Consider the following 56,898-nt stretch of genomic DNA (forward strand, 5'->3'; position numbering starts at 1 on the left):
CTTTAAATCTTTCTATGCAAAAAAATAATTTTAATAATTCCATTAAAAATCAGAGGATTAATGCATGAATGCTGCGTACTGGAGTAGAAGAAAACAGAATGATGATGATAACTACCCTGTAAAAGAATTCAATTCAAATACTGAAGACAGCCAGTACCAAAGAGATAGAGCAAGAGTTATTCATTCGGCAGCATTTAGACGATTACAAACTAAGACGCAAGTATTAGGACTCGGAGAAAATGATTTTTACCGGACACGATTAACACATTCTTTAGAGGTAGCACAGATAGGCTCTGCCATTTGTGAAAGATTACATGAAAAGTATAAGACAGATGAACTCATTAGATCGTGGATTCCATCCTTAAGCCTGATTGAGGCTATTGGTTTGAGTCATGATATAGGTCACCCTCCTTTCGGTCATGGTGGTGAAGTAGCACTTAACTATTCCATGATTGATTCAGGTGGATTTGAAGGCAACGGACAGACCCTAAGAATTGTTAGTCGCCTTGCCGAATACTCACCAAATCATGGCATGGATTTGACTCGAAGAGCCCTTTTAGGACTGGTAAAATATCCGGCTCCATATAGCGAAGTAAGAAACTATAATCAAAAGGAAATATCCAAAACTATTCTTCCCTTAAATTTAGATAACTGGCACCCCCCCAAATGTTATCTTGATGATGAAAAAAATTTACTTGATTGGATTTTTAAAGAAATCCCTAAAAAAGACATTGAGATATTTTCAACTATTAAATTTGTTGAGGGCAATCATCATGAAACAATTTTCAAATCATTCGACACGACAATTATGGAGCTTGCAGATGATATTTCATATGGAGTTCATGATTTAGAAGACGGTATAGCATTAGGTCTCATAACTAAAAGCATGTGGGAAAGTGATATTACCCCAATAATTTTAACTCATAATAATAATCAATTGGCAAAAAACATTGATTTCTATAATGCAAATCTCTTCGATGGCTCTAATAAAGAAAGAAAACACGCAATAAGTAAGTTAGTAGGATATTTTATTTCATCTATATACGTTGAAAGGAATGATGTTTTCGACACACCACTTTTAATGCTAAAAGCTACCCAAGATAATGACAGTATGAGCATATTGAAAGCGTTAAAAAAATTCGTCATGAATCGGGTAATAAAAACACCAGAAGTTCAGGTTCTAGAATATAAAGGTCAACAAATCATATTGAGGATATTTGAAGTCTTACGTGAAAACCCTAACCGACTGCTTCCCAAAAACACACTCAGTGCTTATAAAAATGCTGAAAATAAAAACAGAGTTTTATGTGACTATATATCTGGAATGACTGACAGTTATGCAACAAAACTGTACCACAAATTATTCACACCCGATATCGGTTCAATTTTTGATAGGTTGTAGATAAAAATAAAAAATTACAACAAGGATAAAGTATGAAGATTGACAACATACAACTACACTCTTTCTTACGCTCACAGGATATAACGTATTTTCATCACGCAAATACTGTAGCAACTGCAATATCTTTTATTAGGAATGGGGGGCTAGTTTCAAGAAGTGATATTGAAAGACTTGGAGCATTTCAAACGATGCAGGAATCCGACCCGGAAGATAAGCAATATGACGTCTGGGGAGATGTGTTTTTGGACACAGTGGACCTTCATGGTTATTTCCCGAGACAAAACCTATATGGTCCTGTTTTGTTCAAGTTTAATATCGATTTTCTACTTCATGAAAATTTAGATATATGGATAACAAAAACAAACCCGATGTTTTGGGTCCCAAACATGTCAAGTAATGAAAGATATTTCCAAGGCATGTCTGACATTTTACTGAACTGGAATAATTTTGAACGCCAACGCAAAATGATAACAATACGAAAACCATACCACCCAGTACTATTTAAGTACTTGGAGGAAATTGTTCTTGATGATCCCAGCGTTCAAATTTATGACGAAACCGTACTTTATGATGTAGCACATACATCGTTAAGTATAGAATTGAACAATGTTCAATTGCCTTTAACACTATTAACAAAAAGACGTTGTGGCGGGTGTTTTTGCCAAGATAATTACCTAAAACAATTAACTTTAGAGAAGTTAATAAGTTTATTTTTAGCACCACAACATAAGCATTGGAGAAACTAGACTTGCGATATTTAAATAACATTTAAAAATTTCCCACCTCACCCTCTGGGGCTTGTTCAACAGTTGACCGACCTAAAAGCGAGTTTTAGGCCGGTTCACCGTTCGGACGTGAAAAAAATGATTAGAACTTAGTTCTGTTTGATCTCCTCCCTGAAACCAGTGCAGGCTAAACTGAAGTCTCTGGTCTTTCTTCCATCTCACAGAGAGGCACATCGCCATGAAAAAGACCCGCTATACCGAAGAACAGATAGCACTGTACTGAATTTTGGCCAGGGTCAAAACCCCGGAAATCTCAAAAAGTGCGTGGAACTAAAACGGGTGCGCTTACACAATGTCAAAAAATATATTTGAATTTTTATATATGAAAGAAGCAAAGCTTCTCTCTATGTCTTGTATGGACAGCGAGATAATCTAGAGTAACCTTCTATATCAGGAAGCCCTGAAGATATTCACAGGGCACATTCTGTTAGAGTTAATATTAAGCTGGAGGTAGCGCCCAAAGTTCTTCAAGGTTCACATCGTCGCTGCTGGGTCGATGCTGTTTCAGCAGCGGTTCAATTTTCAATATCATTGGAAGATCAAAAGCGGTTCCAGTGACTACGCAGCAGCCCTTGGCTAGAGTCGGTATGAGAGCCTTAGAACTGGAATCTAACGTGCTAATTGTATTATCTAATAGCATAAGGTCGCGATCGTTAACCAATCGGTGTATGAAGAAATTGTGAATCTGGGAAACAATAGTAGGTGAAATGTCTGCAGGCCGCTGACTAGATAGTGTGAGGTATACGCCATACTTGCGTCCCTCCTTAATTATTTCTTCAAAGAGTTCAAGCCGGTAGTCTTTCCAGATTTCATGCTCACGGGTGGACTGCTCTGACAAAATATTGTGTGCCTCATCAATGATAAGGTGCAGAGTCCGGCTTGGAGGGCTTTTAAGATTCTCTGCATCTTTATGATTTGTGTATAAATTTTTGGCTACAAGCAGTGGCAAGATCTTTTTTATCTCATTCTTGCATTTCTTTAAAGAGATAACATGTAAGAGATGCGGAGGTTGTGGCACATCAACGATTTCAAGAACATTACGCAGAGCCGATATAGATGATTTGGCCCTAGCTAGCACCGGTTGAATGTGTTCGTATTGGGCATAGCCAAATACAACATCTGAACAGAGTTGGAGGTAGCACCGCAATATTAGTTCGTCGAATTGATCAATTCCATCTAAATTAACACTCTCATCAATAATGGGTTTTATATTCGCGTCAAATCCATTGCCATTTGAATTATAGTACGTTCCGCTGGCATGCTTAAAATACTTATCTTTATTGTAATAAATAATTCCTTTTAAATGTTCTTGAAGCAATTTGCAGTCAATCATGCGTGCAATTTCACGGCTCAAATCCAAAGCATCTGATTTCGCTTCACCTGTACTAAAAACTTTTTCAAAAACCTTTTCTACATACCTTTTGAGTGGTGTAGTTTTAAATTTTTCCTTACCAGATAGAACGCGACGCAGAAATGGCTGTTGTGTGTTCGTAGTTGCCTGAAACAAGAGGCTTAGGGTTTCGACATCCCAAAAATGAGCGCCTTCAATCTTGAATTTGTGCTTTGCTTTTTTAGAGTCCAGCACTGTGATTTGCTTATTCTTAGCTGGTAGTAGCTGATCTTCCGTGTATTCACCATTAAAATCTATGATAACGAAGTGGCTCTTGTGCTGTAATGCTTGGAGTCGCTCATTAAAAAGTGTAGTATAAAGTTTAGCTAGCGTATTAGATTTACCACTCCCGGTGTTACCAAATATGCCTAAATGGCTGTTGAATAATCGCATCCATGGGAGGTCGATGGGTACATTCTCCTTGAGCATAGAGCCAATAGAAAAGCCTGTTTTACCGTCCGCCCCATAAATTTTCCCTACCATAAGTTCGCTGAGTAGAGATGCCTTGTCTCGGATCATCGGCATGTACTTCACACCTTCAAAAAACTTATCATCTACTATATAACCAATGGGGCGAACATCCACTTTTCGTACATATTGGACCTTCTCGGCATTAGTCTCTAGCCTTTTCTCATCCAAAAATTCACCTTCAACAAGACAGACAATATCTATAAAGCCTCGCTGAATAGATACATGCTCCCGAAGTGAAATACCTCTGTACTTAACTCCTCCGTAGAAAATAGTTTCATGATTGGAGTCTTCAAAAATTCGAAGGGAGATACGCACTCCACTCACTGCAATGACCTCACCTACGATGATACTCATATCAGATCCTCCTCTTCAGCTTTTAATGGAGGTTCATAAGTGTCTGGCGTGAGTGATAAAACATATTTATTGAAATTGGTGAAGTCCATATTCATATCTTCAGCGGGCCCAATTACTTGGACGTTTTTCCAAGATTTAAATTCTTCCCGCATGCTATTTGCACTATTGTTGCTATAACAACAAATAAAAGTATGAAGTTGTGGGTTGGAGAGGGAGCGTTGGATCAGTCTGAGAATGTGTTCATCAGCAAACGAAAAGCCAAATGTTATGAGTATAGAATTTGGTTTTTCAAGCTCATAGCTTAATAGCCTGAGCATCTGGTAGTAGTGTTCTTCGAAGACAGTTTCGTAAAACTTCCACTTAGTGGGGTTGACAATAGGCAGCTTATTGTACTCCCCCCAGAAAATATCTATCTGGTCTTGACTGAATGCCAAGGATGGAATGCCTTCGGTTCTGTTGCCATCGACACCAAGAAATTCTGAATATCCATTTAAATTTCCGAGTGTCTCTTCTGTCAAAAGGTTAATAAAATCATTGCGGTAATTGACTTCAATCTTATCACCGCTTTTTGACCAGTAAACCGAACCGTGAAGATGGATAATGTTTAGCTGCGGGATGCCATAGTTGCTTCGTTCAAATACTCCAGTTTGACATTGAAAAGTACTGAAGTTTTTGGAATGAAGATGCTTTGTGTGAAAACCGGAGGTACCATCATTCACCACAAAATCATGTGATCCCTTCATGAGAAGGCTGTCAGCTGTATGGGACAGGCATCCATCATAGTTTGTGGTAAAAATATTGATTTTGCGGTTGAGGTCTTTCCTTCTATCCAACAACCCCAAAAGGGTTGTTAAAAAAATCTCATAATTCTTGAGATTTTCTTTTCCTTTATTCGTTGTAACTAAACTTGGATTGAATGTCTGCACTGGAAAAATACATGTGTTGTAGTAGTGCATGAATAACGCGGTTTGCTTCTCTGGCGAGTTTTCAAACTGTGTGGCGAGCGTCTCGATCGTTTCTCGCCGTCCCTCTGCATTCTTGATGGCTAGGGACAGCGTCGGGAACAAGTCTGCTGAAGCGCCTGAGCCAATCAGTATGTTGATGTTCTTATTGTATATATCCAGTGGCTGGATAGCCTCAAACATACTTACCTCCCTTATTTAGTTTTGTTGAAAATAGCATCGAAGTGTAGGCAGGCCAAGCTTCGGCTTTTGCACAAATTTTGTAGCAATGTTCACTACTACTCTGATTTTTCGACTATTGTAGCCGATGGCATATATTGGCCTCATACCGGCCTAAACATCCAGACTGACAATAATCTTCTTCGAGGCTGTCTTTCAAAACATTAAGCTCGTAATAATCAATTCCTTCGTAAAGTACTAGTATAATCCGCATACCACTGCATCATCTCCCTCCTCCCTTCAAAATACAACGCATGGTTGTACGTCCCGCGAATCGCATTCTTCTCGACATGCGCAAGCTGGGTTTCAATCCATGCCGTATTGAACCCTTCCTCATGCAAAATCGTACTCATCGTGTGACGGAAACCATGTCCCGTTACCTTCCCCGTATATCCAATCCGCTTGAACACCTGATTTATACTTGCTTCGCTCATCGTTTTGCGGGGATCATTCCGGCCAGGAAACACCAGAGGATATTGCCCAGACATCACTTTGAGTTGCTGTATGATTTCCAGCGCTTGGGTAGAGAGGGGCACCAAGTGAGGGCGTTTCATCTTCATACGCTCAGCGGGAATTTCCCACACCGCTTTTTCAAGATCAAACTCACTCCAGAAAGCACCTCGGAGCTCGCCAGTACGAACTCCCGTAAGGATCAGCAGACGTGCTGCAAGAACAACTAACGGGCTTCCTGTGTAGCCTGCGAGGGCTTTAAAGAAGTCTGGTAACTCCTCAACAGTAAGGAAGGGATAATGCTTTGATTCATGCCCTGACATCGCACTGGTTAGATCTGCAGCAGGATTGTATTCCGCGCGTCCAGTAACGATGGCGTAACGAAAAACTTCACTGCAGCGCTGGCGAACCTTCTTAGCCTTCTCTGTCGCGCCACGGCTTTCCATTCGACGCAGCACATTAAGCAGAACCAGCGGTTTGATTTCATTCACCGGCTGCTGGCCGATATAGGGAAAAATATCTTTATTGAAAGCTTCGATAATGTCGGAGGCATAACCTTCTGACCATCGGTTCACCTTTGTTCCGTGCCATTCAAGCGCCACAGCCTGAAACGTATTATTGAGCTGCACATCCCGAACCAGCTTTTCTTCTTTCTTGGCAAAAGATGGATCGATCCCCTCAGCCAGCTTTTTCTTAGCTTCATTGCGCACTGCCCTCGCTTGTGCAAGGGAAACTGCCGGATAGACCCCAAAAGCCATACGCTTCTCTTTTCCATTGAAGCGATATTTCATCCGCCAGTATCGGGAACCAGAGGGAACAACTTCAAGATACAAACCAGCACTATCTGCCAGCTTATAGGCTTTCTCTCTGGGTTTAGCTGCATCTACCTGTCGAGCATTAAGCTTCATTGGGGGCATCTCCCTGGACCGAACACAGAACGCCCCCACTTATGCCCCCAACAGGTGCTTGATTTCGGTTGAATCAAGTTGATAACGGAAGATAAGAACCGGGCTACAAAGCGCAGTATTCTTGGGTTTAATTGATTTCGGTTTACTTGGGAAGAGTTTGAAATGGTGCCGATAATAGGAGTCGAACCTACGACCTTCGCATTACGAATGCGCTGCTCTACCAACTGAGCTATATCGGCCCTGCAAGAGGTGTTCACGAGCGTGAATCACGAGGCAAAAGGTTAGAACTTAGCGGGCGATGCGTCAATAGCCAGTGGAATCAACTGCCTATTTTTGCATCGCCCGTTCTCATTTACGCACGAATGGTATCGTCGCCGAAACCAATCCACTTATAGGTGGTTAACGCTTCCAGTCCCATCGGGCCGCGGGCGTGCAGCTTCTGAGTGCTGACCGCCACTTCCGCGCCGAGGCCGAACTGGCCGCCGTCGGTGAAGCGCGTGGAGGCGTTCACATAGACCGCGGAAGAGTCCACTTCATTGATAAAGCGGTTGGCGTTACGCAGGGTGCGGGTCAGGATGGCGTCGGAGTGCTGGGTGCCATGTTCGCGGATATGGGCGATAGCCTCATCCATATCAGCCACCACTTTGACGTTCAGATCCAGCGACAGATACTCGTCGTCATACTGCTCCGCCTTCACCGGCTCGACCTTCGCCGGGCCGTTCTGCAGCGCGGGCAGGGAGGAAGGGGCGGCATGCAGGGTGACGCCGCTCTCGGCCATCTGCTTGCTTAACGCCGGCAGGAAGGTGTCGGCGATGTTGCGGTGCACCAGCAGCGTTTCCACGGTATTGCAGGTGCTTGGCCGCTGGGTCTTGGCGTTGACGATGATCTTCAGCGCGGGGGCGATCTCGGCGGTTTCATCAACGAAGATATGGCATACGCCAATCCCGCCGGTGATCACCGGGATCGTTGACTGCTCGCGGCACAGCTTGTGCAGGCCCGCGCCGCCGCGGGGGATCAGCATATCGATGTATTTATCCATCTTCAGCATTTCGCCCACCAGCGCGCGATCCGGGCTCTCAATGGCCTGTACCGCGGCGGCCGGCAGACCGCACTCCTGCAGCGCCTGCTGGATCACCTTCACCGTGGCGGCGTTGGTGCGCCAGGTCTCTTTCCCGCCGCGCAGGATCGCCGCGTTGCCGGTTTTCAGGCACAGGGAGGCGACGTCGACCGTCACGTTGGGACGCGCTTCATAAATCACGCCGATCACCCCCAGCGGGACGCGGCGACGTTCAATACGCAGACCGCTGTCCAGCAGCCCGCCGTCGATCACCTGGCCGACCGGGTCGGCCAGATTGCACACCTGGCGCACATCGCTGGCGATGCCGCTCAGGCGCGCCGGGGTCAGCGCGAGGCGATCGAGCATCGCTTCACTCAGACCATTGGCGCGAGCTTCGGCTAAATCTTCCGCGTTGGCGCGCAGAATATCGTCGGTCTGCGCTTCCAGATAATCGGCGATCTTTTCCAGTACCTGGTTCTTTTCCCGGCTGGAGAGTAACGCCAGCTGCCAGGAGGCCGCTTTGGCAGCAATGCCCATTTGTTCCAGCATTTTCAGCTCCTTAACGGATGATCATATCATCGCGGTGGACGGCCACCGGGCCGTATTCATAGCCCAGAATGGCATCGATTTGCTGCGAGTGCTGGCCGGCGATAAGGCGCAGCGCGTCGCTGTTGTAGCGGCTGACGCCGTGCGCGATATCGCGTCCTTCGCTATTGCGGATGCGGATCACTTCGCCGCGGGAGAAGTTGCCGCTGACGATTTTGATCCCTTTTGGCAACAGCGAGCTGCCTCTTTCGAGGATCGCCTGGGTCGCGCCCGCATCGACGGTCAGTTCACCGGCCGGCGGCGCGCCGAAGATCCAGCGCTTACGGTTCTCCAGCGGAGACTCCTGGGCGTGGAAGCAGGTGCCTACCGGCAGGCCTTCCATCGCGTGGCCGATGACGTCCGGGCGGTTGCCGGCGGCGATGATGGTATCAATCCCCGCGCGGCAGGCGACGTCCGCGGCCTGCAGCTTGGTGCCCATGCCGCCGGTGCCGAGTCCGGAGACGCTGTCGCCGGCGATGGCGCGCAGCGCGTCGTCGATGCCGTAGACGTCTTTAATCAGCTCCGCCTGCGGGTTGCTGCGCGGGTCGGCGGTGAACAGGCCAGGCTGGTCGGTTAACAGCAGCAGCTTATCCGCCCCGGCGAGGATCGCGGCCAGCGCGGAGAGATTGTCGTTATCGCCCACTTTGATTTCCGCGGTGGCGACGGCGTCGTTTTCGTTAATGACCGGGACGATGCTGTTATCCAGCAGGGCGCGCAGGGTGTCGCGGGCGTTGAGGAACCGTTCTCTGTCTTCCATGTCGGCGCGGGTCAGCAGCATCTGGCCAACGTGAATGCCATAGATAGAAAACAGCTGTTCCCACAGCTGGATAAGACGGCTTTGTCCCACCGCCGCCAGCAGCTGCTTGGAGGCGATGGTGGCGGGCAGTTCCGGGTAACCAAGGTGCTCGCGCCCGGCGGCAATGGCCCCGGAGGTCACGATGACAATACGGTGTCCCATGGCGTGCAGCTGTGCGCACTGGCGCACGAGCTCGACGATATGGGCGCGGTTCAGGCGACGGGACCCGCCTGTTAAAACACTGGTGCCCAGTTTTACCACCAGCGTCTGGCTTTCACTCATGATTCTCTGCCGTTCAAAAGGAATATCGATATCGAGCTGATGTTGTAGCAGGAGTCGGCCCGCTTGCCAACACCCGGGGCGGCGGGCGCGCCATTTTATTGCGCGGGATCGGGCATTCTGGAGAGGGTATGTGACAAAAATATGTCAGATACATTTAAATACTCTTTTTTATAAAAAGTTCCACATTGTCATAAATATTTAATATGCCGGCGTTAAAAAACTCCTGTTTTTGATGGGCGAGAGCCCGCAATTGAATAGCGCGTATAAATAAATCACCAGGACTGAATAATGAAAAAGAGTACTCTGGCATTAATGATGATGGGCTTTGTGGCTTCAACAGCGACGCAGGCAGCGGAAGTTTATAATAAGAACGCGAACAAGCTGGATGTGTACGGCAAGATCAAAGCCATGCACTATTTCAGCGACTATGACAGCAAAGATGGCGATCAGACTTACGTGCGTTTCGGTATTAAAGGCGAAACGCAGATTAACGAAGACCTGACCGGCTATGGCCGTTGGGAATCTGAATTCTCGGGTAACAAAACCGAGAGCGACTCCAGCCAGAAGACTCGTCTGGCGTTCGCTGGGGTGAAGCTGAAGAACTACGGTTCTTTCGACTACGGCCGTAACCTTGGCGCCCTGTACGACGTGGAAGCCTGGACCGATATGTTCCCGGAATTCGGCGGCGACTCATCCGCTCAGACCGATAACTTTATGACCAAGCGCGCCAGCGGCCTGGCGACCTACCGCAACACCGACTTCTTCGGTCTGGTGGATGGCCTGGATCTGACCCTGCAGTACCAGGGTAAAAACGAAGGCCGTGAAGCGAAGAAACAGAACGGCGACGGCGTCGGCACCTCGTTAAGCTATGATTTCGGCGGCAGCGACTTCGCCGTCAGCGCAGCCTACACTAGCTCCGACCGTACCAACGATCAGAACTTGCTGGCCCGCGGCCAGGGTTCGAAAGCGGAAGCCTGGGCGACCGGCCTGAAATATGACGCCAACAATATCTACCTGGCGACCATGTACTCTGAAACCCGCAAAATGACCCCGATCAGCGGCGGCTTTGCCAACAAAGCGCAGAACTTTGAAGCGGTGGCCCAGTATCAGTTCGACTTCGGTCTGCGTCCGTCCCTCGGCTATGTGCTGTCGAAAGGGAAGGATATCGAAGGGGTGGGGAGCGAAGATCTGGTTAACTACATTGACGTGGGCCTGACCTACTACTTCAACAAAAACATGAACGCCTTCGTGGATTACAAAATCAACCAGCTGAAAAGCGATAACAAACTCGGCATCAACGATGACGACATCGTCGCGCTGGGCATGACCTACCAGTTCTGATCAACTTCAGAACCACCCGCCGCAGCCCAGGCTGCGGCTTTTTTTTAGCGGCGATTCTTCGCCAGATGCAGGGTGTCGCTGTTCATGGTGATCTGCGCGTTATACTCCTTCGGCAGACGGCGCGCCTGATAGAACGCCGACTCCCAGTAAGGGTTGTCCAGCGAAGAGCGCATCACGCCCTGGCTGCTCGAGGCGTGAAGGAAATTATGATCGGTATCGTAAAAGCCGACGTGCATCCCGGCCCGGGTGCGGAAGAACACCAGATCGCCGGGACGTAAATCCCGCTTATTGACCCGCACGCCCATGTGCAGCAGCTCGCGGGTGGTGATCCGCTCCATCGGCAGGTTAAAGCGATCCTTCAGCGTGCGCCAGACGAAACCCGAGCAGTCGACGCCGCTTTGTTCAGTCCCGCCCCATTCATAGGGGGTTCCCTGCCAGGTGTGCATCTGATCATGCAGGGCCGCCACCACCGGGATCAGATCGTCCGATCCGCTATCAATGGTCATATCCGCATGAGATTTTGTATGTTTTGCCTGTTTCGGTGAGGAAGAGCATCCTGCCAACAGCAAAAAAGGAATTAACAAGAGAGCATGCTTCAGTTTTGGCTTCATATCGTTATTTTCGAAGTAGCAAGCAGACTGCTTTGTTTTATAGCCGATTAAAAAGAACGGCTAAATAAGCTGATGCCGCCTTTACGTTTATTTACGATTAAAAATAAACAACGATGGGATGGATCAGCCATAAAGGGCAGTTGTCACTCCGCAACAGTCTGTGCCAGGATTCTGTCATCAACATCTCACGAGGCATTCCATGACGCATAACGCCATCGCCACCGAGACTTTACCCGGCGCCGCTTTCGACGCGGGGTGGATGACGTCTGCGCCTCATCATTGCTTCGCCACGCTCTGCCCACCGCCTCCCCCTCCAGACCGGGTTGTTTTCGGCGCTTAACGCCGTCTTTCCAGGCGCTTACCTGCCGGTATGACGCTTGATACCTTGTGTTTGACGTTCGGGAGCATGCTATGCACGTTCGCTATTCTCTGCTCGCCTCGCAGGCGACAACGGCCACCTTTGTGCTGCTGTGGGGCAGCGCGGCCATTTTCACCCGCTGGGGACTGGACAATGCCTCGCCGATGGCGCTGCTGGTCTTTCGTTTTCTGATTGCCCTGGTCGCGCTGGCGCCGCTGGCCATCGTCCGTCGGCGCTGGCTGCCCGCGCCGGGCACCCGCCTGCAGACCGCGGCCACCGGCCTGATGCTGATTGGCGGCTATTCGGTCTGTTACTTCGAGGCGATGGCCAACGGCGTGACGCCGGGGCTTATCGCCACCATGATGGGGATCCAGCCGATCCTCACGCTTTGCGTGGTGGAGCGCCGCCTGCAGGGGCGGCGGCTGCTGGGGCTGCTGCTTGCCCTGGCGGGGCTGGTGCTGCTGGTATGGCGCAGCCTGGCGGCGTCGCCCATGGCAATGGCGGGGATCCTGTTTGCGCTGGCGGCTTTGCTGCTGATGACTTTTGGCGCGCTGTGGCAAAAGCACAGCCGTCAGTCGCCGGCGGATGTCCTGCCGCTGCAGTACGCCGTTAGTCTGGGGCTGTGCCTGTTGATCGCCCCGGTCAGCGGCTTCCGGTTTACCGTTAACGTCGGGTTGGTTATTCCGGTGCTGTTTCTCGGGCTGCTGATTTCGGTGGTCGCCCAGCTGCTGCTGTATCGTCTGCTGAGCGCGGGAAATATCGTCAATGTCACCAGCCTCTTTTATCTGGTGCCGGCGATCACGGCGCTGCTGGATTATCTGCTACTGGGCAACCGGCTGTCGGCGGCGGCGATGGTCGGTATGGTGGCGATCGTCGGCGGGATCGTATTGGTGTTCCGCACCGGCAAGGTCCGCGCCGGCTGACGACGAGCCGGGCGCTGCGGCGTCCGGTTCATTTTCCTGTCATCTTTTTTACGCATGCTCCCGGCAGCTTATTTTGACCAGTAAGGGAAAGTACCATGGGCAACACGCTGACGATTTTTGATCTCGATAACACCCTGATACAGGGCGATAGCAGTACGGTCTGGAGCCAGTTTATGGTTCGCGAAGGGCTGGCGACGCAGAAGGGGTATCTTGCCCGCGAGGCGCAGCTGATGGCGGATTATGACCGGGGAGAGATGAATATCGCCGATTATGTGGCCCTGATCCAGGCGCCGCTGGCCGGAATACCGAAATCGGACGTTGACGCGCTGGTGGCCCGCTGCGTCCGCGAGGCGATCCTCCCCCGGGTCTATCCGCAGGCGTGGGAGCTCATTCGTCGTCTGCGGGCCGAGGGGGAGCAGATGCTGATTATCTCCGCCTCGGTTAGCCTGCTGGTGCAGGCGGTGGCCGCCGCGCTGGAGATCGATCAGGCGCTGGGCATTGACGTGGCGATGGTCGACGGCGGCTACAGCGGGGTCATTGCCGGGATCCCCAGCTATCAGCAGGGGAAGGTGGCGCGTCTGGCGCAGTGGCGCGAGGCGCATCCGCAGTATGACGGCGAGGTGACGTTCTATACCGATTCCATTAACGATCTGCCGCTGTGCCTGCATGCGGATCGCGTGCGGCTGGTCAATCCCTGTCCGCAGCTGCAGGCGGCCGGTGCCGGATACGGCTGGCCGGTGCTGAGCTGGCGGCTGGAATAGCGGAGCGGATAAATGTTTCTTCGGGTTCAGTCGTTCCAGGCCGGATAAGCCCTGCAGGCCGGGTAAGGCACAGCCGCCACCCGGCATAAAGCGGCTCTGTACCCGCTGTCTCGCGCGGCGGCGCTGCGCTTGCCGGGCCTACAGACAGTCGGAGCCGGACGAGTAGGCCGGGTAAGGCGCAGCCGCCACCCGGCGGAATATCGGCGCAACCGGAAATGTCCCTGCTCGCGCTGCGTTTAGCAGGGCTACCACTCCTGGGCTTTTTCCGGGCAGATTGCGCTCCCAATATTTTTTCTGCGCTATGTCACTCATGGTGCCTGGAGCGCACAGGGGGCGGCCAGTCGCCGCCGCCCCCTGTACCCCCGGGCTCCGGCCAGCAACATCGCCACTGCGTGGTGCCTTCGACTTATCCCTGCAGGCTTCGGGTCGGGCCGAGGCAGCGTCCCTGCAAAACACGGCCCTCAGCCCGCATCCATGCGGGCTGCCCCGGCCTTCCGGGAACGTCTCAGCGATGTTGAGGCCGCCAGCACCGGCAGTTTCAGTCGCGCAAGTGGATAAATTAATGACTGGCTGCTCGGGCCGTAGGCCGGGTAAGGCACAGCCGCCACCCGGCATAAACGCAGCGCCGTGCCTGATGCCATCGCCCGGCGGCGCTGCGCTTGCGCGGGCCTACGGCGTGTGAACCTGTGAGAGGATCCTGTAGGCCGGGTAAGGCGTAGCCGCCACCCGGCACAAAGGTGCGCTAGCGTTCGTCCTGATACAGCGGCACCACGGCGCCGCCGATATAGCGACGGCGCAGCCAGGCGGAGAGGGTGTCCATGATCATCACCACCGCCACCAGCAGCAGGGTGATAAACATCACCACATCCCAGTTCCACAGGCGCATATTCTCGGCATAGATAAGCCCAATACCGCCGGCGCCGACGAAGCCCAGCACCGCCGCGGAGCGGGTGTTGGATTCAATCTGATACAGGCTCAATGCGAGGAAGGTCGGGAACGACTGGGTAAAAATGCCAAAGCGATGCTTTTGCAGGCCGTTCGCGCCCACGGCGGTCAGTCCGCGCCCGGGGGAGCGGTCCACCGCTTCGTGTCCTTCCGCGTACAGCCGTCCCAGCAGGCCGGTGTCCTGCATGATGATCGCCAGCACCCCGGCCAGCGGCCCGAGGCCTACCGCGCGCACGAAAATCAGCCCCCAGATAGCCATGTCGATCCCGCGCAGCACATCAAACAGGCGGCGCATCAGCAGGGCAAGGGTCCCCAGCACCACGCCGCGCATGATGTTGCGGGCGGCGAAGAAGGAGAGCAGCAGCGCCAGCACCGTGGCGGTGAGCGTCCCGGCGAAGACGATAGCCAGGGTGATGCCGATTTGCGTGAAGTAATAGCCGAACGGCCAGTTCCAGAAGTCGTGCCAGACGAACATCCGCGCCAGATAGCGGCCAATCTGCTGCAGGCCGGTGGTCAGCTGTTCGCTGCTGATGCCGAACTGCAGAAAAAACCAGACGTAATAGAGCAGGCAGGCCAGCGCCACCAGCCCGACGTAGCGCAGGTAGCGCCCCTGGACCTGATAGAGCTGCTTATGCTGCCGCCGGCTGGCGGCGATATCCGGTTGCATGTGCCAGACGCTCATTTCTTACCCTCCAGTACCCACAGGCGCAGACGACCGGACAGCATGTCCAGCGCCGACACCACCAGAATGATCAGCAGCAGGGTGATACTCACCTGATCGTAGCGGTCGAGCTTGATGTTGGTCATCAGCTCCTGGCCGATGCCGCCCGCGCCCACCAGCCCGAGAATGGTCGACGAGCGGAAGTTGATTTCAAGCCGCATAAAGCCATAGGAGAGAAACAGCGGTTTCACCTGAGGCCACAGGGCGAAGCGAATTTTCTGCAGCGGGGATGCGCCGCAGGCAGACAGGCCGCGTACCGGCTTGTTTTGCGCGCTTTCCACCGCCTCGTAGAACAGTTTGGTCAGGCTGCCGACGGTATGCAGCATCAGCGCCAGAAAGCCCGGAATCGCGCCGATGCCGAACGCCATCACAAAGATCACCGCCCACGCCAGCTCGGGCATGGTGCGCAAAAACGCCACCAGCACGCGAATGGCAAAGCGCACCGGCGCCGGGGACCAGGCGTTATTGGCGGCAAGAAACGCGAAAACCGTGGCAATGGCGACGGCCACCAGGGTTGAGGCCAGCGCCAGCTGCAGAGTTTCCCAGATCAGCGGCAGCTGGATCGGCAGGCGATAGCCCCACCAGGCCAGCGAGCCTTTGGTCTGCACGTCGGCGAACAGGTTGCCGGCGCTCAGGGGCGGAATGGTCTCTGCCATATAGTCAAAGAAATGGGGCAGCGAGTGCCAGATAGTCAGCAGATTAAATTCCGCGGCGCTGCCGGCGGCAAAATAGAGCGCCAGCAGTAGCAGCGACCAGCAGACGGCATCGCGCTTTTGCCGCGAGCGTACCTGCTGGTAATAGCGTTCAAATTCGGTGTGGGTCGTCTTCATGCGTCGGGGATCTTCAACGTAGCGCCGCCGCTCACCTCGGGGCAAGCAGGCGGCGTTGAGGCAGGATTAACGCGCGCTCACCAGCTCGCGTTTCATATCAATAATCTGCTGGAAGTCAGCCACGCTGCCCGGGCCGATGTGCTGAGTACCGCCCATCGCTTTGATAAAGCAGGCGTGATCCTCAGTATCCAGTTTTTTCACCGCCGCCACGACCTTCGCCTTAAAGTCCGCTGGCAGCGCATTGCTCACCAGGATCGGGCCGTTCGGGATCAGCGGCGATTGCCAGATAATGCGGATCTGCTTCATCAGATCCGGATGATCCATGCGAATCAGGCGGTTGAACGCGCCGGTGGTGTAGCCGGTGTTGTAATCGCCCACCATTGAGGCCCAGGTGACCGCGCCCGCGAACTGGCCATTCAGCACGCCGAGGATGTCCTGCTCGTGGCCACCGGAGAAGGTGACGCTGGAGAAGGTGTTGTTGTATTTGTTGTCGGCGTTACCGCCAAATTTTTCTTTAAACGCATGGTTAGGGATCAGATACCCGGAAGTGGAGTCCGGGTCGGCGAAGCCGAAGGCTTTGCCTTTTAAATCGTCCAGCGTTTTATACGGGGAGTCAGCTTTGACAATCACCACCGAGTGGTAGCCGCGAGACTGATCTTTGTCGTCCACGGCGATACCGACGATATCCACCGCTTTGGGGTTATTAAGATAAACCGAGGCGTAAGAGGAGGGAGACATGCTCAGCACCACGTCGACTTTCCCTCCCAGCAGACCCTGGATCACCCCGGAATAGTCGGAAGAGTTGCGCAGTTTGGTGTCCACGTTCAGCTCTTTATCGAGGAAGGCCTTCACGCACTGGTTATCGCCGATTTGCTGGGTGGCGTTCTGGCCGCCGAGAATGCCCAGATTCAGCTCTTTCGGCTGCGCCGCCGCTGCCTGCCATGCCATCATCATGCCCGCGACCATTGCGGATAAACGAACTGCGCCAGTCATAGATTTTTTCATTATGTTGCCCGTGTGAGTGAAATTAATGCAATTGGCTAACTTCATCGCCGTACAGCCGCTGCAGCACATCCTGCGTCAGCCGGGAGGGGTGATCGTCAAAAATAAGCTGGCCGCTGGCGACGCCGATAACCCGGGTGCAGTAGGTCTTCACCAGCTCTACCGAATGCAGGTTTACCATCACGCTGATGCCCTGCTCGCTAATTTCGCGCAACACATCCATGATGCGCTGGGTGTTTTTCGGATCCAGCGAGGCGACAGGCTCGTCGGCCAGCAGGATGCCGGGGTTCTGCATCAGCGCCCGGCAGATCGCCACCCGCTGCATCTGCCCGCCGGAGAGGTTCTCCGCCCGCTGCAGCGCGTGCGGCAACATGTTCATCCACTCGAGCAGCGCAATGGCGCGCGCCCGGTCGGCTTCAGGAAAGATTTTAAACAGCGATTTCAGGGTTGAGGTCTGGCTGAGGCGGCCCAGCAGGACGTTGGTGAGCACATCGAGACGGGGCACCAGGCAGAAGTCCTGAAAAATCATCCCGCAGTGGCTGCGCCAGGCATTGAGCGCGCGGCCTTTCAGCCGGGAGACATCGTGCGGGGTACCGACTTCCGGGTAGCTAAGAATTTCGCCGCCGCTGGCGCTGTGGGTACCGTTGAGGACATGCAGGAGCGTCGATTTACCGGCGCCGGAGCGGCCTATGATGCCAACCATTTCGCCAGCGTGCAGATCAAAGCTGATGCCGTCCAGCACCTTGTGCTGGGCTTGATAAGCTTTACTCAGATTACGCACGCTTAAGACCTTCCGCTGCCGGCCGGCATTGAGTTCGGTGAACGGCTGGAAATCAGTTTCGGCCACCGCGGCAAGAGAGCTGTTCATAAGAGTGTCCAGGTTCGTCATTAACTGGCCACTATTAATAGGTCTTTATGTGAAATTTCGATGACGGTATTGCGAACAAACCGTGAACAGGCGGGAAAGGGCGGCGGTGAGCGGTTCACCGTGCGCGGTACGCTGGCGAAGCGCCGAAAAGCGGCTATGCTTTCGGGAACGCGGAGGCTGGCGTCCCCGTGCGGCAGGAACCCATCGGCAAAACTCGTTTTATCTTGCTAATGAGGTCTGTTTAATCGAATAGATAATGCTTCTGCCTTTGTTTAGCATTCATCATTCCGCAAAATTAACATATATATAACTATTTTGTGCGGCAGGTTAATCTATTTATGAGTCTTATGTATTGGTGAATCATCCTGGTTATTGCTGATTTTTAGACTTATATTCTTTATTTTTGAATAAATTTGGTTTATTTGACAACTGCATTCTGCCCTTCATTAAGAATATTCCTAACATAATAGGGTGAAGATCCTGGGTAATACAAAATTCAGCTAAGAATTGAGGGTTATATTGCTAATAACCTTATGAAAATAAATACCTTTTTCTTTCGCTCAAAAATGAGATATTTTCAGTTTTTGTAAATATTGACCTGGGCGCGAAATTCATTGCCTTCCCGCATGTTGACACTCCATAGGAAAAAACTTAAATTCAACGCCAAGCAGAAAATAATTATAGTTTAACCCAGCTTATTCAATACTGATAAGTAATGCGTGTCTTATTTAATGGCGATTTACTAAAGGAATCGAATACGCCAGTAAACTTTATAGGCCTGGCAAGCAGTGACGTTTTAAAAATGATTACTTCAAGGACTATGAGGTTAAAAACTATATGGAATATAAAAGCTGTTCCGATAAGTATATTTGGTCTGCCGATGACTCCTACTTCTATAAAGGATTGTCTGAACTGATTGTAGATATCGACGAGTTAATTTATCTGTCGCTAGAGAAAATCAGAAAAGATTTCGTGTTTATCAATCTCAATACGGCTTCGTTAAACGAGTTTATCAGGCGCGACAGCGAATGGCTATCCGCGGTAAAGGGGAAACAGGTCGTATTAATTGCGGCCAGGAAGTCAGAAGCCTTAGCGAATTACTGGTATTACAATAGTGATATTCGCGGCGTGGTATATGTTGGCCTGAGTCGCGATATTCGAAAAGAGCTGGCCTATGTGATTAATGGCAGGTTTCTCCGTAAAGATATTAAGAAAGATAAAATTACAGACCGGGAAATGAAAATTATCCGCATGACCGCCCAGGGCATGCAGCCGAAATCGATCGCCAGAATTGAAAATTGTAGTGTGAAGACAGTATATACCCATCGGCGCAATGCCGAGGCCAAGCTGTATTCCAAAATATACAAATTAGTTCAGTAACACCCAGGCAAGTTAATTTTTGAATGGTTCACCGGGACATCATGTCCTTAATTCAACTCAGGAAGAAAAAGCGATGAAAAAAAAGGTTCTGGCAATAGCTCTGGTAACGGCGTTTACCGGTATGGGCGTGGCGCAGGCTGCTGACGTAACGGCTCAGGCTGTAGCGACCTGGTCTGCGACCGCCAAAAAAGACACCACCAGCAAGCTGGTGGTCACCCCGCTCGGCAGCCTGGCGTTCCAGTATGCCGAAGGCGTTAAAGGTTTTAACTCGCAGAAAGGTCTGTTTGACGTGGCGATTGAGGGTGACGCAACGGCGACCGCCTTTAAGCTGACCTCGCGTCTTATCACCAACACCTTAACCCAGCTGGATACCTCCGGCTCCACGCTGAGCGTGGGCGTGGATTATAACGGCGCAGCGGTGGAAAAAACCGGTGATACCGTGATGATCGATACCGCCAACAACGTTCTGGGCGGCAACCTCAGCGCGCTGGCTAACGGCTACAACGCCAGCGGCCGTACCACAGCGCAGGATGGTTTCACCTTCTCGATCATCAGCGGCACCACCGACGGCACCACCGCCGTGACCGATTACAGCACCCTGCCGGAAGGGATCTGGAGCGGCGACGTCAGCGTACAGTTCGACGCCACCTGGACCAGCTGATCCTTGTGATGCGCCAGCAGGGGGGCTCCCCCTGCTTTTTTCACGGACGGAATTGTTATGAAAAAGCACCTTCTGGCCCTCGGGCTGCTGCTTGCCGGAGTATCGCCGGCGCAGGCGCTGGATGTCGGCGATATCTCATCCTTTATGAACAGCGGCAGCAGCACGCTGAGCAAAACGATCAAGAACAGCACCGACAGCGGCCGCCTGATCAATATCCATCTCGAACGGCTCTCTTCCCCGCTGGACGACGGACAGGTTATCCCGATGGATAAACCGGATGAGGTGCTGCTCACTCCCGCCAGCCTGCTGCTACCCGCCCAGGCCAGCGATGTGATCCGCTTCTTCTACAAAGGCCCGGCGGATAACAAAGAGCGCTACTACCGCATTGTCTGGTTCGACCAGGCGCTCAGCGATGCCCAGCGCGATAACGCCACCCGCAGCGCGGTGGCCACCGCTTCCGCTCGCATCGGCACCATCCTGGTGGTGGCGCCCCGGCAGGTGAACTACCGCTTTCAGTACGCCAACGGCTCCCTGACCAACACCGGGAATGCGACGCTGCGGATCCTCGCCTACGGCCCCTGCCTGAAGGCCGCCGACGGTAAGGAGTGCAAAGAGAACTACTACCTGATGCCGGGTAAATCACGCCGTTTTACGCGCGTGGACACGGCGGATAAAAAAGGACGGGTTGCGCTTTGGCAGGGTGAGCAGTTTGTTCCCGTGAAATAGACAGCTGTGCAGATGGATAACGACGATGCCTCTACAACGGATTTCCCCAGGACTGAAAACGCGGCTTGCCTTCGGCATGTTTTTTTTGTTCGTTCAGCCCGACGCCAGTGCGGCGGCCCCAGGCGCGCAGCAGATTGGCGGGGTGATTATTCCGCAGGCCTTCAGCCAGGCGCTGCAGGACGGCATGAGCGTTCCTCTTTATATTCATCTTGCCGGCAGCCAGGACACCCGGGACGATCAGCGGATCGGCAGCGCCTTTATCTGGCTGGACGGCGGCCAGCTGCGCGTTCGGCAGATCCGGCTGGAGGACAATGAGGGTAACGCCAGCGTCAGTGAACAGACCCGACAGCAGCTGATCGGCCTCGCCAACGCCCCGTTCAGCGAGGCGCTCACCATTACTCTGACCGACAGCGCGCAGCTGGATCTCAGCCTGCGCCAGCTACTGCTGCAGCTGGTGGTCAAGCGCGAGGCGCTGGGCACCGTGCTGCGCTCGCGCAGCGAAGACATCGGCCAGTCGAGCGTCAACGCCCTGAGCAGCAACCTGAGCTATAACCTCGGCGTCTATAACAACCAGATGCGCAACGGGGGAAGCAACACCTCCAGCTACCTGTCGCTGAACAACGTCACGGCGCTGCGTGAGCATCACGTGGTGCTCGACGGCTCGCTGTACGGCATCGGCAGTGGTCAGCAGGACAGTGAATTATATAAAGCCATGTATGAACGCGATTTCGCCGGCCACCGCTTTGCCGGCGGGATGCTTGACACCTGGAACCTGCAGTCTCTGGGACCGATGACCGCTATTTCGGCGGGCAAGATTTACGGCCTTTCCTGGGGGAACCAGGCCAGCTCCACCGTCTTCGACAACAGCCAGTCCGCCACGCCGGTGATTGCCTTTTTACCGGCGGCGGGCGAGGTGCATCTCACCCGCGACGGCCGGTTGCTGAGTGTCCAGAACTTCGCCATGGGCAACCATGAAGTGGATACCCGCGGCCTGCCGTACGGTATTTACGACGTGGAAGTGGAGGTGATCGTCAACGGGCGGGTGGTCAGCAAACGCACCCAGCGGGTCAATAAGCTGTTCAGCCGGGGACGCGGCGCCGGAGCGCCGCTGGCGTGGCAGGTATGGGGCGGCAGTTTTCATATGGATCGCTGGTCGGAGAGCGGAAAAAAGACCCGGCCGGCGAAAGAGAGCTGGCTGGCGGGCCTCTCGGCCTCCGGGTCGCTCAGCACCCTGAGCTGGGCGGCAACGGGCTATGGCTACGACAACCAGGCGGTGGGAGAAACTCGCCTGACGCTGCCGCTGGGCGAGGCGATCAACGTTAACCTGCAAAACATGCTGGCCAGCGACAGCTCGTGGAGCAGCGTCGGCAGCATCAGCGCCACGTTGCCGGGGGGCTTTAGTTCAGTGTGGGTCAACCAGGAGAGAACCCGCATTGGCGATCAATTGCGGCGCAGCGATGCCGATAACCGGGCGATCGGCGGCACCCTCAACCTGAACGCGCTGTGGTCGAAGCTGGGGACGTTCAGCGTGAGCTACAACGATGATCGCCGCTACAACAGCCATTACTACACCGCGGATTACTATCAGACGGTCTACAGCGGCGCCTTTGGATCGCTCGGCCTGCGGGCGGGGATCCAGCGCTATAACAATGGCGACAGCAGCGCCAACACCGGGAAATATATCGCCCTCGATCTGTCGCTGCCGCTGGGCAATTGGTTCAGCGCCGGGATGACCCATCAGAACGGCTACACCATGGCTAACCTCTCAGCGCGTAAACAGTTTGATGAAGGCACCATTCGCACCATCGGCGCCAATCTGTCGCGGGCCATCTCCGGCGATACCGGGGATGACAAAACCCTCAGCGGCGGGGCGTATGCCCAGTTCGACGCCCGCTACGCCAGCGGCACGCTGAACGTCAACAGCGCAGCGGACGGCTACGTCAACACCAACCTCACCGCCAGCGGCAGCGTCGGCTGGCAGGGCAAAAATATCGCCGCCAGCGGACGAACCGACGGCAACGCCGGGGTGATCTTCAACACCGGGCTGGAGGACGATGGTCAAATCAGCGCCAGGGTCAACGGGCGGATCTTCCCGCTCAGCGGTAAGCGTAACTATCTGCCGCTCTCGCCTTATGGCCGCTATGAGGTGGAGCTGCAGAACAGCAAAAACTCGCTCGACAGTTACGACATCGTCAGCGGGCGCAAGAGTCATCTGACCCTCTATCCCGGCAACGTGGCGGTGATTGAGCCAGAGGTGAAGCAGATGGTCACCGTCTCCGGTCGTATTCGGGCGGAAGACGGCACGCTGCTGGCGAATGCGCGGATTAACAACCATATCGGCCGTACCCGCACCGATGAAAACGGCGAGTTTGTTATGGATGTGGATAAGAAATACCCCACGATCGATTTCAGCTACGGCGGCAATAAAACCTGCGAAGTGGCGCTGGAGCTCAGCCAGGCGCGCGGCGCCGTGTGGGTGGGGGATGTGGTTTGCAGCGGCCTCTCGTCGTGGGCGGCGGTGCAGCAGACAGGAGAAGAGAATGAAAGTTAACCCATTAATCGCCCTGGCGATCCTCGCGCTGCTCTGGCCGGCGGCTGCGCTCAGGGCGGCGGTGACCAAGACCACCTGGTCGGATGCGCCGGCGCGCGAGTTTGTGTTTGTGGAAAACAACTCCGACGACAACTTTTTCGTCACTCCCGGCGGGGCGCTGGATCCGCGCATGACCGGCGCCAACCGCTGGACCGGCTTAAAATACACCGGCTCCGGGACCATCTATCAGCAGAGTCTCGGCTATATCGATAACGGCTACAACACCGGGCTCAATGCCAACTGGAAGTTTGATATGTGGCTGGAAAACTCGCCGGTTTCGCACCCCTTAACCGGCCTGCGCTGCATCAACTGGTACGCCGGGTGCGATATGGCCACCAGCCTGATCCTGCCGCAGACCACTGACGCCAGCGGGTTCTATGGCGCGACGGTGACCAGCGGCGGCGCGAAGTGGATGCACGGTATGATGTCGGACGCGTTTTATCAGTATCTGCAACAGATGCCGGTCGGCGGCAGCTTCACGATGACCATCAATGCCTGCCAGACCTCGGTGAACTACGACGCCAGCAGCGGCGCGCGCTGTAAGGATCAGGCCTCCGGCAACTGGTATGTGCGCAACGTCACCCACACCAAAGCCGCGAACCTGCGGTTGATAAACACCCACTCGCTGGCGGAGGTGTTTATCAACAGCGATGGTGTGCCAACCCTTGGGGAAGGGAACGCCGACTGCCGGACACAGACTATCGGCAGCCGTTCAGGATTAAGCTGTAAGATGGTCAATTATACCTTGCAGACCAATGGGTTAAGCAATACGTCGATCCATATTTTCCCGGCGATCGCCAACTCGTCGCTGGCCTCGGCCGTCGGGGCGTATGATATGCAGTTCAGCCTCAACGGCAGCTCATGGAAGCCGGTGAGCAATACCGCCTATTACTACACCTTCAATGAGATGAAGAGCTCAGATGCGATCTATGTGTTCTTCTCCAGTAACTTCTTTAAGCAGATGGTGAATCTCGGGATCAGCGATATCAATACCAAGGATCTGTTCAACTTTCGCTTCCAGAACACCACCTCGCCGGAGTCAGGCTGGTATGAGTTTTCCACCTCCAATACGCTGATTATCAAGCCCCGTGATTTCAGCATCAGCATTATCTCTGACGAATATACCTCGGCGCCGTCGCGGGAGGGGTATGTCGGCAGTGGTGAACCGGCGCTCGATTTCGGCTACATCGTCACCACCAGCGGTAAAACGGCCGCCGACGAAGTGCTGATCAAAGTGACCGGACCGGCACAGGTGATTGGTGGGCGCTCCTACTGTCTCTTCAGCTCCGATGACGGTACGGCGAAAGTGCCGTTCCCGGCGACGCTCTCTTTTATCACCCGCAGCGGCGCGACGCAGACCTACGACGCCGGGTGCGATGACAGCTGGCGGGATATGACCGATGCGCTGTGGCTGACCACGCCGTGGACCGATATCTCCGGCGAAGTGGGGCAGATGGATAAGACCACGGTGAAATTTTCGATTCCGATGGATAACGCCATTTCGCTGCGGACGGTAGACGATAACGGCTGGTTTGGCGAAGTCAGCGCTTCAGGAGAGATTCATGTCCAGGCGACGTGGCGCAACATTAACTAAGGCCCTGCTGACGCTGGGCTGCCTGCTGGCGGCGCCGCTGGCGCAGGCGATCTCGGTCGGCAATCTGACCTTTTCCCTGCCGGCTGAAGCGGATTTCGCCAGCAAACGGGTGGTCAATAACAATAAAAGTGCGCGGCTGTACCGGATCACCGTCAGCGCCATCGACCGCCCTGGCGGCAGCGAAGTGCGCTCCCGGTCGGTGGATGGCGAACTGCTGTTCGCCCCCCGCCAGCTGGCGCTGCAGGCCGGGGAGAGCGAATATTTCAAATTTTATTATCATGGGCCGCGGGATAACCGCGAGCGCTACTATCGGGTCTCGTTTCGTGAAATTCCCACCCGTAACCTGACGAGGCGCAGCCCGACCGGCGGCGAAGTCAGCATGGAGCCAGTGGTGGTGATGGATACCATCCTGGTGGTGCGCCCGCGGCAGGTACAGTTTAAATGGTCTTTCGATAAGGCGGCCGGGACGGTGAGCAACACCGGCAATACCTGGTTTAAGCTGCTGATTAAACCCGGGTGCGATTCGACCGAAGAGGAGGGCGACGCGTGGTATCTGCGTCCCGGGGACGTAGTTCGCCAGCCGGCGTTGCGCCAGCCGGGGAACCACTATCTGATCTATAACGACAAATTTATTAAGATCAGCGATACCTGTCCGCTGAAGCCCCGCCCCGCGGAGTGAGCCTTATCCGGCGGTCGCGCGGCGGGTAAAGCGCCGGCTGGCCAGCAGGCTCAGACCGCAGCACAGCAGGTAGTACACCGCGCCGGTGAAGACGAAGATCGCCAGGGGATAGATTTGCACCCGGTTGTTGACCTGGCCGGCCACGGTGGTCAGCTCCGGGACGTTGACGATAAACGCCAGCGAAGTGTCCTTCAGCAGGCCGATAAAGATCCCCACCAGCGACGGCTGAACGTTGCGCAGCGCCTGCGGGAGCAGCACCAGGCGCAGCGTTTGCCCGGGGGCGAACCCCTGGGTCAGCGCCGCCTCATACTGTCCTTTCGGCAGCGACTGCAGCCCGGCCAGCACCGAATGCATCACCGAGGCGGCGGTAAACCACGCCAGCGCCAGGGTCACGGTCACCGCGCCGGGCAGATCGCCGCCGGTCAGCATCGGCAGCAGATACCACAGCCAGAAGATGACAAATATCAGCGGGATGCCGCGGATAATTTCCGCCCACAGGAACAGCAGACGTCGCGTCAGCCCGCCGTAGCGCCAGGCCAGCCCCGCCAGCGCAATGCCTCCCGGCAGCGCCAGCAGGGTGGCGCCGATGGCCATCAGCAGGGTCAGGGCCACGCCGCCGGGCTGGCCCTCCGCCAGCCGGCCCCACAGCAGGTAATCAAGGTTATCGGCGATCACCGCCAGATTAGCGTTCATGTTGGGCGCTCCGTTGCAGTTTTCTTCCCGGGCCGAGACGCGTTAGCGCCACGCCCATCGCCACCCCCAGCGCCAGATACAGCGCGGTGCCAACGGCAAACGCCTCCAGGGCGTGCGCGTTATAGCTCTCAATCTGCCGCACCTGATAAGTCAGTTCCGCAAAGCCGATGCCGCTGGCCAGCGATGAGAGTTTCATCAGGTTGAGATACTGGCCGACAATCGGCTGCCAGGCGTTGGCCAGTCCCTGCGGCAGGAGGATAAAGCGCAGCTCCTGCCACGGGGTAAAGCCCTGCGACAGCGCGGCTTCCCGCTGTCCGTGGCTGACGGCGCGCAGTCCGGAGGCGATCTCTTCCACCAGAAAGGCGGAGGTAAAGACCCCCAGCCCCCACATTGAGCAGAGGAACTCCGGCGTCAGCCACCAGACGTTGCCCGGCAGAATGGACCAGGCGTGCTCGTCGTTTACCACGTCCTTCACCGCCAGCGGCAGCAGGTTCCAGGCGGCAAAGTACCAGAACAGCAGCTGGACCAGCAGCGGAGTATTGCGAAACAGCGAGACCCACGCGGCTACCAGCCCGCGCCCCACGCGGCCGCCGCCGAGACGCAGGGCCAGCAGCAGGACCGCCAGCGCAGTGGCAAGCAGGATCCCGGCGACGCTGACCCAGACGGTGGTGAGAAAACCAGAGATAATCCATTGCAACGGCTGTCCGCTCAGGACGCCGTGCCAGTCAAGCATCGGCGTCACTCGAGGCTCTCCTGGTGCAGCGGATCCAGCACCTTCTGCAGAAAACGCCGCGCGCGGGCATGCTGCGGATGGGCGAAAAACTCAGCCGGAGGGGCGACCTCGAGAATGTCGCCGCCGTCGATAAACACCACCCGGTCGGCAATTTCGCGGGCAAACTGCATCTCGTGGGTCACCACCAGCATGGTGATCCCACTGTGGGCGAGGTTTTTCATCACCTGCAGCACTTCGCCGATCATCTCCGGGTCGAGGGCCGAGGTGGGCTCGTCGAACAGGATAATCTGCGGCGAGGAGGCCAGAGCGCGGGCGATGGCCACCCGCTGCTGCTGGCCGCCGGAGAGCTGCGCCGGCATCTGCTGCGCTTTCTCCTCCAGCCCGACCTGGCGCAGCAGCGCAAGCGCCCGCTCCTGAGCCGCGCTTTTTCCCCAGCCGTGGACGCGCTCCAGCGCCAGCGTGATGTTCTCCTGCGCCGTCAGGTGGGCGTAAAGGTTGAACTGCTGGAAGACAAAGCCGACGCGGCTGCGCAGCTGGCGCAAGGCGCTGCCGCTCAGCCGGCTGGTGGGTTTACCGTCGATCAGGATCTCGCCGCCGCTTAAGGATTCGAGCTGGTTGATCAAGCGGATCAGTGTCGATTTTCCCGATCCGGAAGGACCGAGGATCGCCACCACTTCGCCGGGCTCGACCTGCAGGTTGATGGCGTTAAGCACCTGATGATCGCCGTAGCGCTTGGCCACCTCACGAAACGTTATGCTGGCGCGCTGCAGACGTGAAAAATCCGCGGCCGGGGCCGCGGAGTGGGAGAATAAACCCGAGAACATATTATTTCGCTTCTATGGTAAAGGCGCGCGGCTGCGGCGTTTTAGTGGCAGGGCCAAACCAGACATCGTAAATTTTCGCGGCTTCGCCGGTTTTCTCCAGCTTCACCAGCTCATCGTTGACGGCCTTCAGCAGGGCCGGTTCGCCTTTCTTCACGCCCACGCCAATCTCTTCTTTGCTGAGCAGGTCGGGCAGAATTTTAAACTTGGCTTTATCCGGCGCTTCCGCCAACAGACCGGCAAGGATGGTGCTGTCCTGGGTGATGGCCTGGACGTTGCCGTTGCGCAGGGCGGTCAGGGCCAGCGGAATATCGTCATAGGAGAGGACGCGAGCCTGCGGGAAACGCTGGTGCAGGGCCTGTTCGCCGGTGGTGCCTTTCACCGCGCCGATGCGCGCTTTGCTGTACTCATCAAGCTTATCCGGAGAACCGGCCGGCACGAGGAACTGCTGGCCGGTGACGAAATACGGCGTTGAGAAATCAATAACCTGGGCCCGCTCCGGGGTGATGGTAATGTCGGCGACGATCAGGTCGGCTTTGCCGGACTGCAGCAGCGGAATACGGTTGGCCGGGTTAGTGGCCACCAGCTCGAGTTTGACGCCGAGCGCTTTCGCCAGCGCCTGGGCAAAGTCGACGTCGTAGCCGACGATATGGTGGGTTTTGGCGTCTACGGAGCCGAACGGCGGGTTGGCGTCAAAGGTGGCGACTTTCACGACGCCAGCGGCTTTGATGTCAGCCAGCTGGTCGGCCTGCGCCTGCGAGGCGAGCAGCAGCATACCCAGCGCCAGTGCGATTTTTGTGGTTTTGTTGCGCATAGTTTTTCCCCTGAATCCCTGTTTTGTTTTGTGGACATCACGCTCCCACAAATTCCCCGTCGGCGGCAAAGAAGAAAAAATTCTTATCTATAACCAAAAAGAACTTAACAAACTTATGGGTATTCTTTATGCGCCGCTGGCGTTTTCCCGGCGCGGCAACGATTGCCGGGCGGCCCTCTCTCCCTCCGGAGAGAGGGTGAGGGAGAGGGGATAGGTGTAATTTTCCGTTCATCGTGCGCATGGGCGTTAGCCCCGCGTTGTATACCGGGGCTGCAACGACTGCCGGGCGGTTCCCTCTCCCTCAGGGAGAGGGTTAGGGTGAGGGGAAAAGGACCGGGGGTAATATGCGCCAGCCAGGATTGCAAATTCGGAATTAATATTTCCCGCACCCGGCCAACTGTGGTTGAAATAGACCCAGGCGATACGCTTCCCGACAGAGGAGAAAACGAAAGTGGCATTGTGGCAACGGTTAACGGGCTGGCTGGCTTTTTTGTCCAACGGTGAAGCCGGACAGCAAGATACCCAACGCGTCATGGAGGCGATCCTGCCGGTGGCCAGCCTCTATGGCGTAGACATTGGCAACGTGGAAACCCGGTGGTTCCGTCATGATAAGACATACTGAGCGACGCAGGACGCGAGAAGCCTACTGGAACGAGGTGTGCTTTGTGTAGCACGAGACTGCCTGAGGTTGCGGCCTCGCAGGAGGCGCCGCCGCAGCCCAGGCAGTTTTGACCATGCCTATCCCCCCAGATACATCCGCTTAATTTCCGGATTAGTCAGCATCTCCCGCGCCGCGCCTGACAAGGTGATCCGGCCATTCTCCAGGACATACGCCCGATCGGCGATCGCCAGCGCGGCCGTCGCATTCTGCTCCACCAGCAGCACCGTCATATTCTCTTCGCGCAGTTGCTTAATGATGCCGAACAGCTCGCCGACAATTTTCGGCGCCAGCCCGAGGCTCGGTTCATCCAGCATCAATAACACCGGCTCGCTCATCAGCGCCCGGGCGATGGCCAGCATCTGCTGCTCGCCGCCGCTCATGGTGCCTGCCATCTGATGGCGCCGCTCCTTGAGCCGTGGAAAGAGGGCGTACATGCGATCGCGCAGGCGGGTGTAGCCGGCGAGATTATTGTAAGCGCCCATGCGCAGGTTCTCTTCGATGGTCAGGTTGGTAAAGACCCGGCGTCCCTCCGGCACCAGCGCCAACCCGCGGCGCACGATCTGGTGGGTCTGACTGCGCGAGATATCGTCGTTAAGGAAGCTGACGCGCCCGCTGGAGCGCACCAGGTTGACGATCCCATTGAGGGTGGAGGTTTTACCGGCGCCATTGCTACCGATCAGGGTGACGATCTCCCGGTCATAGACGTCGATATCGATGCCCTTCAGCCCCTGGATCACGCCGTAAAAAACCTTCAGTTCCCGGGCGTTAAGCATAATTGGCTTCTCCCAGATAAGCGGAAATGACGTCCGGATGCTGGATCGCCTCGGCCATCAGGCCGCTGAACAATGGCTTACCATACTCCAGGACCATCACCCGTTCGCACAGGCGGTTGACGAAGGGCATATCGTGCTCGATTAACAGGACGCTGAGCTGATAGTCATGGCGCATGCGGAAGATCAGCTCCGCCAGATCCTCGGTCTCCTTCGGGTTCATCCCGGCAGCCGGCTCATCGAGCAGCAGCAGCTTCGGCGCGGTGGCCAGCGCGCGGGCGATCTCCACTTTGCGCTGGTTGCCATAGCTCAGGTTAGTGGCCTGCATATGGGCGAAGTGGGCGATGCCGATATCCTCCAGAATGGCCATCGCTTTGGCCTTCGCCGCCCGCTCGGCCGGAAAGTAGCGGCCAATGTGCAGGGCCGCCTCCAGCAGCGAATAGCGGCTGGCGCGGTCGAGCCCGACCATCACGTTCTCCAGCACCGTCATAGAGTTAAACAGCCGGATATTCTGGAAGGTGCGGGCGATCCCGGCGTTCACCACCTGGTTGGGCTTCAGCCCCTTCAGCGAGGCGCCCGCGAGGGTGACGCTGCCGCTGGTGGGCTTATAGTTGGCGGTGATGACGTTAAACAGGGTGGTCTTACCCGCGCCGTTCGGGCCGATAAGGCCAAAGATCTCCGCCTCGTCAACATGGAAGCTGACGTTGTCGATGGCCCGCAGGCCGCCAAACTGCATGGTGACGTCCTGCACCTGCAGGATGATTTTATTTTCCGCCATAGCCGCCGCTCCTTCTTCCGGTCTGCCAAATCTCTTTTTTCCCCAGCAGCCCTTCGCGGGCGAAGAGCATGATAATCAGCAGCAGCAGGGAGAAGACCACCATTCTCAGGCCCGGATAGGCGCCGAGATCGTGACCGAAGAACTGCAGCGGCTGGTCGAGGAAGCGCAGCCATTCGCCGCTGCCGACCACCAGTACGGTGCCGAGCAGGGCGCCGGTGGTGCTGCCGAGTCCGCCGAGGACGATAATAATCAGCAGCTGGAAGGTGAGCATAAAGTCGAACAGCCCCGGGGAGATGGTGGTCAGCAGGGAAGCCAGCAGACCGCCGCCGATCCCTTCGAAGAAGGCGCTGGTGGCGAAGGCGCAGGTTTTAATGCGGAAGGTGTTGACCCCCATGGCGATCGCCGCATCTTCATCGTCGCGAATAGCTTTCATCATCCGGCCATACTTCGACCACACCAGCTGGAGGATCATGCCGGTGGCCAGCAGGGCGAACAGCCCGCACCAGAACAGGAGATGCGGCTGCTGCGGAATATCGTTCAGCCCGATGGCGCCGTTGGTGATTTGCGGGTTGTTAATGGCGAGGATCTTGATGATAAACCCAAAGCCGAGGGTGACAATGGCCAGGTAGTCGCCACGTACCCGGAAGACCGGCACGGCGAGGCACACCGCCAGCGCCGCCGCGCACAGGCCGCTTATCAGCAGGGCGGGGAGGAAACCCGCGTGCAGGCTGAGGATCCACGGGCTGGGGGCGGCCATTTCAAACATGTCTACCTTGCTGTCGCTGGAGAGGATCAGCAGGGCGGTGACGTAGGCGCCCACCGCCACGAAGCCGTTCGGCTCCAGCGACAGCTGGCCGGTCACGCCGTTGATCAGGTTGTAGCTGACCGCGAGGATCATAAAGATAAAAATGGTGCTGATGACGCGAACAATGTAGTCATTGAAAACCACGTTGATTCCGGCCAGCAGCGCGATACAGATGACAATAATGGCCAGGTTGCGCAGCTGCGCCCCGGCGGTCGTCGTCGCGTTGAGCATCAGAAACGGCTCCTTTCCAGACGTTCGTCGCCCATAATGCCGACCGGGCGGAACAAGAGGACCAGAATCAAGAACAGGAAGGCGAAAGCATCTTTATAGCCGCCCAGTTCGGGGAAGATCGCCACCGCGACCACTTCGGTAAAACCGAGGATAAAGCCGCCCAGCACCGCGCCGGTGACGCTGCCGATCCCGCCCAGCACGGCGGCGGCAAAGGCCTTCAGGCCGATAAGCACGCCCATCAGGGGATCGATCGTCGGGTAGCTGATGGAGTAGAACACGCCGCCGAGCGCCGCGAGGCTACTGCCGAGGGCGAAGACCAGGGAGATGATCCGGTTGGCGTCAATGCCCATCAGGCGCACGGTGTTGACGTCAAAGGCCACCGCGCGGATCGCCATCCCATAGCGGGTGCGGTACAGCAGCCAGAGGATCGCCAGCAGCAGCAGGACGGTGATCAGCGGCACAATCCACGCCACGTTGGTAATGATGACGCTGCCAAAGGCCCGGGTCTGGTTGAAAAAGTCCGGGGCGGAGAAGAAGCGCGAGCTGCCGCCGAACAGCACGTTAAACAGGTTTTCGAGGAAGAAGCTGACGCCGATGGCGGTGATCAGCATGGAGATTTTCGAGGCCTGACGCAGCGGACGATAGGCGACCCGGTCAATTAGCATACCAAACAGGCCGCACAGCCCGAGGGTGAGGAAAACGGCTACCCCGAAGGGTAGCCCAACCGAAGAAAATAAAAACAGCGTACTAAACGCGCCGACCATCATCACGTCCGCATGGGCGAAGTTGATCAGCCGCAGCACGCCATAAACCATCGTATAACCGATGGCAATCAGGGCGTACATGCCCCCAAGACTCATTCCATTGACCACTTGCTGGAGAAAAATGGCGCCGTCCATTTTGTAGCCTCGTCACAACTTAAGGGTTAACCACGGTACGAAACGCCAGCTTGCCATCTTTCACTTCGTTGATGACCGCGCTGCGAATGGCATCGCCGTTCTGTAAGGTCAGCGTGCCGGTCACGCCCTGGAAATCTTTGGTGGCGCGGATTTTTTCATTTACGCAGACCCGATCGTGGGGATCGCTGCACTGGTTCATGGCGTTGACGATGACGTTATAGGCATCCGCCGCCATTGCGCCCCAGGTATGGGTCGGCTGCTGGTATTTGGCTTCCCAGGCTTTGATGAAGGTTTCCCCCGCCGGGGTCTGCTCTTTGGCGTTCGGCGAGTAATAATCGGTGGTCATATAGCCGTTGACCGCGTCTTTACCGACATCGAAGAAGACCTGATCCGCGGCCAGACCATCGCCGCCCACCACCGGTTTGTTGAGCCCCAGCTGTTTAGACTGCACGGCAATCAGCGCCCCTTCGGTGTAGTAGATCGGCATGTAAATCATGTCGACATTCTTCGCCTTGACGCTCGCCAGCTGGGCTTTAAAGTCCTTGCTGCCGCCCGGGGCCTGGACCTCGATGGGAATGGTGCCGCCGTTTTTCAGGAACTGGGTGCGGAACGCTTTCGCCAGGCCGACGGAGTAATCGTTGCTGCTGTCAAACACGATGGCGGCGGTTTTGGCTTTCAGATCGCGGGAGGCCAGATTGGCCCCGACCACCCCCTGGAAGCTGTCCGAGAAGCAGACCCGGCTGACGTAGGGATGGTTGCGGGTGACCCTGTCGTTGGTGGCGGTGGAGGAGACCAGCGGCGTTTTGCTGTCGTCGGCGATTTTGGTCATCGCCAGGGTGTTGGAGGAGGTGACTTCCCCGATCACGGCATCCACTTTATCGCTGGAGACCAGCCGCTGCATGGCGTTGGCCGCTTCGACTTTGTCGCTTTTATCATCGATAACGATAAGCTTGATGGTATCGCCATTTTTTAACGTCGGGGTGATGGCCTGAATAATGTCCAGACCTTTCTGCGACGGCTGGCCATAGCCGCTGAGGGCGCCGCTCAGGGGTAATACCACCCCGATTTTAATTTCCGCTGCCTGCGCGCTGCTGGCGCCGACCAGCGCGGCAACCAGCGTGGCCATTAAAGACGCTTTCCCGGAAAACGATTTCATGGGTATTTCTCCGTCGGTCGATTATTTATCTTTAACCATCAATGACTGCATAACATTGAGGAATAATTAGCCAGCGTGTCCGGCGAATTATTGGCTGTTATGTTGAATAGATAACGAGATATATACCCTAAATAATTCGAGTCGCATGAAGGCGGCAAGTGAGCGAGTCCCCAGGCGCTTACAGAAGTAAGTGACTGGCAGCCAACGCACATGCAACTTGAAGTATGACGGGTATTTTTAATGCGCTGAATTACCTTACAACGTCCGTTTCGTTTTTACTCATGCAATATTCTTATTACCTGCAGGCAAGGGCATAAGGCTGGCGACCACACGGTTTTTGATACGGTGAACGCATTTTGCCGGGTGGCGACAGGTGCCTTACCCGGCCTGAAAACAGGCAATATACCGGTTAAACGGTTTTCGTCGGCCCGCGTAAGCGAAGCGCCGCCGGGAAATTTCAGCGTGCACCCGAATATAATATTCAGGCGCGCCCGGTAATATTAACAATCTATTCTTCGGCTCACGTGACTTATTATTTAAAAGGGGGCAACGGTTTTATTTTCCCATGCAGCGCCGGATTATCGCTTTCATCTTTCAGGCGCACTCCGGTAAGCCGTCGTAAAAAAGCCTGCTCCAGCAGCCAGGCCAGTTTAAAGGCGGCGGCGTCATGGCTCAGCCCTTCCGGGCGAATATTGGAGATACAGTTACGCTCCGACTCCAGCCGCTGCCGATGCGGCTGCCAGGTGAGGTAGACGCCGAGGCTGTCCGGCGAGGAGAGACCCGGTCGTTCGCCAATCAGGATCGCCACCGCGCGGGCTTTCAGGGTTTCGCCAATATCATCCCCCAGCGCCACCCGTGACTGATGCGCCAGCACCACTGGCGCCAGGCCGATACCCAGCGTCTGCAGATAGGGCAGCAGGGCGCGGATCAACGGCACCGCCTGGCGCTCTACCGCCCATGAAGAGAGGCCGTCGCCGATCACCAGCAGCAGGTCGGCGGGGCGGACGCCGCTGGCGGCGAGGTCGGCGCGGCTTTCGTCGGCAAGCTGCCTTCCGAGATCCGGACGCCGCAGATAGGTGTGACGGTCCGGCGCGGCGCTGTGCACCGTCAGAGCGTCGAGGCCGAGCGCCGCCAGCGGCGCCACCAGCTGCTGGCTGGCGAACGGCTGATGAATGGCGTCCCGCGCTCTGGCGTGGGCCAGACCAAAGTTGAGGACTTCGCGGGTCGGCAGGCTGGCGCCGCTGCGCCCCAGGGCGATCCGCGCATCGGTAAATTCACGCAGCGGGTTCCAGGCGTCGGGACGGTTCATACGGGGGCTCCTTGCGGCAGGACGGACAGCAGCGGATGGCGGGCGTCGGTGAGCCGCAGCGCGCCGTGCGGATCGATAATTTGCATCTTCGCCAGCCAGTCGGCGAACTCCGGGGCATGCTTTAAGCCCAGCAGGCGACGGGCGTACAGCGCGTCATGGAACGAGGTGCTCTGGTAATTGAGCATGATATCGTCCGCCCCGGGCACGCCGATCAGGAAGGTGAGCCCGGCGGCGCACAGCAGGGTCAGCAGGGTGTCCATATCATCCTGATCCGCTTCCGCGTGGTTGGTATAGCAGACGTCGCAGCCGATCGGCAGGCCCATCAGCTTGCCGCAGAAGTGATCTTCCAGCCCGGCGCGAATAATCTGCTTGCCGTCGTAGAGATACTCCGGACCGATAAAGCCGACCACCGTATTGACCAACAGCGGTTCAAAGTGGCGGGCGACGGCGTAGGCCCGCGCCTCGCAGGTCTGCTGGTCGACGCCGTGGTGGGCGTTGGCCGACAGGCAGCTCCCCTGGCCGGTCTCAAAATACATCACATTGTTGCCGAGGGTACCGCGACCGAGGCTGAGGGCCGCTTCGCGGGCCTCCTGCAGCATGGCAAGATTGATGCCGAAGCCGCTGTTGGCCGCTTCGGTTCCCGCCACCGACTGGAACACCAGATCCACCGGCGCGCCGCGCTCAATCAGCTGCAGCGTATTGGTCACATGGGTCAGAATGCAGGACTGGGTAGGGATGGCGAAGCGCTGAATAATATCGTCCAGCATGACGTTCAGCTGCGCCAGCACCGGTAAGCTGTCGCTGGCCGGGTTGATGCCGATCACCGCGTCCCCGGCGCCGTACAGCAGCCCGTCGAGCATACTGGCGGCGATGCCTTTCAGGTCGTCGGTGGGATGGTTGGGCTGCAGGCGTACGCTGAGGTGGCCGGGCAGGCCGATGGTGTTGCGAAAGCGCGTCACCACCTGGCATTTGCTGGCGGCAAGGATCAGATCCTGATTGCGCATCAGCTTACTGACCGCCGCCGCCATCTCCGGGGTGATGGCGCGGGCGACCCGCTGCAGCGTGGCGGTATCGGTGGCATCGTCCAGCAGCCAGTCGCGAAAATCGCCGACCGTCAGGTGACGCAGGGCGGCAAAGCCCTGCGCATCATGGGTGTCGAGGATCAGGCGGGTCACTTCGTCCTGCTCGTAAGGGATAAGCGGATTGTCGAGGATGTCGGTCAGCGGCACCTCGGCGAGGGTCATTTTCGCCGCCATCCGCTCTTCGGCTGAGTGGGCAATAACCCCCGCCAGGGCGTCGCCGGAGCGGGCCGGAGACGCTTTCGCCATCAGCGTTTTCAGACTATCAAAGCGCCATACCTGGCCCGATAGCGTGGTTTTATACATGCCGCCTCCTCAGGAGACCGTTCGCAGTTGAGGATCCACTGGCGCCCGTTCACGGGCCGCTGCGGTTTTGCGGAACCACAGGTAGCCGCCGAGCATCATCGCCGCGAAAATCAGCGCCAGCAGCAGGTTATACCAAACCATCGCCACCAGGCAGAGCACCGCCATGCCGAGGGCAAAGGCCGGCGCCAGCGGGTAGAGCGGCGCGCGGAACGGACGGATCAGCTTCGGCTCGCTACGGCGCAGTTTGAACAGCGCCGCCATGGAAGTGATATACATAACAATAGCCCCAAATACCGACATGGTGACGATGCAGGCGGTTAGCGGCATGCCGCTGATGGTGATCAGCGAGTCGGAAAAAATCGCGGCGATGCCCACCACGCCGCCGGCGAGGATCGCCAGATGCGGAGTGCGGGTGCGGCGATTGAGGGTGGCCAGACCGGCGGGCAGATAGCCGGCGCGGGCGAGGGAGTAGATCTGCCGCGAGTAGCCCATAATGATGCCGTGGAAGGAGGCGACGAGGCCAAACAGCCCCAGCCACACCAGCATATGCAGCCAGCCGCTGCCATTGCCCACGACCGTCTTCATCGCCTGGGGCAGCGGATCGTTAATATTGGACAGCGCGCGCCAGTCGCCGACGCCGCCGGCGAAGACCATCACCCCAATCGCCAGCACCGTCAGCGTCAGAATGCCGCCGCCCAGGGCGCGGGGAATGGTGCGCTGCGGATCTTTGGCCTCTTCGGCGGCCATGGAAGCCCCCTCAATGGCGAGGAAGAACCAGATAGCGAACGGAATGGCGGCGAACATCCCCGGCAGCGCCAGGCCGCTAAAGCTTTCCGCGCCCGCCCAGCCGTTAGTGGTGAAATGGCTCCAGGAGAAGCCGGGGGCGACTACGCCCATAAACACCAGCAGCTCGAAGATGGCCAGCAGGGTGACGATCAGCTCGAAGGTGGCGGCGATGCCGACGCCGAGGATATTGAGCGTCATAAAGATCACGTAGGCGCCGCAGGCGACCCATTTCGGATCCAGCGCCGGAAACTGCACGTTGAGGTAGGCGCCGATGGCCATGGCGATGGCCGGCGGGGCGAAGACGAATTCAATCAGAGTGGCAAAACCGGCGATAAAGCCGCCGGTGGGCCCGAAGGCGCGGTAGGCATAGGCGAAAGGGCCGCCAGCGTGCGGGATGGCGGTGGTCAGCTCGGTAAAGCTGAAAATAAAGGCGCAGTACATGGCGGCGACCGCGAGGGCGACGACCATAAACCCCATCGTGCCCGCCTGCGACCAGCCGTAGCTCCAGCCGAAGTACTCCCCGGATATCACCAGTCCGACGGCGATCCCCCATAAACGAAAACTGCCGAGCGTTCTTTTTAAGGTGGTGGTGTGCTCTGTCATACGTGTTGCCTCGCCAGATAGAAAGGTTCTGAACGACAGGCTGCAAAGAGAGTGCCAGAACGTTGTCCGTCGCGATGAGGCGCCAGTTCGGGGAGCGCCCGTCGGCGCTGCGCAAAAATGGGGCAGGCTGCACGCTGTCGGCGCGCGACCTGGTGCAGCGGCTTTGCTTTTTCAGCGGCGGCACGGTATAACACTTCTTCTTTTGGATGTTTAGATGTCTATACGTTTATACGCATCATGACCCGGGCAAGCGGGCTGGCGTGAGAAAATAAAATGCAAAGCACAACACAACAACAAGGTGGGCAACTGAAGCGCACCATGAAAACGCGCCATCTGATCATGCTGTCGCTCGGCGGCGTGATTGGCACCGGCCTGTTCTTTAATACCGGCTATATCATCTCCACCACCGGCGCGGCCGGGACGCTGCTGGCGTATCTGATTGGCGCCCTGGTGGTCTGGCTGGTGATGCAGTGCCTCGGCGAACTGTCGGTAGCGATGCCGGAGACCGGCGCTTTCCACGTTTACGCGGCGCGTTACCTTGGCCCGGCGACGGGCTATACCGTGGCGTGGCTCTACTGGCTGACGTGGACGGTGGCGCTGGGTTCGAGCTTTACCGCCGCCGGCTTCTGTATGCAGTACTGGTTCCCGCAGGTGCCGGTCTGGATCTGGTGCGTGGTGTTCTGCGCGGTGATCTTCGGCCTTAACATCATTTCGACCCGCTTCTTCGCCGAAGGCGAGTTCTGGTTCTCGCTGGTGAAAGTGATCACCATCATCGCGTTTATTATTCTCGGCGGCGCGGCCATTTTCGGCATCATTCCGATGCAGGATGGCTCCCCGGCGCCGGGCCTGCGCAATATCACCGCCGAAGGCTGGTTCCCGCACGGCGGCCTGCCGATCCTGATGACCATGGTGGCGGTGAACTTCGCCTTCTCCGGGACGGAGCTTATCGGCATTGCCGCCGGGGAGACGGAAAACCCGCATAAGGTTATTCCGGTCGCCATCCGCACCACCATCGCCCGGCTGATTATTTTCTTTATCGGCACCGTATTTGTGCTGGCGGCGCTGATCCCGATGCAGCAGGCGGGGGTGGAGAAAAGCCCCTTCGTGCTGGTGTTTGAAAAGGTGGGTATCCCTTACGCGGCGGATATTTTCAACTTCGTGATCCTGACGGCGATCCTCTCGGCGGCCAACTCCGGCCTGTACGCTTCCGGGCGGATGCTCTGGTCGCTGTCGAACGAGAAGACGCTGCCGGCCTGCTTTGCCAAAGTCAATAAACGGGGCGTGCCGGTGACTGCGCTGTCGGTGAGTATGCTGGGCGGCGTGCTGGCGCTGTTCTCCAGCGTGGTGGCGCCCGACACGGTGTTTGTGGCGCTGTCGGCGATCTCCGGTTTTGCGGTGGTGGCGGTGTGGTTGAGCATCTGCGCCTCGCACTTTATGTTCCGCCGCCGTCATCTGCAGCAGGGTAAGGCGCTGAGCGACCTGCAATATCGCGCCCCCTGGTATCCAGTGGTGCCGATTCTGGGCTTTGTGCTGTGCCTGGTGGCCTGCGTGGGCCTTGCTTTTGACCCGAGCCAGAGAATTGCGCTGTGGTGCGGGATCCCCTTTGTGGCCCTGTGCTATGGTGCCTGGTATCTTACTCGTTCACGGAAAATGACTCAGGAGCCCCAACATGTCGCAGACTAATCCGTTTACCGCCCTGCTTGCCGCCCAGCCTTTCGTGCTGCTGGACGGCGCTATGGCCACCGAGCTGGAGGCTCGCGGCTGCGATCTGGCTGACAGCCTGTGGTCGGCGAAAGTGCTGCTGGAGAATCCGCAGCTGATCCGCGATGTGCATCTCGACTACTTTCGCGCCGGGGCGCAGGTGGCGATCACCGCCAGCTATCAGGCCACCCCGGCGGGTTTTGCCGCACGCGGGCTGGATGACGCGCAGTCCCGGGCGCTGATCGGCAAAAGCGTCGAGCTGGCGCGCAAAGCGCGCGAGGCGTACCTCGCCGAGAACCCGCAGGCCGGCACGCTGCTGGTCGCCGGTTCGGTGGGGCCGTATGGCGCGTTTCTTGCCGACGGCTCGGAGTATCGCGGCGATTATCAGCGCAGCGCGGCAGAGTTCCAGGCCTTCCACCGCCCGCGCGTCGAAGCGCTGCTGGATGCGGGCGCCGACCTGCTGGCCTGTGAAACCCTGCCGTCATTCGCCGAGATCCAGGCCCTGGCGGCCCTGCTGCAGGAGTATCCCCGCGCTCGCGCCTGGTACTCCTTCACGCTGCGCGACGCCGAACATCTCAGCGACGGCACGCCGCTGCGCGAGGTGATGGCCGTCCTGGCGGATAACCCGCAGGTGGTGGCGGTGGGGATCAACTGTATCGCGCTGGAAAATACGCCCGCGGCGCTGGCGCATTTGCACAGCCTGACGGCGCTGCCGCTGGTGGTCTATCCTAACTCCGGCGAGCATTATGATGCGGTGAGCAAGACCTGGCACCATCATGGCGAAGCCTGCGCCAGCCTGGCGGATTATCTGCCGCAGTGGCTGGCGGCCGGGGCGAAGCTGATCGGCGGCTGCTGCCGCACCACGCCGAAGGATATTGCTGAGCTTAACGCGAAGCGCTGAGTTTTTTGCCGGGTGGCGCTGCGCTTACCTGGCCTACATATTGCGCGAACCGGAGGCCGGGCAAGGCGCAGCCGCCACCCGGCGCCAACCATCTGCCACCAACCAACCGCTCAAAATCAACTATCCTTTCCCGCTTTTGTTCTAAAAACGATTCGCTATTAGCCAGAATTTTTAATTACTTCATCTCCATCCTGATGCCGGAAATACTGCACCTATAACAACTCAGGGGAAGCAGACATTATGGCATTCACATCGCGAATTACTCTTCTGGCGGCGCTGGCCGTCGCCGCCTTCCAGGCGCAGGCGGTCAACGTGACCGTGGCGTATCAAACCTCCGCTGAGCCGGCGAAAGTCGCCCAGGCGGACAACACCTTCGCCAAAACCAGCGGGGCGACCGTCGACTGGCGGAAATTTGACAGCGGCGCCAGCGTGGTGCGCGCTCTGGCCTCCGGCGATGTGCAGATCGGCAATATCGGCTCCAGCCCGCTGGCGGTGGCAGCCAGCCAGCAGGTGCCGATTGAAGTGTTTCTGCTTGCCTCAAAGCTCGGCAACTCCGAAGCGCTGGTGGTGAAGAAAAGCATCACCAAACCGGAAGATCTGATCGGCAAGCGCATCGCCGTGCCGTTTATCTCCACCACCCACTATAGCCTGCTGTCGGCGCTCAAACACTGGGGCATCAAGCCGGGCCAGGTGCAGATTATTAACCTGCAGCCGCCGGCGATTATCGCCGCCTGGCAGCGCGGGGATATCGATGGCGCTTACGTCTGGGCGCCAGCGGTTAATGAACTGGAAAAAGAGGGCAAGGTGCTGACCGATTCCGCGCAGGTTGGGGAGTGGGGCGCGCCGACCCTCGACGTCTGGGTGGTCCGTAAGGACTTCGCCGAGCAGCATCCGGAGATTGTCAAAGCGTTCGCTAAAAGCGCCATCGACGCCCAGCAGCCCTACATCGCCAACCCGGAGGCATGGCTGAAACAGCCGGACAACATCAGCAAGCTGGCGCGCCTGAGCGGGGTGCCGGAAGCCGATGTCCCGGGGCTGGTGAAGGGCAATACCTATCTCACCGCCGCTGAGCAGGCGCAGGCGCTGAACGGGCCGGTCAATCAGGCCATCGTGGATACCGCGCGCTTCCTGAAAGAGCAGGGCAAAGTGCCTGCGGCGGGAACCGATTATCGTCAGTACGTGACTGACCGCTTTGTGAAGTAAAGGAGGCGGCGATGCTGCAAATCTCGCATCTTTCCGCCGACTACGGCGGTAAACCGGCGCTGGCGGATATCAACCTGACGCTGGAGAGTGGGGAGCTGTTGGTGGTGCTGGGGCCCTCGGGCTGCGGTAAAACTACCCTGCTGAACCTGATTGCCGGATTCGTGCCCTATCAGCACGGCAGCATCACCCTCGAAGGTCAGCGGGTGACCGGGCCGGGCGCAGAGCGCGGCGTGGTCTTCCAGAATGAAGGTCTGCTGCCGTGGCGCAACGTGCAGGATAACGTGGCGCTGGGCCTCCAGCTGGCGGGCGTGGATAAAGCGCAGCGCCGGCAAGCGGCGGCGCAGATGCTGAAGAAGGTGGGTCTCGAAGGGGCGGAAAAACGCTTTATCTGGCAGCTGTCCGGCGGTCAACGCCAGCGGGTGGGCATCGCCCGGGCGCTGGCGGCGAATCCGCAGCTGTTGCTGCTGGATGAGCCCTTCGGCGCGCTTGACGCTTTTACCCGCGAGCAGATGCAGACATTGCTGCTGACGCTCTGGCATGAGACCGGGAAACAGGTGCTGCTGATCACTCATGACATTGAAGAGGCCATCTTTATGGCCACCGAGCTGGTGCTGCTGTCGCCGGGACCGGGACGGGTGGTGGAGCGGCTGCCGCTTGATTTCAGCCGTCGCTTTGTCGCGGGCGAATCCTGCCGCAGTATCAAATCCGACCCGCGCTTTATTGAACAGCGGGAATACATTCTGAGCCGGGTGTTTGACCAACGGGAGGCTTTCTCATGAGCGTGGTACTGAACGACAAACCGCGTCAGTCGACGCTGAAATGGCGCTGGCCGCTCTCCCGTCAGCTCACCCTCAGCGTGGCGACCCTGGCGGTATTGCTGGCCGTCTGGTGGGCGGTCGCGGCGCTGCAGCTGATTAGCCCGCTGTTTCTGCCGCCGCCGGGACAGGTGCTGCAGAAGCTTATCACCATCGCCGGGCCGCAGGGCTTTATGGATGCGACGCTCTGGCAGCACTTGGCGGCGAGCCTGACGCGGATCGTTATCGCGCTGCTGGCGGCGGTGCTGATCGGCGTACCGGTGGGGATCGCCATGGGGCTCAACTCAACGGTGCGCGGGATCCTCGATCCGCTGATCGAGCTTTATCGTCCGGTGCCGCCGCTGGCCTACTTACCGCTGATGGTGATCTGGTTTGGCATTGGTGAAACGTCAAAGATCCTGCTGATCTACCTGGCGATTTTCGCCCCGGTAGCGATGTCGGCGCTGGCGGGGGTGAAAAGCGCGCAGCAGGTGCGGATTCGCGCCGCCCGTTCGCTGGGCGCCAGCCGGGCGCAGGTGCTGTGGCTGGTGATCCTGCCCGGCGCGCTGCCGGAGATCCTCACCGGGCTGCGCATTGGTCTCGGGGTGGGCTGGTCAACGCTGGTGGCCGCTGAGCTGATCGCCGCCACCCGTGGGTTAGGGTTTATGGTGCAGTCCGCCGGCGAGTTTCTCGCCACCGATGTGGTGCTGGCGGGGATCGCAGTCATTGCCATTATCGCCTTTTTACTGGAACTGGGGCTGCGCGCGCTGCAGCGCCGCCTGACGCCCTGGCATGGAGAAGTACAATGAGTGAACGTTTGAGCATTACCCCGCTGGGGCCGTATATTGGCGCGCTGGTGACCGGGGCGGATTTAACCCGTCCGCTGAGCGACAACCAGTTTGAGCAGCTGTATCACGCGGTGCTGCGTCATCAGGTGGTATTCCTGCGCGAACAGAATATCACCCCGGCGCAACAGCGCGACCTGGCGCTGCGGTTTGGCGACCTGCATATTCATCCGGTCTACCCTCACGCCCCTGGCGTGGAAGAGATTATCGTCCTCGATACCCACAACGATAATCCGCCGGATAATGACAACTGGCATACCGATGTCACCTTTATCGACACGCCGCCCGCCGGCGCCATTCTGGCGGCGAAAGAGCTGCCGGCGACCGGCGGGGATACTCTGTGGACCAGCGGCATTGCCGCCTGGGAAGCGCTGTCAGAACCCTTCCGGCAGCTGCTGAGCGGCCTGCATGCGGAACACGATTTCCGTAAATCGTTCCAGGAGTATAAGTACAACCACACGGAAGCCGAGCATCGGCGCTGGCAGGAGGCGGTGGCGAAGCATCCGCCCCTGCTGCACCCGGTGGTGCGTACCCACCCGGTGACCGGCAAGCAGGCGCTGTTCGTTAATGAAGGCTTTACCACGCGGATTGTCGACGTGACCGAGAAAGAGAGCGCGGCGCTGCTGAGCTTCCTGTTTGCCCATATCACCAAACCGGAGTTTCAGGTGCGCTGGCGCTGGCAGCCGAACGATGTCGCTATCTGGGATAACCGGGTAACCCAGCATTACGCCAATGCCGACTATCTGCCGCAGCGGCGCATTATGCACCGGGCGACGATTCTCGGCGATAAACCGTATTTCCGGGCGTCGTAGCCGCGGTTAATGTTGCCTGCAGGACTACCCCTGCCATCCGCCACCCTGGCCGGATGGCAGGGTAAACCGGCTATCCGGCCTGCAAAGCTAAATGCGCGCCAATATAGCGCTGATAGCGATTCGCTTTCAGATAGGTCAAATCCACCAGCACCAGACCATCCACGCAGTTATTGAAATCCGGATCGCTGCCGAAATCGATAAACTGCACGCCGCCCGGCTCGCACACTTCCGAGTACTGCTTATACAGCGGCGGGATCGCGCAGCCGAGGTTGCCGAGCAGGGACTTCAGCCGGGCCAGGTCGTCGTTGTAATCCTCCCCGCCAAACTGCGCCAGCACATCGGGCAGCGACGCCGGATAAGGGCGACGGGACTCCGCCAGCGGGTGCGTGGCCGGGAACCACAGCCGGTAGAACGCCACCAGCAGATCGCGAGCGGCGGGCGGCAGCCCACCAGAAATCGATACCGGGCCAAACAGATAGCGATAGTGCGGGTAGCGCGCCAGATAAGCGCCGATGCCGGACCACAGGTAGTCCAGCCCGCGTCGACCCCAGTAGCGCGGCTGGATAAAGCTGCGCCCCAGCTCAATGCCGTGCTGCAGGATGTCGTCCATTCGCCCGTCGTAGTGGAACAGACTGGAGCTGTAGATCCCCTCCAGGCCGCGCTTTGCCAGCTGTATGGCCGTCGGTATAAAGCGGTAAGCGCCGACGATCTCGAGGTCTTCTTCATCCCACAGGATCAGATGCAAATAGTCGTCATCATACCCGTCGATATCCCGCCGTTTGCCGCTGCCTTCGCCAACCGCGCGGAAGGCGATTTCCCGCAGGCGTCCCAGCTCGCGCAGCAGCGGCGCCTCCTCCTGACCGTTGCGCTGCCAGAGGTAAATCACTTTGCCATCGGCGGTGCGGCCCAGGCATTCAGCCTTGTGCAGTTCGCGTTTGAGCCGCGCCCGATCTTCCGGGCGGGCGATGGCGCTTTCAGTTTTGAACTGCCCGGGCAGCCCTTTGCGCAGCTGCTCAAGGTGCTGATAGCAGCGGCCGGTAAGTTCGCGAGCGCTGGACTGGGCATCGAACCAGCTCGACCAGGGGATCTGCTGGCCGATGCGCACCGGCAGGCTGCTGTTGCGCCGGCGAAACATCTGCTGCATCAGCAGGAGCAGCGGCAGGTTGTCGGAGACCAGGGTGCTGGCGTAAAACAGGGCGCTGTTGTGGGCATGAATCCACGCCGGCAGCAGCGGGGCGCGATATTTCGCCGCCAGCTTAATAAAGCCCGAGTGCCATTTTTTATCGCGGATGCCGCGACGGGTGAGGCGAGAGACTTCCCCCGCCGGGAAGAAAATGAGTACCCCACCGGCCTGTAGCTGCTGGTCCATCTGCTGCAGCGCCGTTTTAGCGGTGCGGCCATGAATATTATCCACCGGGATAAACAGCGAGCTCAGGGGCTCAAGGTGGGTGAGCATGCGGTTGGTGACCACTTTGACGTCGCGTCGCACGCGGGATACCGCATACAGGAGCGCCAGGCCGTCGAGGGTGCCGGTGGGGTGGTTAGCGATAATGACCAGCGGGCCATATTCGGGGATTTGTTCGAGATCGTGCGCCGGGATGGCGCAGCGGATATTGAGGTATTCCAGCACCTGTTCGACCGTATCAAGCCCCTTCAGGTGGCGGTGACGGTCGGCAAATTGTTGAAACTCTTCCTCATAAAATAGCTTTTTTAACAGTTTCTTTTGCCAGGGGGCGGGCCTCGCCTGAGGCCACAGGTCATCGAGTACGTTGTCGAGACTAAACATAGTGGCTCCTCCTCCGTCCTGCCCAGACAGTAGAAGGTAGAGATGTCGTTCAGATTACAGTTGGGTGAAGATTCGGTCGCAGCAAGCGAGGTTTCCCGGATAGCGGCTAACGCCTCATCCGGGCTACGGTTGGCGCCGATTTGTAGCCCCGGTAAGCGTCAGCGCCACCGGGGAGAGGGAGGCTTAACGGAGGATGTTTTTCTCGGCCAGGTCGAGGGCGAAATAGCTGAAGATCAGATCGGCGCCCGCGCGTTTGATAGCGCCGAGGCTTTCCAGAACCACTTTCTCTTCATCGATAGCGCCCGCCTGGGCGGCGAATTTGATCATCGCGTACTCCCCGCTGACCTGGTACGCGCCGAGCGGCAGATCGCTGCGTTCGCGGATATCGCGCAGAATATCCAGGTAGGCGCCCGCCGGTTTCACCATCAGGCAGTCGGCGCCCTGGGCTTCATCGAGCAGCGACTCGCGAATGGCTTCCCGGCGGTTCATCGGGCTCATCTGATAGGTTTTACGATCGCCCTTCAGCGCGGTACCGGCCGCTTCGCGGAACGGGCCGTAGAAGGAAGAGGCGAACTTGGTCGAATAGGACATGATCGCCGTATTGGTGAAGCCGGCGGCGTCCAGCGAGCGGCGAATCGCCTGCACCTGACCATCCATCGCGGCGGAAGGGGCGATGAAATCCGCGCCGGCGGCGGCAGCGACAACGGCCTGTTTGCCGAGGTTTTCCAGGGTCGCGTCGTTATCCACCCCGTGGTCGCACAGCACGCCACAGTGGCCGTGGGAGGTGTATTCGCAGAAGCAGGTATCGGACATGACGATCATCTCCGGCACCGTGGACTTACAGATCCGCGACATACGCGCCACCAGACCATTTTCATTCCAGGTATCGCTGCCGGTGGCATCGGTGTGATGAGAAATACCAAAGGTCATCACCGAGCGAATGCCGGCATTGGCGATGCGTTCGATCTCGCGCGCCAGATATTTTTCCGGAATGCGCATCACCCCGGGCATGGCCTCGATCGCTTTGTAATCATCAATTTCTTCTTCAACAAAGATCGGCAACACCAGGTCGTTCAAACTCAGTGTTGTCTCTTCAAACAGGGCGCGCAGCGCAGCGGATTGACGCAGGCGGCGGGGGCGAGTGATTAAATCTGTCATGGTTTGCCTGATTTTGTGAAATGAAAGAGGGTAGTGTAACTGAAATGGCATCAGGATGTTTCGCCAAAACGATCGTTATGTCGCATCGGCGAAACCTCCCCCGGGCTTACTGACTGGCCGTCTGCATGTTGGGCTGCATGCCGCTCAGCTCGCTGACCAGATCGTTGATGCCATCGCTCATATTGTTGAAACGGGTTAACGGCGAGCGGGTCACCACCACAAAAGCGCCGACGTTAGCCTGCGGATTCATCGCCATATAGGTGATAAACCCGCCGCCGCCGCCAGTTTTCTGAATAATCCCCGGATGGCCATTCTTCGGCTTCATATACACCCAGCCAAGCCCCAGCGCGTCGGCGCGGCCAGGCACGTCCATACCGATCACCCGAGTCAGCTGGTTACGCTGATAAATCAGCGTCTGCATCCGGTCGGCCTGCTGGCTGCGGGTATAGAAATCGGATGACAGGAACTGCTGCATCCAGCGCATCATATCCCCCGGCGTCGAGTAGACGCCGCCGCTGCCGATCGCCGCCAGAGTGTTGTTACACGGGCTGGCGCCTTTCTCCGGGATCATCAGCCGCTGGCACTGATCCGGCGATGGGGTAAAAGTAGTGTCCTTCATCCCCAGCGGCCGGGTGATCTGCTCTTCAAACAGCTGCGGATAAGGTTTGCCGGCGGCGGTGGAGAGCGCGTCCGCCAGTAAATCGAAGGCCAGGTTGGAGTAGGCCGCTTGCGAGCCGGGCGCGGTCTTCAGGGTGGCGGTTGAGAGCCAGTTCCAGCGCTGCTGGCGGGTTGGCCAGACAAACACCGGACGATGAGCGGCGCCGCCAGGCTGTTCGCGCGGCAGGGCGCTGGTATGGGTCGCGAGATTCACCAGAGTGATTGGTTTTCCCTGCCAGTCAGGCACTCGGGCGCCCGGCGGAGCGTATTTGCTCAGCGGATCGTTGAGTTTCACCACCCCCTGGTCGAGCAGCTTCACCAGCATCTCGCTGGTCATCAGTTTGCTGAGGGAGGCGATACGGATCACCGAGTCGAGCTGCGGGTGCTGATTATTCCCCGGGCGGGTTTCGCCAAAGCTGCGAAACACACGCTGATTGCCATCGATCACCACCAGCGCCATGCCGGTGGCGCCGCTGCCGTAGTAGATATGATTGGCGTAACGATCGACCACATCCGAGGCGAAAACCGGGTCAACGGTAGGCTGTGCGGCCTGCGCCGAGGTCCACGACGCCGCGCACAGCGCAGCAAAAATGAGCAAACTACGTTTCAACGGAGATCATCCATTAAATAAATAAAAAAGAAGAGGGTATTTATACTACGAAGTGGCGCAGAACAAAGCGGGATTCACGACATTCCTGCAGGAAAAAGGTAACGGTGCGTAAAAAAGACTTTTTTACGCTTTCGGATACCGGCTTTTTTCGCCGGCGCGTATGATGACCGTTTGGCTGAAGGTTTGCGGGAGAAAACAATGGCGGCTCAACGGGTAGTGATGGTCGTGGATATGCAAAACGGCGTGTTCGCCACGCCGCGTCTGGCGCGCGAGCGCTGCGTCGCGCAAATTAATCGTCTGGTGCGCGCGGCGGATAAAGTGATTTTTATTCAGCATGATGAGGCCGGCGGCCTCGAAGCCGGCAGCGAAGGCTTCGCCCTGCTCCCTGAGCTGGAACAGCCGGCCGGCGCGCTGTATGTCACCAAAACCGCCTGCGACGCCTTCTACCACACCTCGCTGGAGCAGGTGCTGCGGGAACACGACATTCAGCAGTTCGTCATCTGCGGTTGCGCCACCGACTACTGCCTCGACACCACCATTAAAAACGGCGCCAGCCGCGGGTACGGCATTGTTATCGCGGAAGATGCCCACACCACCGCCAACCGCCCCGCCGCGCAGGCCGCGACGCTGATCGCCCACTACAATGAGGTGTGGCGTACGCTGACCGTTCCTGGCAATCCTTTACAGGTGAAACCCACAGAAACAATTCTGCACGCCTGGCAGCAGAACTAAGCTGTTGATATCCGGTCTTATCATCCGTCTGCCCCGCGAGAGCGCTTTCACGCGGCGGCCGACGTATGCGTCGTATACAGCAATAGCAGAACGATAAGAAGTTAGCAGGAGACAATGATGTTTAAATCTTTTTTCCCCAAACCGGGGCCGTTTTTTATTTCTGCCTTTATCTGGTCGCTGCTGGCGGTGATCTTTTGGCAGGCGGGCGGCGGCGACTGGCTGCTGCGGGTCACCGGGGCATCGAAGGATGTGGCGATCAGCGCGGCGCGCTTCTGGTCGCTCAACTATCTGGTGTTCTACGCTTACTATCTGTTTTGCGTCGGTGTGTTTGCGCTGTTCTGGTTTGTCTACTGCCCGCATCGCTGGCAGTACTGGTCGATTCTCGGCACGTCGCTCATCATCTTCGTCACCTGGTTTCTGGTGGAAGTGGGGGTGGCGATCAACGCCTGGTATGCGCCGTTCTATGATCTGATCCAGAGCGCGCTGGCCACCCCGCATAAGGTCAGTATCAACCAGTTTTATCATGAGATCGGCATCTTTCTCGGCATCGCGCTCATCGCGGTGATCATCGGCGTGATGAACAACTTTTTCGTCAGCCACTACGTCTTCCGCTGGCGCACGGCGATGAACGAACACTACATGGCCCACTGGCAGCATCTGCGCCATATCGAAGGCGCCGCGCAGCGTGTGCAGGAAGATACCATGCGCTTTGCCTCCACCCTGGAAGATATGGGCGTGAGCTTTATCAACGCGGTGATGACCCTGATCGCCTTTCTGCCGGTGCTGGTGACGCTCTCCGAACACGTTCCCGACCTGCCCATCGTCGGTCACTTGCCGTATGGCCTGGTGATTGCCGCGATCGTCTGGTCGCTGATGGGGACCGGCCTGCTGGCGGTGGTGGGGATTAAGCTGCCGGGTCTGGAGTTTAAAAACCAGCGCGTGGAAGCGGCCTATCGTAAAGAGCTGGTCTACGGCGAGGACGATGAAACCCGCGCCACGCCGCCGACGGTGCGCGAGCTGTTCAGCGCGGTGCGTCGCAACTATTTCCGTCTCTATTTTCACTATATGTACTTCAATATCGCCCGCATTCTCTATCTGCAGGTGGATAACGTTTTCGGCCTTTTCCTGCTGTTTCCGTCGATCGTTGCCGGTACGATTACCCTCGGGCTGATGACGCAAATTACCAACGTTTTCGGCCAGGTGCGCGGTTCGTTCCAGTACCTGATCAGCTCGTGGACGACGCTGGTGGAACTGATGTCCATCTACAAACGTCTGCGCAGCTTTGAGCGCGAACTGGACGGCAAGCCGCTGCAGGAAGCGATCCCGACATTACGTTAATCAAGACAAGGAAGCAGGATGGCCGCACGTTTATCGCGCATTATACCCGGTTCATTGACGCTGCTGGCGGCCGTGGTGCTCAGCGCCTGTACCAGCCAGCAGGCGCCGGTGCTGAAAGAGGGTGAGAAGCCCGTTGACGTGGCGTCGGTGGTGCGGCAGAAAATGCCCGCCAGCGTCAAGGATCGGGAGGCCTGGGCGCAAGCCATCGCCACCGCCTTTGACAGCCAGAAGCTGGCGCCGACGGAAGAGAACGTCTGCTCGGTGCTGGCGGTCGCGCAGCAGGAGTCCAATTATCAGTCCGATCCGGTGGTGCCGGGGCTGAATAAAATCGCCTGGCAGGAGATCGACCGCCGGGCGGAAAAAATGCACATTCCGCTGTTTCTGGTCCATACCGCGCTGAAGATCACCTCGCCAAACGGCAAAAGCTACAGCGACCGTCTGGACAACGTGAAGACGGAAAAGCAGCTGAGCGCTATTTTTGATGACTTTATCGGGATGGTGCCGATGGGGCAGAAGCTGTTCGGCTCCCTGAACCCGGTGCACACCGGCGGCCCAATGCAGGTCAGCATCGCCTTTGCTGAGCAGCATACCTCCGGCTACCCGTGGAAAATGAACGGTACGGTGCGCCAGGAGGTCTTCAGCCTGCGCGGCGGCCTGTGGTTTGGCACCTATCATCTGCTGAACTACCCGGCCAGCTACAGCGTGCCGTTGTACCGTTTTGCCGACTTTAACGCCGGCTGGTATGCCAGCCGTAACGCCGCCTTCCAGAACGCGGTGGTGAAAGCCAGCGGGGTGAAACTGGCGCTCGACGGCGACCTTATCCGCTATGACAGCGATGAGCCGGGCAGCACCGAGCTGGCGGTACGTCGCCTGGCGGGCCAGCTGGGGATGAGCGACAGCGAGATCCGCAGCCAGCTGAAAAAGGGCGACAGCCTGGCGTTTGAGAAGACCGACCTCTATCAACAGGTTTTCCGTCTCGCTGATAAAAAAGCGGGCAAAACCCTGCCGCGGGAGATGTTGCCGGGGATCCAGCTTGAGAGTCCGAAAATCACCCGTAATCTGACGACGGCGTGGTTTGCGAAACGGGTCGATGAGCGGCGGGCAAGCTGTATGGCGCGGCGTTAACGGCGCCGACGCCAGCGTACAATGATTGCCAGCAGCCCGATGAACGCGCAGCCGACCAGGAAAGGGATCAGGCCAAAGAGGGTGCCAACGGCGAGACTGATGTCGACCTGCGGACGGCTGGCGTCCTGGGCCTGCATCAGGCGCTCAAACACCCCCGGGGCGTGGATCAGCATGCTGAGCATCTGCGCACCGGCCCAGCAGCAGATCAGCACGAACAGCCCGTAGGCGACATGGCTGCCGGTCAGCGCCCCTCTTTTTTTATTTCCCAAAAGCGATTTTGAAAAACTGAATTCAGCCATAGGCCCTCCCACCTCTGTACTGCTGGTTTTTTCTCCAGCTCTATGGCAGGTATTCTGGCAGTGCGACGCCGTCGCCAGTATCAGATTGCTGGTAATTGCCCTCCAGGAATAATCCTGTTTTCGCCGTTGTGTTAACCGCGCCACAGGAAGGGAAAAGGGAGACCGGCGTCGCAATCCAGCAACATTCTCCATATCGCTACAGACCGCCGCGGGCGGCTATGCGAAGATGCGTTTTTTGCTGTTGGAGGCCGCATGAAGCTCACTGATAAAATTCGCCGCGACTGGCACTACTACGCGGTGGCGCTGGGGTTAATTTTTATTCTTAATGGCGTGGTGGGGCTGCTGGGGTTTGAGACGCAGGGCTGGCAATCCTACGCCGTCGGTCTGGTCACCTGGGTGATAAGCTTCTGGATTGCGGGCTTTGTGATCCGCCGCCGCCCGGCAGAAGAGGCCTGAGGCCGCCGCTGCCAGGCGGGGTAAAACGCGTTTTAGTTCATGGAGGTTTTCAGCGCCCGGTCCGCGGCATGGCGCTCCAGCGCCAGCTCAATCAGGCGGGTGATCAGACTGGTGTAATCGAGGCCGCTGGCCTGCCACAGCTTCGGATACATACTGATATTGGTGAAGCCCGGCAGGGTGTTGATCTCGTTGATCACCACCTCGTTGTCGGCGGTGAGGAAGACGTCGACGCGGGCCATGCCGCTGCAGCCCAGGGTCTGGTAAGCCTGCACCGCGATAGCGCGGATCTTGTCGTTGATCTCCGGGGCGATAGCGGCCGGGACCACCACCTTCGCGCCCTGGTCGTCGATATACTTGGTGTCGTAAGCGTAAAACTCGCTGTTGAGGACAATTTCACCGCAGGTGCTGGCTTGCGGATGGTCGTTACCCAGCACCGCACACTCAATTTCCCGCCCTTTAATACCTTGCTCCACCACCACTTTATGGTCAAATTCAAAGGCCAGGGCCACCGCCTGATGGTACTGCTCTTCGTTTTTAACTTTGCTGACGCCAACCGACGATCCCTGGTTGGCCGGCTTAACGAACAGCGGCAGGCCCAGCTTCGCTTCGACATCGGCAAAGCTGAACTGCGCGCGGTTGGCGCGGGTCAGGGTGATAAACGGTGCGACGGCGAGACCGGCGTCGCGCAGCAGGCGTTTGGTCACATCTTTGTCCATACAGGCCGCAGAGCCCAGCACATCTGATCCGACGAAAGGCAGATTGGCCATGCGCAGCATCCCCTGCAGGGAACCGTCTTCGCCCAGCGTGCCGTGGACGATGGGGAAAATTACATCGATGGCCGCCAGCGGCTGGCCGCTTTCGGCGTTAATCAGTTGCTGCGCCTCGCGGCCCGGGATCTGCGCCAGGGTCACCGTTGAAGGGCGCAGGGCGATGCGGGCAGGATCCTGAGCGTTGAGCAGGTAGTTGCCGGCGTCGTTGATGTGCCATAGCCCCTGTTTATCAATCCCCAACAGAACCACATCGAAGCGTGATTTATCAATCGCTTCCACGATATTCTTCGCTGACTGCAGCGACACTTCATGCTCTGCCGACTTACCGCCAAAAACGATCCCAACCCTCATCTTTGCCATTTCAACTTCCATCCAGATTACATCAAAGGGCATAACATACCATGTGAAACCGCCGCCTGCCTGCCATAATATTTACCTGATCAATTGACGGGAGCGGGCGTGAGAGGAAAGACGCTGCTGGTGCTGGCCGGGCTGCTCGGCGCGGGCCTTGTGGGATATCGCTATCTGCCGCCACACCTGAATCCGCTGGCGCCGCTGGCCCTTGACGATCCCCCGGGCTGGCTGACGTCGTTCAAGCTGCGCAGCCTGACGGCCGACCAGTGCGCCTCCCTGCTGGCGGAGGCCAACCGCCGGCGGCTCATCGCCAGCCAGCCGGTGGCCGACAGCGAGGGCGCCTGCCCGCTGCGTAACGTGGTGCGGGTGGCTAATTTTGGCTCGGTGCAGTTGAGCAGTAGTTTCCTCGCCAGCTGCCCGCTGGCGCTCAGCAGCGCGCTGTACGTCGAGCAGCAGGCGAAGCCGCTAACCCGTCAGCTGATGGCCAGCGATCTGCGCCAGATCGATCATCTCGGCAGCTTCGCCTGCCGCAATATCTACCATCGGGAACAGGCGCGGCGTAGTGAACACGCGACGGCGGATGCCCTTGATGTTAGCGGCTTCCGCCTGACGGACGGCAGACGCATCAGCGTCCTGCAGGGCTGGCGCAGCGATCGCCCTCACCCCTGGCTGGCGGCGCTGTTAAGCAACAGCTGCCCTTACTTCGGCAACGCGCTGGGGCCGGAGTACAACGCGGCGCACGCCAACCATTTTCACTTTGGGATGCGCGGGCAGGGCTTCTGCTTTTGAGCATAAAGCCCTGTGAGCAGCCTGAATGACCAGAAAATGCTTCGTCAGCCTCTCATGCGCAGTCATAAAACACCAAACTCACCGCCAGCGCATCTATGGTAGTACACCAGTGCAATGAAATTGCTAAGCTAGGTAATAATTGGCAAATCATTAATGAATACGCGCAGTTATGGAATCCTGGAAGGTTAATCTTATCTCCGTCTGGTTTGGTTGCTTTTTTACCGGCCTGGCGATCAGTCAAATTCTCCCCTTTTTACCGCTCTACGTCTCCCAGCTGGGCGTCACCTCGCATGAAGCGCTGTCGATGTGGTCGGGGCTGACCTTCAGCGTCACCTTCCTGGTCTCGGCGATCGTCTCGCCGATGTGGGGGAGCCTGGCGGACCGCAAAGGCCGCAAGCTGATGCTGCTGCGCGCCTCGCTGGGAATGGCGATTGCCATTTTACTGCAGGCCTTCGCCACTAATGTCTGGCAGCTGTTTATTCTGCGGGCGATCATGGGCTTAACCTCCGGTTATATCCCTAACGCCATGGCGCTGGTGGCCTCCCAGGTGCCGCGCGAGCGCAGCGGCTGGGCGCTGAGCACCCTGTCGACGGCGCAAATCAGCGGCGTGATCGGCGGCCCGCTGCTGGGCGGCTTCCTGGCGGACCACGTCGGGCTGCGAATGGTCTTTTTTATTACGGCGATCCTGCTGACCATCAGTTTTCTGGTGACCCTGTTTCTGATTAAAGAGGGCGTTCGCCCGCAGATCAGCAAAAGCGATCGTCTCACCGGGAAACAGGTCTTTGCCTCCTTGCCCTATCCGGGGCTGGTGATCAGCCTCTTTTTCACCACTCTGGTGATCCAGTTGTGCAACGGCTCAATCGGCCCGATTCTGGCGCTGTTTATCAAGTCGATGGCGCCGGACAGCAACAATATCGCTTTTCTGGCCGGGATGATCGCCGCGGTGCCCGGGGTGTCGGCGCTGATCTCTGCGCCACGGCTGGGTAAGCTTGGCGACCGCATCGGCACCTCGCGGATCCTGCTGGCGACGCTCTGCTGCGCGGTGGTGATGTTCTTCGCCATGTCCTTTGTCACCACCCCGCTGCAATTAGGTACGCTGCGTTTTCTGCTCGGCTTTGCCGATGGCGCGATGCTTCCGGCGGTGCAGACCCTGCTGCTGAAATACAGCAGCGACAGCGTCACCGGGCGCATCTTTGGCTATAACCAGTCGTTTATGTATCTTGGCAACGTCGCCGGGCCGCTAATTGGCGCTTCCGTATCAGCGATGGCCGGCTTCCGCTGGGTGTTTATTGCTACCGCCATTATCGTTTTCATTAACCTCTGGCAACTGGCATGGATGCTGCGCCGTACCCGCCGGGCGAATGCCTGAACCTCTGCTGACGGTATTTAACGCAATACCGTCAGCGTTATTCAACGTCGGTCGATTTACCATTACTTTTTGTTATCGCCATTGCGTGAGCGCTATTCCATTTTATTATTTCCGACGTCATTTAGTTATAAACAGCCCCGGTGTTGATTAAACAATACTATTTATAGTGGTATTTTGTTGTGGTAAAACGTTTCGCTGTATATTGGGTGTTGCGACGATTCTTATTTTAAGTAATTCTGGGGTCCGTCATCAGGTATGACATCTCAATCGAAAAACAGGCCTCGCATAAGGAACTGGTGCTATGAAGAATCTCATTGCTGAGTTACTGGTTAAACTGGCGCAAAAAGAAGAAGAAGCAAAGGAACTGACGGTGCAGGTTGAAGCGCTGGAGATCGTGGTCACCGCATTATTGCGCCATATGGAGCATGATGCCCAGCAGGCATTGATTCAGGATATTGAGCAGGCGATAGACCAGGTGACGCCTTGTCCGCCGGTCAACGACCAGGATGCCATCCTGCTGCAGCAATATCTAAAGAAGCTGTTGCGGCATCCTCGTAGCTAATCTTTGCGACGCGACAAGGATGCCGTCATTTTTCTGTCATCTCCCTTTTATAAAGTCTCCCACGTTTTGTTTTTTTAAGTATTTTTTACATGGAGATGACAAAAGTGAAATTAAGCGCCCTGTTTATTGCCCTGCTGCCTCTGCTGGGCTCGCCGGTTATTCATGCGGAAACCACGACCGCGCCGGTTCTGGAAAATCGCGCTGCCCAGGGAGATATCACCACTCCCGGCGGCGCGCGTCGTTTAACGGGCGATCAAACCGAAGCGCTGCGCGCCTCGATAATCAATAAGCCGGCCAAAAACGTTATCTTGCTGATTGGCGATGGGATGGGCGATTCTGAAATTACCGCTGCGCGAAATTATGCGGAAGGGGCGGGCGGTTTCTTTAAAGGCATTGACGCCCTGCCGTTAACCGGGCAGTACACGCACTATTCGCTGGATAAAAAAACCGGTAAACCGGACTACGTCACCGACTCGGCGGCCTCCGCCACCGCCTGGACCACCGGCGTGAAGACTTATAACGGCGCGCTGGGCGTCGATATT

General features: G+C 57.4%; 54 protein-coding genes, 1 tRNA gene and 1 pseudogene (1 of these 56 running past the window's edge). 28 read left to right on the plus strand and 28 right to left on the minus strand.

The features are described from left to right. Positions 1–64 precede the first annotated feature (64 nt). Both ABLU50_RS00280 and ABLU50_RS00285 read left to right on the plus strand, forming a co-directional pair. Entirely contained in the window at positions 65–1,402 is a 1,338-nt protein-coding gene (locus ABLU50_RS00280) for an anti-phage deoxyguanosine triphosphatase (RefSeq protein ID WP_087832604.1), read from the plus strand. 32 nt (positions 1,403–1,434) lie between these two features. After that, positions 1,435–2,148 (plus strand): hypothetical protein, encoded by a 714-nt coding sequence (locus ABLU50_RS00285; protein ID WP_087832603.1) that lies wholly within the window; start codon positions 1,435–1,437, stop codon positions 2,146–2,148. A 478-nt stretch (positions 2,149–2,626) separates the two neighbouring features. Here the strand turns inward: ABLU50_RS00285 and ABLU50_RS00290 are convergent, their stop codons facing one another. The 6 genes from ABLU50_RS00290 to proB all read right to left on the minus strand — a co-directional run bounded on the left by ABLU50_RS00290 (position 2,627) and on the right by proB (position 9,661). Next, positions 2,627–4,402: an ATP-binding protein gene (locus ABLU50_RS00290; protein ID WP_087832602.1), complete on the minus strand. Its 1,776-nt coding sequence runs from the start codon at positions 4,400–4,402 to the stop codon at positions 2,627–2,629. Beyond that, entirely contained in the window at positions 4,399–5,547 is a 1,149-nt protein-coding gene (locus ABLU50_RS00295; protein ID WP_087832601.1) for an SIR2 family protein, read from the minus strand. Before ABLU50_RS00295 ends, ABLU50_RS00290 begins: the two co-directional genes overlap by 4 nt. Before the next feature lie 215 nt (positions 5,548–5,762). Then, positions 5,763–6,941, minus strand: coding sequence for an integrase arm-type DNA-binding domain-containing protein (locus ABLU50_RS00300; RefSeq protein WP_087832600.1), 1,179 nt, complete (start codon positions 6,939–6,941; stop codon positions 5,763–5,765). 163 nt (positions 6,942–7,104) lie between these two features. Beyond that, positions 7,105–7,180: transfer RNA gene (locus ABLU50_RS00305), tRNA-Thr, on the minus strand. Positions 7,181–7,293: 113 nt separating this feature from the next. Then, positions 7,294–8,547, minus strand: coding sequence for a glutamate-5-semialdehyde dehydrogenase (gene proA / locus ABLU50_RS00310; protein ID WP_062914655.1), 1,254 nt, complete (start codon positions 8,545–8,547; stop codon positions 7,294–7,296). A 10-nt stretch (positions 8,548–8,557) separates the two neighbouring features. Continuing rightward, positions 8,558–9,661 (minus strand): glutamate 5-kinase, encoded by a 1,104-nt coding sequence (gene proB / locus ABLU50_RS00315; protein ID WP_008805306.1) that lies wholly within the window; start codon positions 9,659–9,661, stop codon positions 8,558–8,560. Positions 9,662–9,949: 288 nt separating this feature from the next. On the opposite strand from proB, the gene phoE reads away from it, so the two are divergent. After that, positions 9,950–11,002, plus strand: a complete 1,053-nt coding sequence (gene phoE / locus ABLU50_RS00320) for a phosphoporin PhoE (RefSeq protein WP_004204700.1) — start codon at positions 9,950–9,952, stop codon at positions 11,000–11,002. 44 nt (positions 11,003–11,046) lie between these two features. Here the strand turns inward: phoE and ABLU50_RS00325 are convergent, their stop codons facing one another. Beyond that, positions 11,047–11,613, minus strand: coding sequence for an NlpC/P60 family protein (locus ABLU50_RS00325; protein WP_032428599.1), 567 nt, complete (start codon positions 11,611–11,613; stop codon positions 11,047–11,049). A gap of 411 nt (positions 11,614–12,024) precedes the next feature. Between ABLU50_RS00325 and ABLU50_RS00330 the strand changes: the two genes are divergently transcribed. Beyond that, a complete protein-coding gene (locus ABLU50_RS00330) occupies positions 12,025–12,894 on the plus strand; it encodes a DMT family transporter (RefSeq protein ID WP_087832599.1) in 870 nt (289 codons plus the stop codon). 95 nt (positions 12,895–12,989) lie between these two features. Beyond that, positions 12,990–13,655 carry an HAD family hydrolase gene (locus ABLU50_RS00335; protein ID WP_049002969.1) on the plus strand — a complete coding sequence of 222 codons (666 nt, stop codon included), beginning with the start codon at positions 12,990–12,992 and terminating at the stop codon, positions 13,653–13,655. Positions 13,656–14,397: 742 nt separating this feature from the next. Here the strand turns inward: ABLU50_RS00335 and phnE (ABLU50_RS00340) are convergent. The 4 genes from phnE (ABLU50_RS00340) to phnC all read right to left on the minus strand — a co-directional run bounded on the left by phnE (ABLU50_RS00340) (position 14,398) and on the right by phnC (position 18,021). Continuing rightward, positions 14,398–15,282 carry a phosphonate ABC transporter, permease protein PhnE gene (phnE, locus tag ABLU50_RS00340; protein WP_087832596.1) on the minus strand — a complete coding sequence of 295 codons (885 nt, stop codon included), beginning with the start codon at positions 15,280–15,282 and terminating at the stop codon, positions 14,398–14,400. Beyond that, entirely contained in the window at positions 15,279–16,151 is an 873-nt protein-coding gene (gene phnE, locus ABLU50_RS00345; protein ID WP_046654669.1) for a phosphonate ABC transporter, permease protein PhnE, read from the minus strand. Before phnE (ABLU50_RS00345) ends, phnE (ABLU50_RS00340) begins: the two co-directional genes overlap by 4 nt. A gap of 66 nt (positions 16,152–16,217) precedes the next feature. Continuing rightward, positions 16,218–17,156, minus strand: coding sequence for a phosphonate ABC transporter substrate-binding protein (gene phnD / locus ABLU50_RS00350; protein WP_032426081.1), 939 nt, complete (start codon positions 17,154–17,156; stop codon positions 16,218–16,220). A gap of 22 nt (positions 17,157–17,178) precedes the next feature. Continuing rightward, positions 17,179–18,021: a phosphonate ABC transporter ATP-binding protein gene (phnC, locus tag ABLU50_RS00355; RefSeq protein ID WP_004204921.1), complete on the minus strand. Its 843-nt coding sequence runs from the start codon at positions 18,019–18,021 to the stop codon at positions 17,179–17,181. Positions 18,022–18,858: 837 nt separating this feature from the next. On the opposite strand from phnC, the gene ABLU50_RS00360 reads away from it, so the two are divergent. From ABLU50_RS00360 to ABLU50_RS00385, 6 genes are all read left to right on the plus strand, one after another. After that, positions 18,859–19,401 carry a helix-turn-helix transcriptional regulator gene (locus ABLU50_RS00360; RefSeq protein WP_004144585.1) on the plus strand — a complete coding sequence of 181 codons (543 nt, stop codon included), beginning with the start codon at positions 18,859–18,861 and terminating at the stop codon, positions 19,399–19,401. Positions 19,402–19,474: 73 nt separating this feature from the next. Continuing rightward, positions 19,475–20,062 carry a common pilus major fimbrillin subunit EcpA gene (gene ecpA, locus ABLU50_RS00365; RefSeq protein WP_004204919.1) on the plus strand — a complete coding sequence of 196 codons (588 nt, stop codon included), beginning with the start codon at positions 19,475–19,477 and terminating at the stop codon, positions 20,060–20,062. A 57-nt stretch (positions 20,063–20,119) separates the two neighbouring features. Then, positions 20,120–20,788, plus strand: a complete 669-nt coding sequence (locus tag ABLU50_RS00370; protein WP_017900976.1) for a hypothetical protein — start codon at positions 20,120–20,122, stop codon at positions 20,786–20,788. Between the two features lie 25 nt (positions 20,789–20,813). After that, a complete protein-coding gene (locus tag ABLU50_RS00375) occupies positions 20,814–23,339 on the plus strand; it encodes a fimbrial biogenesis outer membrane usher protein (RefSeq protein WP_023319818.1) in 2,526 nt (841 codons plus the stop codon). Beyond that, complete coding sequence (ecpD, locus tag ABLU50_RS00380; RefSeq protein WP_004204915.1) at positions 23,329–24,972, plus strand: fimbrial adhesin EcpD; 1,644 nt, start codon at positions 23,329–23,331, stop codon at positions 24,970–24,972. The genes ABLU50_RS00375 and ecpD overlap by 11 nt, the downstream gene beginning before the upstream one ends. After that, positions 24,941–25,651: a fimbria/pilus periplasmic chaperone gene (locus ABLU50_RS00385; RefSeq protein WP_087832595.1), complete on the plus strand. Its 711-nt coding sequence runs from the start codon at positions 24,941–24,943 to the stop codon at positions 25,649–25,651. Before ecpD ends, ABLU50_RS00385 begins: the two co-directional genes overlap by 32 nt. Positions 25,652–25,654: 3 nt before the next feature. Here ABLU50_RS00385 and ABLU50_RS00390 read toward each other — a convergent pair whose 3' ends face one another. The 4 genes from ABLU50_RS00390 to ABLU50_RS00405 are packed head-to-tail and all read right to left on the minus strand — an operon-like array spanning position 25,655 to position 28,712. Further along, positions 25,655–26,344 (minus strand): amino acid ABC transporter permease, encoded by a 690-nt coding sequence (locus ABLU50_RS00390; RefSeq protein ID WP_017900979.1) that lies wholly within the window; start codon positions 26,342–26,344, stop codon positions 25,655–25,657. Beyond that, complete coding sequence (locus ABLU50_RS00395) at positions 26,334–27,086, minus strand: amino acid ABC transporter permease (RefSeq protein WP_017900980.1); 753 nt, start codon at positions 27,084–27,086, stop codon at positions 26,334–26,336. Before ABLU50_RS00395 ends, ABLU50_RS00390 begins: the two co-directional genes overlap by 11 nt. Next, complete coding sequence (locus ABLU50_RS00400) at positions 27,083–27,901, minus strand: amino acid ABC transporter ATP-binding protein (RefSeq protein ID WP_004204909.1); 819 nt, start codon at positions 27,899–27,901, stop codon at positions 27,083–27,085. The genes ABLU50_RS00395 and ABLU50_RS00400 overlap by 4 nt, the downstream gene beginning before the upstream one ends. Position 27,902: 1 nt before the next feature. Beyond that, positions 27,903–28,712: an ABC transporter substrate-binding protein gene (locus ABLU50_RS00405; protein WP_002890106.1), complete on the minus strand. Its 810-nt coding sequence runs from the start codon at positions 28,710–28,712 to the stop codon at positions 27,903–27,905. 451 nt (positions 28,713–29,163) lie between these two features. On the opposite strand from ABLU50_RS00405, the gene ABLU50_RS00410 reads away from it, so the two are divergent. Continuing rightward, positions 29,164–29,334, plus strand: coding sequence for a hypothetical protein (locus ABLU50_RS00410; protein WP_002890108.1), 171 nt, complete (start codon positions 29,164–29,166; stop codon positions 29,332–29,334). Positions 29,335–29,450: 116 nt separating this feature from the next. Here the strand turns inward: ABLU50_RS00410 and ABLU50_RS00415 are convergent, their stop codons facing one another. Genes ABLU50_RS00415 through ABLU50_RS00435 form a run of 5 tightly spaced genes read right to left on the minus strand, consistent with a single transcriptional unit; the run spans position 29,451 to position 33,982 of the window. Next, positions 29,451–30,146 (minus strand): ABC transporter ATP-binding protein, encoded by a 696-nt coding sequence (locus ABLU50_RS00415; protein ID WP_087832594.1) that lies wholly within the window; start codon positions 30,144–30,146, stop codon positions 29,451–29,453. Next, positions 30,139–30,921 carry an ABC transporter ATP-binding protein gene (locus ABLU50_RS00420; RefSeq protein WP_017900983.1) on the minus strand — a complete coding sequence of 261 codons (783 nt, stop codon included), beginning with the start codon at positions 30,919–30,921 and terminating at the stop codon, positions 30,139–30,141. Before ABLU50_RS00420 ends, ABLU50_RS00415 begins: the two co-directional genes overlap by 8 nt. Continuing rightward, complete coding sequence (locus ABLU50_RS00425) at positions 30,908–31,957, minus strand: branched-chain amino acid ABC transporter permease (protein ID WP_002890127.1); 1,050 nt, start codon at positions 31,955–31,957, stop codon at positions 30,908–30,910. Before ABLU50_RS00425 ends, ABLU50_RS00420 begins: the two co-directional genes overlap by 14 nt. Beyond that, positions 31,957–32,856 (minus strand): branched-chain amino acid ABC transporter permease, encoded by a 900-nt coding sequence (locus ABLU50_RS00430; protein WP_002890128.1) that lies wholly within the window; start codon positions 32,854–32,856, stop codon positions 31,957–31,959. The genes ABLU50_RS00425 and ABLU50_RS00430 overlap by 1 nt, the downstream gene beginning before the upstream one ends. A gap of 19 nt (positions 32,857–32,875) precedes the next feature. Further along, positions 32,876–33,982 (minus strand): ABC transporter substrate-binding protein, encoded by a 1,107-nt coding sequence (locus ABLU50_RS00435; RefSeq protein WP_004147267.1) that lies wholly within the window; start codon positions 33,980–33,982, stop codon positions 32,876–32,878. On the opposite strand from ABLU50_RS00435, the pseudogene ABLU50_RS00440 reads away from it, so the two are divergent. Further along, a pseudogene (locus tag ABLU50_RS00440) lies at positions 33,975–34,079 on the plus strand (hypothetical protein); the annotation flags it as partial. The gene ABLU50_RS00435 and the pseudogene ABLU50_RS00440 overlap by 8 nt on opposite strands. Before the next feature lie 465 nt (positions 34,080–34,544). Here the strand turns inward: ABLU50_RS00440 and eutC are convergent. From eutC to eat, 3 genes are read right to left on the minus strand one after another with little or no spacing between them, the layout of a single operon-like run. Next, positions 34,545–35,321, minus strand: coding sequence for an ethanolamine ammonia-lyase subunit EutC (gene eutC / locus ABLU50_RS00445; protein ID WP_023319821.1), 777 nt, complete (start codon positions 35,319–35,321; stop codon positions 34,545–34,547). Beyond that, on the minus strand, positions 35,318–36,706 hold the full coding sequence (locus tag ABLU50_RS00450) for an ethanolamine ammonia-lyase subunit EutB (protein ID WP_023288556.1): 1,389 nt from the start codon (positions 36,704–36,706) through the stop codon (positions 35,318–35,320). The genes eutC and ABLU50_RS00450 overlap by 4 nt, the downstream gene beginning before the upstream one ends. Before the next feature lie 9 nt (positions 36,707–36,715). After that, positions 36,716–38,095 carry an ethanolamine permease gene (eat, locus tag ABLU50_RS00455; protein WP_042939282.1) on the minus strand — a complete coding sequence of 460 codons (1,380 nt, stop codon included), beginning with the start codon at positions 38,093–38,095 and terminating at the stop codon, positions 36,716–36,718. 62 nt (positions 38,096–38,157) lie between these two features. On the opposite strand from eat, the gene ABLU50_RS00460 reads away from it, so the two are divergent. The 7 genes from ABLU50_RS00460 (at position 38,158) to tauD (ending at position 44,351) form a co-directional block, all read left to right on the plus strand. After that, complete coding sequence (locus ABLU50_RS00460; protein WP_161992934.1) at positions 38,158–38,286, plus strand: hypothetical protein; 129 nt, start codon at positions 38,158–38,160, stop codon at positions 38,284–38,286. 82 nt (positions 38,287–38,368) lie between these two features. After that, entirely contained in the window at positions 38,369–39,778 is a 1,410-nt protein-coding gene (gene mmuP, locus ABLU50_RS00465; protein WP_004204899.1) for an S-methylmethionine permease, read from the plus strand. Then, positions 39,765–40,697: a homocysteine S-methyltransferase gene (gene mmuM / locus ABLU50_RS00470; protein ID WP_087832593.1), complete on the plus strand. Its 933-nt coding sequence runs from the start codon at positions 39,765–39,767 to the stop codon at positions 40,695–40,697. Before mmuP ends, mmuM begins: the two co-directional genes overlap by 14 nt. Before the next feature lie 240 nt (positions 40,698–40,937). Further along, positions 40,938–41,900, plus strand: a complete 963-nt coding sequence (gene tauA, locus ABLU50_RS00475; protein ID WP_004204897.1) for a taurine ABC transporter substrate-binding protein — start codon at positions 40,938–40,940, stop codon at positions 41,898–41,900. A gap of 11 nt (positions 41,901–41,911) precedes the next feature. Next, complete coding sequence (gene tauB / locus ABLU50_RS00480) at positions 41,912–42,679, plus strand: taurine ABC transporter ATP-binding subunit (RefSeq protein WP_087832592.1); 768 nt, start codon at positions 41,912–41,914, stop codon at positions 42,677–42,679. Beyond that, positions 42,676–43,503, plus strand: a complete 828-nt coding sequence (gene tauC, locus ABLU50_RS00485; protein ID WP_004144603.1) for a taurine ABC transporter permease TauC — start codon at positions 42,676–42,678, stop codon at positions 43,501–43,503. Before tauB ends, tauC begins: the two co-directional genes overlap by 4 nt. After that, positions 43,500–44,351: a taurine dioxygenase gene (tauD, locus tag ABLU50_RS00490; protein WP_017898949.1), complete on the plus strand. Its 852-nt coding sequence runs from the start codon at positions 43,500–43,502 to the stop codon at positions 44,349–44,351. Before tauC ends, tauD begins: the two co-directional genes overlap by 4 nt. Before the next feature lie 70 nt (positions 44,352–44,421). Here the strand turns inward: tauD and ABLU50_RS00495 are convergent, their stop codons facing one another. From ABLU50_RS00495 to ampH, 3 genes are all read right to left on the minus strand, one after another. After that, on the minus strand, positions 44,422–46,137 hold the full coding sequence (locus ABLU50_RS00495) for a GNAT family N-acyltransferase (protein ID WP_060656929.1): 1,716 nt from the start codon (positions 46,135–46,137) through the stop codon (positions 44,422–44,424). Positions 46,138–46,320: 183 nt separating this feature from the next. Beyond that, positions 46,321–47,295 (minus strand): porphobilinogen synthase, encoded by a 975-nt coding sequence (hemB, locus tag ABLU50_RS00500; protein ID WP_004204887.1) that lies wholly within the window; start codon positions 47,293–47,295, stop codon positions 46,321–46,323. Between the two features lie 106 nt (positions 47,296–47,401). Next, positions 47,402–48,562: a D-alanyl-D-alanine-carboxypeptidase/endopeptidase AmpH gene (gene ampH / locus ABLU50_RS00505; RefSeq protein WP_004204886.1), complete on the minus strand. Its 1,161-nt coding sequence runs from the start codon at positions 48,560–48,562 to the stop codon at positions 47,402–47,404. 219 nt (positions 48,563–48,781) lie between these two features. Here ampH and ABLU50_RS00510 point away from each other — a divergent pair, with 219 nt between their 5' ends. The 3 genes from ABLU50_RS00510 (at position 48,782) to ABLU50_RS00520 (ending at position 51,757) form a co-directional block, all read left to right on the plus strand. Beyond that, on the plus strand, positions 48,782–49,294 hold the full coding sequence (locus tag ABLU50_RS00510; protein ID WP_072096510.1) for an isochorismatase family protein: 513 nt from the start codon (positions 48,782–48,784) through the stop codon (positions 49,292–49,294). A 117-nt stretch (positions 49,295–49,411) separates the two neighbouring features. Continuing rightward, complete coding sequence (gene sbmA, locus ABLU50_RS00515) at positions 49,412–50,632, plus strand: peptide antibiotic transporter SbmA (RefSeq protein ID WP_004204884.1); 1,221 nt, start codon at positions 49,412–49,414, stop codon at positions 50,630–50,632. Between the two features lie 18 nt (positions 50,633–50,650). Then, entirely contained in the window at positions 50,651–51,757 is a 1,107-nt protein-coding gene (locus tag ABLU50_RS00520; protein ID WP_064183761.1) for a DUF1615 domain-containing protein, read from the plus strand. On the opposite strand, the gene ABLU50_RS00525 is transcribed toward ABLU50_RS00520, so the two are convergent. Beyond that, the gene (locus tag ABLU50_RS00525; protein WP_017898944.1) at positions 51,754–52,056 is read right to left on the minus strand and encodes a YaiY family protein; all 303 of its coding nucleotides are present in this window, start codon (positions 52,054–52,056) and stop codon (positions 51,754–51,756) included. The genes ABLU50_RS00520 and ABLU50_RS00525 overlap by 4 nt on opposite strands. A gap of 252 nt (positions 52,057–52,308) precedes the next feature. On the opposite strand from ABLU50_RS00525, the gene ABLU50_RS00530 reads away from it, so the two are divergent. Beyond that, complete coding sequence (locus ABLU50_RS00530) at positions 52,309–52,512, plus strand: DUF2754 family protein (RefSeq protein ID WP_004204881.1); 204 nt, start codon at positions 52,309–52,311, stop codon at positions 52,510–52,512. Positions 52,513–52,544: 32 nt separating this feature from the next. Here the strand turns inward: ABLU50_RS00530 and ddlA are convergent, their stop codons facing one another. Continuing rightward, complete coding sequence (gene ddlA / locus ABLU50_RS00535) at positions 52,545–53,642, minus strand: D-alanine--D-alanine ligase (RefSeq protein ID WP_004204880.1); 1,098 nt, start codon at positions 53,640–53,642, stop codon at positions 52,545–52,547. Positions 53,643–53,741: 99 nt separating this feature from the next. Here ddlA and ABLU50_RS00540 point away from each other — a divergent pair, with 99 nt between their 5' ends. From ABLU50_RS00540 to phoA, 4 genes are all read left to right on the plus strand, one after another. Further along, the gene (locus tag ABLU50_RS00540; protein ID WP_087832591.1) at positions 53,742–54,425 is read left to right on the plus strand and encodes an extensin family protein; all 684 of its coding nucleotides are present in this window, start codon (positions 53,742–53,744) and stop codon (positions 54,423–54,425) included. A gap of 169 nt (positions 54,426–54,594) precedes the next feature. Beyond that, positions 54,595–55,794, plus strand: coding sequence for a multidrug efflux MFS transporter (locus tag ABLU50_RS00545; RefSeq protein ID WP_064178000.1), 1,200 nt, complete (start codon positions 54,595–54,597; stop codon positions 55,792–55,794). A gap of 301 nt (positions 55,795–56,095) precedes the next feature. Then, complete coding sequence (iraP, locus tag ABLU50_RS00550; RefSeq protein ID WP_004204875.1) at positions 56,096–56,356, plus strand: anti-adapter protein IraP; 261 nt, start codon at positions 56,096–56,098, stop codon at positions 56,354–56,356. Positions 56,357–56,445: 89 nt separating this feature from the next. Next, positions 56,446–56,898: the start of an alkaline phosphatase gene (gene phoA, locus ABLU50_RS00555; RefSeq protein ID WP_032431195.1), read on the plus strand. It continues 978 nt past the right edge of the window; the window shows 453 of its 1,431 coding nt (coding positions 1–453); the start codon lies at positions 56,446–56,448; its stop codon lies off the right edge, out of view.

Origin of the sequence: Klebsiella sp. GG_Kp173, from assembly GCF_040062415.1 — a bacterium.
GTDB classification, from domain to species: Bacteria; Pseudomonadota; Gammaproteobacteria; order Enterobacterales; family Enterobacteriaceae; genus Klebsiella; species Klebsiella quasipneumoniae.

Coding starts and splice junctions, on each gene's coding strand:
- ABLU50_RS00400 (WP_004204909.1), bottom strand. CDS start 27,901: ATGTTCTCGGGTTTATTCTCCCACTCCGCGGCCCCGGCCGCGGATTTT.
- ABLU50_RS00430 (WP_002890128.1), bottom strand. CDS start 32,856: ATGGACGGCGCCATTTTTCTCCAGCAAGTGGTCAATGGAATGAGTCTT.
- proA (WP_062914655.1), bottom strand. CDS start 8,547: ATGCTGGAACAAATGGGCATTGCTGCCAAAGCGGCCTCCTGGCAGCTG.
- ABLU50_RS00285 (WP_087832603.1), top strand. CDS start 1,435: ATGAAGATTGACAACATACAACTACACTCTTTCTTACGCTCACAGGAT.
- phoE (WP_004204700.1), top strand. CDS start 9,950: ATGAAAAAGAGTACTCTGGCATTAATGATGATGGGCTTTGTGGCTTCA.
- ABLU50_RS00525 (WP_017898944.1), bottom strand. CDS start 52,056: ATGGCTGAATTCAGTTTTTCAAAATCGCTTTTGGGAAATAAAAAAAGA.
- iraP (WP_004204875.1), top strand. CDS start 56,096: ATGAAGAATCTCATTGCTGAGTTACTGGTTAAACTGGCGCAAAAAGAA.
- ABLU50_RS00510 (WP_072096510.1), top strand. CDS start 48,782: ATGGTCGTGGATATGCAAAACGGCGTGTTCGCCACGCCGCGTCTGGCG.
- ABLU50_RS00370 (WP_017900976.1), top strand. CDS start 20,120: ATGAAAAAGCACCTTCTGGCCCTCGGGCTGCTGCTTGCCGGAGTATCG.
- eat (WP_042939282.1), bottom strand. CDS start 38,095: ATGACAGAGCACACCACCACCTTAAAAAGAACGCTCGGCAGTTTTCGT.
- ABLU50_RS00390 (WP_017900979.1), bottom strand. CDS start 26,344: ATGAACGCTAATCTGGCGGTGATCGCCGATAACCTTGATTACCTGCTG.
- ABLU50_RS00495 (WP_060656929.1), bottom strand. CDS start 46,137: ATGTTTAGTCTCGACAACGTACTCGATGACCTGTGGCCTCAGGCGAGG.
- tauB (WP_087832592.1), top strand. CDS start 41,912: ATGCTGCAAATCTCGCATCTTTCCGCCGACTACGGCGGTAAACCGGCG.
- ABLU50_RS00300 (WP_087832600.1), bottom strand. CDS start 6,941: ATGAAGCTTAATGCTCGACAGGTAGATGCAGCTAAACCCAGAGAGAAA.
- mmuM (WP_087832593.1), top strand. CDS start 39,765: ATGTCGCAGACTAATCCGTTTACCGCCCTGCTTGCCGCCCAGCCTTTC.
- ABLU50_RS00280 (WP_087832604.1), top strand. CDS start 65: ATGAATGCTGCGTACTGGAGTAGAAGAAAACAGAATGATGATGATAAC.
- phnD (WP_032426081.1), bottom strand. CDS start 17,156: ATGAAAAAATCTATGACTGGCGCAGTTCGTTTATCCGCAATGGTCGCG.
- ecpA (WP_004204919.1), top strand. CDS start 19,475: ATGAAAAAAAAGGTTCTGGCAATAGCTCTGGTAACGGCGTTTACCGGT.
- ABLU50_RS00375 (WP_023319818.1), top strand. CDS start 20,814: ATGCCTCTACAACGGATTTCCCCAGGACTGAAAACGCGGCTTGCCTTC.
- ABLU50_RS00405 (WP_002890106.1), bottom strand. CDS start 28,712: ATGCGCAACAAAACCACAAAAATCGCACTGGCGCTGGGTATGCTGCTG.
- ABLU50_RS00425 (WP_002890127.1), bottom strand. CDS start 31,957: ATGCTCAACGCGACGACGACCGCCGGGGCGCAGCTGCGCAACCTGGCC.
- tauC (WP_004144603.1), top strand. CDS start 42,676: ATGAGCGTGGTACTGAACGACAAACCGCGTCAGTCGACGCTGAAATGG.
- ABLU50_RS00545 (WP_064178000.1), top strand. CDS start 54,595: ATGGAATCCTGGAAGGTTAATCTTATCTCCGTCTGGTTTGGTTGCTTT.
- ABLU50_RS00325 (WP_032428599.1), bottom strand. CDS start 11,613: ATGAAGCCAAAACTGAAGCATGCTCTCTTGTTAATTCCTTTTTTGCTG.
- ecpD (WP_004204915.1), top strand. CDS start 23,329: ATGAAAGTTAACCCATTAATCGCCCTGGCGATCCTCGCGCTGCTCTGG.
- sbmA (WP_004204884.1), top strand. CDS start 49,412: ATGTTTAAATCTTTTTTCCCCAAACCGGGGCCGTTTTTTATTTCTGCC.
- phnC (WP_004204921.1), bottom strand. CDS start 18,021: ATGAACAGCTCTCTTGCCGCGGTGGCCGAAACTGATTTCCAGCCGTTC.
- phnE (WP_087832596.1), bottom strand. CDS start 15,282: ATGAGCGTCTGGCACATGCAACCGGATATCGCCGCCAGCCGGCGGCAG.
- ABLU50_RS00330 (WP_087832599.1), top strand. CDS start 12,025: ATGCACGTTCGCTATTCTCTGCTCGCCTCGCAGGCGACAACGGCCACC.
- ABLU50_RS00450 (WP_023288556.1), bottom strand. CDS start 36,706: ATGTATAAAACCACGCTATCGGGCCAGGTATGGCGCTTTGATAGTCTG.
- ABLU50_RS00295 (WP_087832601.1), bottom strand. CDS start 5,547: ATGTTTGAGGCTATCCAGCCACTGGATATATACAATAAGAACATCAAC.
- ddlA (WP_004204880.1), bottom strand. CDS start 53,642: ATGGCAAAGATGAGGGTTGGGATCGTTTTTGGCGGTAAGTCGGCAGAG.
- tauA (WP_004204897.1), top strand. CDS start 40,938: ATGGCATTCACATCGCGAATTACTCTTCTGGCGGCGCTGGCCGTCGCC.
- ABLU50_RS00520 (WP_064183761.1), top strand. CDS start 50,651: ATGGCCGCACGTTTATCGCGCATTATACCCGGTTCATTGACGCTGCTG.
- ABLU50_RS00435 (WP_004147267.1), bottom strand. CDS start 33,982: ATGGCCACGCTGGTTGCCGCGCTGGTCGGCGCCAGCAGCGCGCAGGCA.
- tauD (WP_017898949.1), top strand. CDS start 43,500: ATGAGTGAACGTTTGAGCATTACCCCGCTGGGGCCGTATATTGGCGCG.
- hemB (WP_004204887.1), bottom strand. CDS start 47,295: ATGACAGATTTAATCACTCGCCCCCGCCGCCTGCGTCAATCCGCTGCG.
- ABLU50_RS00415 (WP_087832594.1), bottom strand. CDS start 30,146: ATGCTTAACGCCCGGGAACTGAAGGTTTTTTACGGCGTGATCCAGGGG.
- ABLU50_RS00385 (WP_087832595.1), top strand. CDS start 24,941: ATGTCCAGGCGACGTGGCGCAACATTAACTAAGGCCCTGCTGACGCTG.
- ABLU50_RS00360 (WP_004144585.1), top strand. CDS start 18,859: ATGGAATATAAAAGCTGTTCCGATAAGTATATTTGGTCTGCCGATGAC.
- ABLU50_RS00420 (WP_017900983.1), bottom strand. CDS start 30,921: ATGGCGGAAAATAAAATCATCCTGCAGGTGCAGGACGTCACCATGCAG.
- phnE (WP_046654669.1), bottom strand. CDS start 16,151: ATGAAGACGACCCACACCGAATTTGAACGCTATTACCAGCAGGTACGC.
- eutC (WP_023319821.1), bottom strand. CDS start 35,321: ATGAACCGTCCCGACGCCTGGAACCCGCTGCGTGAATTTACCGATGCG.
- ABLU50_RS00335 (WP_049002969.1), top strand. CDS start 12,990: ATGGGCAACACGCTGACGATTTTTGATCTCGATAACACCCTGATACAG.
- ABLU50_RS00290 (WP_087832602.1), bottom strand. CDS start 4,402: ATGAGTATCATCGTAGGTGAGGTCATTGCAGTGAGTGGAGTGCGTATC.
- proB (WP_008805306.1), bottom strand. CDS start 9,661: ATGAGTGAAAGCCAGACGCTGGTGGTAAAACTGGGCACCAGTGTTTTA.
- mmuP (WP_004204899.1), top strand. CDS start 38,369: ATGCAAAGCACAACACAACAACAAGGTGGGCAACTGAAGCGCACCATG.
- ABLU50_RS00530 (WP_004204881.1), top strand. CDS start 52,309: ATGAAGCTCACTGATAAAATTCGCCGCGACTGGCACTACTACGCGGTG.